Annotated in this window: 48 protein-coding genes and 1 riboswitch (2 of these 49 cut by a window edge); of the genes, 32 read left to right on the top strand and 16 right to left on the bottom strand. The window is 42.5% G+C overall.

The features are described from left to right. On the top strand, positions 1-805 hold the 3' portion of the coding sequence (locus HY58_RS19035; protein ID WP_052324200.1) for a hypothetical protein. 392 nt of this gene lie to the left of the window's left edge; only the last 805 of its 1,197 coding nucleotides appear in the window; the start codon falls outside the window, past its left edge; the stop codon is at positions 803-805. Between the two features lie 74 nt (positions 806-879). Here HY58_RS19035 and HY58_RS15545 read toward each other — a convergent pair whose 3' ends face one another. Further along, positions 880-1,143 (bottom strand): hypothetical protein, encoded by a 264-nt coding sequence (locus HY58_RS15545; RefSeq protein ID WP_156123719.1) that lies wholly within the window; start codon positions 1,141-1,143, stop codon positions 880-882. A gap of 113 nt (positions 1,144-1,256) precedes the next feature. On the opposite strand from HY58_RS15545, the gene HY58_RS15540 reads away from it, so the two are divergent. The 3 genes from HY58_RS15540 to HY58_RS15530 all read left to right on the top strand — a co-directional run bounded on the left by HY58_RS15540 (position 1,257) and on the right by HY58_RS15530 (position 2,977). Then, positions 1,257-1,748, top strand: coding sequence for a CinA family protein (locus HY58_RS15540; protein ID WP_172644671.1), 492 nt, complete (start codon positions 1,257-1,259; stop codon positions 1,746-1,748). Next, entirely contained in the window at positions 1,745-2,368 is a 624-nt protein-coding gene (locus tag HY58_RS15535) for a DUF4142 domain-containing protein (RefSeq protein ID WP_039134001.1), read from the top strand. Before HY58_RS15540 ends, HY58_RS15535 begins: the two co-directional genes overlap by 4 nt. Before the next feature lie 81 nt (positions 2,369-2,449). Next, a complete protein-coding gene (locus HY58_RS15530) occupies positions 2,450-2,977 on the top strand; it encodes a ferritin-like domain-containing protein (RefSeq protein ID WP_039133998.1) in 528 nt (175 codons plus the stop codon). On the opposite strand, the gene HY58_RS15525 is transcribed toward HY58_RS15530, so the two are convergent. Then, entirely contained in the window at positions 2,967-4,553 is a 1,587-nt protein-coding gene (locus HY58_RS15525; protein ID WP_039133995.1) for an amidohydrolase family protein, read from the bottom strand. The genes HY58_RS15530 and HY58_RS15525 overlap by 11 nt on opposite strands. Positions 4,554-4,723: 170 nt before the next feature. On the opposite strand from HY58_RS15525, the gene HY58_RS15520 reads away from it, so the two are divergent. The 4 genes from HY58_RS15520 to HY58_RS15505 all read left to right on the top strand — a co-directional run bounded on the left by HY58_RS15520 (position 4,724) and on the right by HY58_RS15505 (position 7,659). Then, positions 4,724-6,088, top strand: a complete 1,365-nt coding sequence (locus tag HY58_RS15520) for an alpha-L-fucosidase (RefSeq protein WP_082022198.1) — start codon at positions 4,724-4,726, stop codon at positions 6,086-6,088. Between the two features lie 20 nt (positions 6,089-6,108). After that, the gene (locus tag HY58_RS15515) at positions 6,109-6,447 is read left to right on the top strand and encodes an L-rhamnose mutarotase (RefSeq protein ID WP_039133992.1); all 339 of its coding nucleotides are present in this window, start codon (positions 6,109-6,111) and stop codon (positions 6,445-6,447) included. 33 nt (positions 6,448-6,480) lie between these two features. Then, entirely contained in the window at positions 6,481-7,008 is a 528-nt protein-coding gene (locus tag HY58_RS15510) for a hypothetical protein (RefSeq protein ID WP_039133989.1), read from the top strand. Between the two features lie 111 nt (positions 7,009-7,119). Beyond that, a complete protein-coding gene (locus tag HY58_RS15505; protein ID WP_039133987.1) occupies positions 7,120-7,659 on the top strand; it encodes a ferritin-like domain-containing protein in 540 nt (179 codons plus the stop codon). An 82-nt stretch (positions 7,660-7,741) separates the two neighbouring features. Here HY58_RS15505 and xseB read toward each other — a convergent pair whose 3' ends face one another. Both xseB and xseA read right to left on the bottom strand, forming a co-directional pair. Beyond that, a complete protein-coding gene (gene xseB / locus HY58_RS15500; protein WP_039133983.1) occupies positions 7,742-7,936 on the bottom strand; it encodes an exodeoxyribonuclease VII small subunit in 195 nt (64 codons plus the stop codon). Continuing rightward, a complete protein-coding gene (gene xseA, locus HY58_RS15495; protein WP_039133981.1) occupies positions 7,914-9,329 on the bottom strand; it encodes an exodeoxyribonuclease VII large subunit in 1,416 nt (471 codons plus the stop codon). Before xseA ends, xseB begins: the two co-directional genes overlap by 23 nt. Before the next feature lie 430 nt (positions 9,330-9,759). On the opposite strand from xseA, the gene HY58_RS15490 reads away from it, so the two are divergent. The 14 genes from HY58_RS15490 (at position 9,760) to HY58_RS15425 (ending at position 29,618) form a co-directional block, all read left to right on the top strand. After that, positions 9,760-12,792 carry a TonB-dependent receptor gene (locus tag HY58_RS15490; protein WP_039133978.1) on the top strand — a complete coding sequence of 1,011 codons (3,033 nt, stop codon included), beginning with the start codon at positions 9,760-9,762 and terminating at the stop codon, positions 12,790-12,792. Positions 12,793-12,824: 32 nt separating this feature from the next. Then, positions 12,825-14,384 carry a RagB/SusD family nutrient uptake outer membrane protein gene (locus HY58_RS15485; RefSeq protein WP_052324198.1) on the top strand — a complete coding sequence of 520 codons (1,560 nt, stop codon included), beginning with the start codon at positions 12,825-12,827 and terminating at the stop codon, positions 14,382-14,384. Between the two features lie 143 nt (positions 14,385-14,527). Continuing rightward, positions 14,528-16,105, top strand: coding sequence for an alpha-N-arabinofuranosidase (locus tag HY58_RS15480; RefSeq protein WP_052324197.1), 1,578 nt, complete (start codon positions 14,528-14,530; stop codon positions 16,103-16,105). A gap of 38 nt (positions 16,106-16,143) precedes the next feature. Next, on the top strand, positions 16,144-17,601 hold the full coding sequence (locus HY58_RS15475) for an arabinan endo-1,5-alpha-L-arabinosidase (RefSeq protein WP_216593818.1): 1,458 nt from the start codon (positions 16,144-16,146) through the stop codon (positions 17,599-17,601). 3 nt (positions 17,602-17,604) lie between these two features. Continuing rightward, on the top strand, positions 17,605-19,584 hold the full coding sequence (locus tag HY58_RS15470) for an alpha-L-arabinofuranosidase C-terminal domain-containing protein (RefSeq protein WP_039133974.1): 1,980 nt from the start codon (positions 17,605-17,607) through the stop codon (positions 19,582-19,584). Positions 19,585-19,630: 46 nt separating this feature from the next. Further along, on the top strand, positions 19,631-20,620 hold the full coding sequence (locus tag HY58_RS15465; protein ID WP_039133972.1) for an arabinan endo-1,5-alpha-L-arabinosidase: 990 nt from the start codon (positions 19,631-19,633) through the stop codon (positions 20,618-20,620). A 25-nt stretch (positions 20,621-20,645) separates the two neighbouring features. Further along, positions 20,646-21,797 carry an aldose epimerase family protein gene (locus HY58_RS15460; RefSeq protein ID WP_052324195.1) on the top strand — a complete coding sequence of 384 codons (1,152 nt, stop codon included), beginning with the start codon at positions 20,646-20,648 and terminating at the stop codon, positions 21,795-21,797. Between the two features lie 30 nt (positions 21,798-21,827). Beyond that, entirely contained in the window at positions 21,828-22,478 is a 651-nt protein-coding gene (gene fsa, locus HY58_RS15455; protein ID WP_039133966.1) for a fructose-6-phosphate aldolase, read from the top strand. 2 nt (positions 22,479-22,480) lie between these two features. Then, positions 22,481-23,131 carry an HAD family phosphatase gene (locus HY58_RS15450; RefSeq protein WP_039133963.1) on the top strand — a complete coding sequence of 217 codons (651 nt, stop codon included), beginning with the start codon at positions 22,481-22,483 and terminating at the stop codon, positions 23,129-23,131. A gap of 121 nt (positions 23,132-23,252) precedes the next feature. Continuing rightward, the gene (locus tag HY58_RS15445; protein WP_039133960.1) at positions 23,253-24,956 is read left to right on the top strand and encodes a ribulokinase; all 1,704 of its coding nucleotides are present in this window, start codon (positions 23,253-23,255) and stop codon (positions 24,954-24,956) included. An 11-nt stretch (positions 24,957-24,967) separates the two neighbouring features. Then, on the top strand, positions 24,968-25,660 hold the full coding sequence (locus tag HY58_RS15440; RefSeq protein WP_039133957.1) for an L-ribulose-5-phosphate 4-epimerase: 693 nt from the start codon (positions 24,968-24,970) through the stop codon (positions 25,658-25,660). A gap of 40 nt (positions 25,661-25,700) precedes the next feature. Then, complete coding sequence (gene araA, locus HY58_RS15435; protein ID WP_039133954.1) at positions 25,701-27,200, top strand: L-arabinose isomerase; 1,500 nt, start codon at positions 25,701-25,703, stop codon at positions 27,198-27,200. 24 nt (positions 27,201-27,224) lie between these two features. Beyond that, on the top strand, positions 27,225-28,910 hold the full coding sequence (locus HY58_RS15430; RefSeq protein WP_172644670.1) for a sodium/solute symporter: 1,686 nt from the start codon (positions 27,225-27,227) through the stop codon (positions 28,908-28,910). A gap of 18 nt (positions 28,911-28,928) precedes the next feature. After that, on the top strand, positions 28,929-29,618 hold the full coding sequence (locus HY58_RS15425; RefSeq protein WP_039133950.1) for an NUDIX domain-containing protein: 690 nt from the start codon (positions 28,929-28,931) through the stop codon (positions 29,616-29,618). A 5-nt stretch (positions 29,619-29,623) separates the two neighbouring features. Here HY58_RS15425 and HY58_RS15420 read toward each other — a convergent pair whose 3' ends face one another. Together HY58_RS15420 and HY58_RS15415 are read right to left on the bottom strand one after the other, a co-directional pair. Next, complete coding sequence (locus tag HY58_RS15420) at positions 29,624-30,463, bottom strand: ion transporter (RefSeq protein ID WP_052324194.1); 840 nt, start codon at positions 30,461-30,463, stop codon at positions 29,624-29,626. A 30-nt stretch (positions 30,464-30,493) separates the two neighbouring features. Continuing rightward, positions 30,494-31,084: a peptidylprolyl isomerase gene (locus HY58_RS15415; RefSeq protein ID WP_039133947.1), complete on the bottom strand. Its 591-nt coding sequence runs from the start codon at positions 31,082-31,084 to the stop codon at positions 30,494-30,496. 212 nt (positions 31,085-31,296) lie between these two features. Between HY58_RS15415 and HY58_RS15410 the strand changes: the two genes are divergently transcribed. The 6 genes from HY58_RS15410 (at position 31,297) to HY58_RS15385 (ending at position 43,983) form a co-directional block, all read left to right on the top strand. After that, positions 31,297-34,545: a SusC/RagA family TonB-linked outer membrane protein gene (locus tag HY58_RS15410; protein WP_253271590.1), complete on the top strand. Its 3,249-nt coding sequence runs from the start codon at positions 31,297-31,299 to the stop codon at positions 34,543-34,545. Positions 34,546-34,572: 27 nt separating this feature from the next. Next, entirely contained in the window at positions 34,573-36,096 is a 1,524-nt protein-coding gene (locus tag HY58_RS15405) for a SusD/RagB family nutrient-binding outer membrane lipoprotein (protein WP_216593817.1), read from the top strand. A gap of 89 nt (positions 36,097-36,185) precedes the next feature. Continuing rightward, on the top strand, positions 36,186-38,897 hold the full coding sequence (locus tag HY58_RS15400) for a phosphoesterase (RefSeq protein ID WP_253271589.1): 2,712 nt from the start codon (positions 36,186-36,188) through the stop codon (positions 38,895-38,897). 2 nt (positions 38,898-38,899) lie between these two features. Then, positions 38,900-41,362, top strand: coding sequence for a bifunctional YncE family protein/alkaline phosphatase family protein (locus HY58_RS15395; protein ID WP_039133942.1), 2,463 nt, complete (start codon positions 38,900-38,902; stop codon positions 41,360-41,362). Next, positions 41,359-43,380, top strand: a complete 2,022-nt coding sequence (locus tag HY58_RS15390) for a TonB-dependent siderophore receptor (protein WP_039133939.1) — start codon at positions 41,359-41,361, stop codon at positions 43,378-43,380. Before HY58_RS15395 ends, HY58_RS15390 begins: the two co-directional genes overlap by 4 nt. A gap of 12 nt (positions 43,381-43,392) precedes the next feature. Then, on the top strand, positions 43,393-43,983 hold the full coding sequence (locus tag HY58_RS15385) for an HD domain-containing protein (RefSeq protein WP_039133936.1): 591 nt from the start codon (positions 43,393-43,395) through the stop codon (positions 43,981-43,983). Here the strand turns inward: HY58_RS15385 and HY58_RS15380 are convergent. From HY58_RS15380 to HY58_RS15370, 3 genes are read right to left on the bottom strand one after another with little or no spacing between them, the layout of a single operon-like run. Continuing rightward, a complete protein-coding gene (locus HY58_RS15380; RefSeq protein ID WP_039133933.1) occupies positions 43,980-44,687 on the bottom strand; it encodes an HAD-IA family hydrolase in 708 nt (235 codons plus the stop codon). The two genes, HY58_RS15385 and HY58_RS15380, sit on opposite strands and share 4 nt — an antisense overlap. Then, positions 44,687-45,844, bottom strand: coding sequence for a TIGR03364 family FAD-dependent oxidoreductase (locus tag HY58_RS15375; protein ID WP_039133929.1), 1,158 nt, complete (start codon positions 45,842-45,844; stop codon positions 44,687-44,689). The genes HY58_RS15380 and HY58_RS15375 overlap by 1 nt, the downstream gene beginning before the upstream one ends. Positions 45,845-45,849: 5 nt before the next feature. After that, a complete protein-coding gene (locus HY58_RS15370; RefSeq protein WP_052324193.1) occupies positions 45,850-47,130 on the bottom strand; it encodes a DUF5690 family protein in 1,281 nt (426 codons plus the stop codon). A 140-nt stretch (positions 47,131-47,270) separates the two neighbouring features. Further along, positions 47,271-47,408: riboswitch (cobalamin riboswitch) on the top strand. Positions 47,409-47,562: 154 nt separating this feature from the next. Between HY58_RS15370 and HY58_RS15365 the strand changes: the two genes are divergently transcribed. The 3 genes from HY58_RS15365 (at position 47,563) to HY58_RS15355 (ending at position 52,016) form a co-directional block, all read left to right on the top strand. Continuing rightward, on the top strand, positions 47,563-48,534 hold the full coding sequence (locus HY58_RS15365) for a ribonucleoside-diphosphate reductase small subunit (RefSeq protein WP_039133926.1): 972 nt from the start codon (positions 47,563-47,565) through the stop codon (positions 48,532-48,534). 28 nt (positions 48,535-48,562) lie between these two features. Beyond that, positions 48,563-50,908 carry a ribonucleoside-diphosphate reductase subunit alpha gene (locus tag HY58_RS15360; RefSeq protein WP_039133923.1) on the top strand — a complete coding sequence of 782 codons (2,346 nt, stop codon included), beginning with the start codon at positions 48,563-48,565 and terminating at the stop codon, positions 50,906-50,908. 136 nt (positions 50,909-51,044) lie between these two features. After that, positions 51,045-52,016, top strand: coding sequence for a glycoside hydrolase family 43 protein (locus tag HY58_RS15355; RefSeq protein ID WP_082022197.1), 972 nt, complete (start codon positions 51,045-51,047; stop codon positions 52,014-52,016). Positions 52,017-52,022: 6 nt separating this feature from the next. Here the strand turns inward: HY58_RS15355 and HY58_RS15350 are convergent, their stop codons facing one another. Then, the gene (locus HY58_RS15350) at positions 52,023-53,345 is read right to left on the bottom strand and encodes a DEAD/DEAH box helicase (protein ID WP_052324192.1); all 1,323 of its coding nucleotides are present in this window, start codon (positions 53,343-53,345) and stop codon (positions 52,023-52,025) included. Between the two features lie 51 nt (positions 53,346-53,396). Between HY58_RS15350 and HY58_RS15345 the strand changes: the two genes are divergently transcribed. Next, the gene (locus HY58_RS15345; protein ID WP_039134122.1) at positions 53,397-53,873 is read left to right on the top strand and encodes a hypothetical protein; all 477 of its coding nucleotides are present in this window, start codon (positions 53,397-53,399) and stop codon (positions 53,871-53,873) included. A 15-nt stretch (positions 53,874-53,888) separates the two neighbouring features. Here HY58_RS15345 and HY58_RS15340 read toward each other — a convergent pair whose 3' ends face one another. The 6 genes in view from HY58_RS15340 to ric are tightly spaced (at most 9 nt apart) and all read right to left on the bottom strand, a layout consistent with a single transcriptional unit that may run on beyond the window. Next, positions 53,889-54,320, bottom strand: a complete 432-nt coding sequence (locus tag HY58_RS15340) for an Rrf2 family transcriptional regulator (protein ID WP_039133920.1) — start codon at positions 54,318-54,320, stop codon at positions 53,889-53,891. A gap of 9 nt (positions 54,321-54,329) precedes the next feature. Beyond that, a complete protein-coding gene (locus HY58_RS15335) occupies positions 54,330-54,656 on the bottom strand; it encodes a metal-sulfur cluster assembly factor (protein ID WP_052324191.1) in 327 nt (108 codons plus the stop codon). Further along, positions 54,653-55,948 (bottom strand): cytochrome c oxidase subunit I, encoded by a 1,296-nt coding sequence (locus tag HY58_RS15330; protein WP_039133916.1) that lies wholly within the window; start codon positions 55,946-55,948, stop codon positions 54,653-54,655. Before HY58_RS15330 ends, HY58_RS15335 begins: the two co-directional genes overlap by 4 nt. Next, a complete protein-coding gene (locus tag HY58_RS15325; RefSeq protein ID WP_039133914.1) occupies positions 55,945-56,769 on the bottom strand; it encodes a DUF2249 domain-containing protein in 825 nt (274 codons plus the stop codon). Before HY58_RS15325 ends, HY58_RS15330 begins: the two co-directional genes overlap by 4 nt. 2 nt (positions 56,770-56,771) lie before the next feature. Next, the gene (locus HY58_RS15320) at positions 56,772-57,230 is read right to left on the bottom strand and encodes a hypothetical protein (RefSeq protein ID WP_039133910.1); all 459 of its coding nucleotides are present in this window, start codon (positions 57,228-57,230) and stop codon (positions 56,772-56,774) included. Position 57,231: 1 nt separating this feature from the next. After that, positions 57,232-57,671, bottom strand: the 3' end of a protein-coding gene (gene ric / locus HY58_RS15315) for an iron-sulfur cluster repair di-iron protein (RefSeq protein ID WP_039133908.1). The gene runs 523 nt beyond the window's last position; the window shows 440 of its 963 coding nt (coding positions 524-963); its start codon lies off the right edge, out of view; its stop codon occupies positions 57,232-57,234.

The raw sequence follows: 57,671 nt of genomic DNA, 5'->3' as shown, positions 1-57,671 counted from the left end.
GGGCCGTGGAATGGAGCAAGGATATAATTCCGGAAACTTTGGTGGAGGAATGCCATGGGATCAAAGTCAGCGCAATTTCCCACAAGGTGGATTCGGCAATCAGCAGCAATCTTACGGACAGGGAAGCTTTGGTGGTTACAATGAGCGTAATCCAGGATCTGGCCAACAGGCATGGAATCAGGGCCAGGAACACCAGTCATGGAACCAGGGTCAGGGACAGGGCCATCAGTCTTGGAATCAACAAGGTATGGGCCAACAGGGCTGGAACCAGGAGCATCATGGTCAGGGGCACCAGGGCTATGGCCAATCCAACCAGGGTTATGGCCAATCAAATCAGGGATACGGCCAGGGTAATCAGGGTTATGGATCGGGCAACCAGGGATCCAATCAATCTTATGGCCAGCAATGGAACCAGGGTCAGCAAAACTGGAACCAGGATCGTGAACAGTATGGCAACCAGGGTGATCAGAGAAATCAATCCTGGAACCAGGGAAACCAGGGTAACCAGGGAAGCCAGGGAAGCCAGGGAAGCCAGGGAAACCAGAGTAACCAGGCATGGAACCAAGGGCAATCCGGTGAGGAAAGATCATCGCAGCAGTTCTCTGGTCAGTATAGTAGCCAGGAAGATAAGTCTAAGCAGGATCCATGGAAACAAAGCTCACAGGAAGGCAATAAATCTGAAGCCGGCAAATCCACTTCAATGTCATCCATGAGCAATACTGATAAGAGAGACCAGTCTGAAGAAAATAAGGATGGTAATAAATCAAAAGATTCTTCTCTTGCTGAGAAGAACGCGAAGAAATAAACGTTCTGTTTGTTTCTGAAACCAAAGAGGCTGTCATTTGACAGCCTCTTCTGTTATCCACTATTACACCAAAACTACATGGGCCGGTTTTGCTTGTCTGTCATATTTGGGATCTTTTCTTCTGTAGTGGATGGCTGAGGGGCAGGATGATCAATCTCAGGTTCGTTATTCCCCCCGATATCATTATTTCCTGCACCTTCACCAATATCATCCTGGTCATCTTTATTAGTGATATCATTATCACGGTTTGTCACTGGACCCTGGCTATCATTACCGTTGGAACCACCCCCTTTACCTGGCCCGGGATCAGCGCTGAAATACATAATTGTTTTGTACATGGCATTCGTTTTAAAAGTTATGAATTCTGTTTCAACATCCATGCAAACAGGGTACCAGCCAATTCTATAATGCAGATGGCACGTTTTTTTAACCAGCTGGTTTAATGATGCATATGGTTAGAACAGAAATACCTCTAGTTGAAATAAAGGAACTGGGTAGGATACTAATAACCCGTTCCAAGACAATTGCTATTGCAGAAAGTGTAACTTCAGGATATATTCAAGCCTGGATCTCATCTGCAGATAAGGCCACAAGTTTTTTCCAGGGTGGTATTACCGTCTATAATAATAGCCAGAAGTTTAAACATCTTGGGATTGATCCAATAAAAGCAGATAAGGTGAATGGCGTAAGTGCAAAAATTGCAGAAAAAATGGCAATGGCTGCAGCAACAAATTTTGGAGCCGATTATGGTTGTGCTATAACAGGATACGCGGCCCCCGATCAGGAATTGGATATTGATCAGCCTTACGCCTGGTTAGCTATATGCACGCCCGACCAGGTTATACTACATAAAAGGCTTAAAGGATCAGAGGGAGAATTCCATGAGGTTCAGCAGGGATACGCGCGGCAGGCCATTGATCTGCTGTTAAAAACAATTATATGAAATTATTTCACCTATTTCTGTTATTCGTGTTGTTCAGCTTTTCGGTTTCGCTATCATCCTGTATAACCGAAGCAAACAAGGAAGAAGAAGTAATAGTTTCTTCTGAAAGCGACTCTCCTAAAATTGTTGAAGGAAAGGAAGTTCCTGAACCCAGACCTGACCCAAAAAATTCAACAGGAAATGATGTGTCAGAACCAGTTGTTGGAACAACGGCTACTAATGCGGCCCCATTCATTGAGAAGGCGTTAAGAAGCCATCAGCAGGACATACATATCGCGGGACTTGCGGAGAGTAAAGGAACGAATGCAGATATAAAAAATCTGGCACGTGCACTTAGGGTTGACCATCAGCAGTTGCTTGATGAGTTAAAAGCAATTAGTGGTAATGCGCCAAATGGGCCTGCACAGGGAAAGGAAGTATCGGAGCTGGAAAAGCTAAAAGAGGTTTCATTTGATGAGGCTTGGAAGAGTACCATGCTAAAGCAACAGGAAAGTTTAATCAATACCTACACAGTTCAACTTGGAAAGGAAAATGATCCGGTTTTACAAGCTCATCTCAATAAGGCTATCACCGTTCTTAGATCAAACAGGCAGAAAATGGTAGCGTTTCTAAGTAAGTGATCATCTTCATTTTTAAAGTTGATTTCTATCATTGTTTTGCAGAAAGTATTTTCATAGCTTGACTATCCTAAAATTAGTTCTATGGCAGCGCTAAACAAAGAGATCAGCAATCTTCATGACCTGCTAGATTATGATGCACGTAATCTTCTTAGCGGTGAGATGCAGTTAAAACAGGTCATCCACGATTGGACCAACCGGGCGAATACGTTCAAATTGAAAGAAGTACTTTCCAGATACCTCATTTTTATAGAGAAACATATCTTAGTGCTAACTGGTTTTTTTGCTGAAGAGAAAATGTTTTCCCAGGCTATAGCGAGTAAACCAATGCAGGCCTTTATTCAATCCTGCAACGAAAAACTACAACAATGTGCTGATCCTGAAGTGAGTGATGCCTGTTTGCTATCCTGTATCCAGGAAATTAATCATTATAAGATCAGTAGTTACGGAACTGCGGCTGCATTTGCCAATACATTGGGGATGGAAAAATTTGCTTCTGTGTTTCATGAAGCTGAAGTGAATGAAAAGCAGATTGATGACAGGCTATCACAGTTGGCAGAGCATGATATAAACATAAGGGCAAGGGCGCCAATTTCATTGCCTAACGTTTAGCTGGTCCATACAGGCAGCTACCACTTCGTGTACCTGTATGTTTTCCTTCATCAATAACCATTTGCCCATTCACCAATACATACCTGAATCCTTCTGAGAACTGATGAGGTTGTTCAAAGGTGGAACGATCCGTCACTTTTTCGGCATCAAAAACAACAATATCGGCAGCCATACCTTCCATTATAAGTCCGCGGTTTTTAAGGTTGAATTTCTGCGCTGCAAGGGAAGTCATCCGACGTATTGCTTCCTCAAGGCTTATGATCTTTTCTTCCCGTACATATTTTGCAAGTACCCTTGCGTTGCTGCCATACCCACGGGGATGCGGCATTCCCCGTCCACTTGATACACCAGCGTCGGCCCCAATCATATTGTGTGGATATTGCATGAAGTAGCGCACATCATTTTCATTCATGCTATGATAAATCATTTGTGCACCACCGGAATCGATCATATCTATAACTGTTAACACCTCTTGTTTTAATTTTGGTTTCCTGCCTTTAATTTTATTTATCTCTGTAATTGATTTTCCATTGTAACTACTATCGGCGGAGAAACGGGCCACAACTGCATGGCTATAATTTTTGTATTTATTTTTTTTCATCTGAGAAATCATATCGCTAACGATGCGCTCTTTAACAGCCGGATTGCCAAATCGTAAACGAATTGAGTCCAGTCCGCCATCCTGTGCCCAATCCGGTAACTGTGTATTCAGATTGGTACTGCTGGCTGTGTAGGGATACTGATCGATAGTAACATCATATCCCCCCTTTCTGGCCTCTTCGATATAAGACAATGTTTCACCCGAGCGGCCCCAGTTTGATCTTCCGCTCACTTTAAAATGTGAGATCTGAACAGGTATTGCAGCTTCTTTACCAATATTGATTGCCTCCCTGATGGCTTCAGCAACCTTATTTCCTTCGTTGCGTATATGAGAAGCATATACTCCTTTATGAGCTGCTGCTACTTTTGCCAGGCTAACCACTTCCTCGGTTTTGGAAAACATACCTGGAAGATATATCAGGCCTGTTGATAGTCCAACAGCTCCATCCTGCATTGCCTTTGCAACAATACTGTCCATTTTGCGCTGGTCAGATTCGGTAATAATTTTATTTTCCAACCCAACTGCTAAACGTCTGACTGTATTATGGCCTACCAGCGAGGCAATATTTAATGATGTTTTTATACTGTCGAGCGATGCGAAAAACTGTGAGAGATCATCCGCTGATCCCCCACAATTTCCTGTTATAATTGTTGTAACGCCATCATAGATAAAATTATCGGAGGTTGGGCGTTCAAGGATGCTTCCTTCCACATGACCATGAACATCAATGAAACCAGGGGCAACAATCAGTCCGGTTGCATCAATTGTTTTTGTTGCCTTTTCGGCAGCAAGATTTCCTATTCTGATGATCCTGTCATTCATTATTCCCACATCCCCCCTGAACCAGGCATTTCCGGTGCCATTAATTATTTTACCATTCCGGATAATGATGTCAAAAGGCTGGGCACTAAGGAATAGTGAATGCAGCAACAGAAGGGAAAGGAGTCTAACAGAAAGGAATACCTGCAATTTCATAATTCAGTTTGAAGAAAAGTTACGATATTATATTTCAACTTTTTAAAAGGGGAAACTGGTGTATTTTGGCATTTACTGGGAAAATATTAACTCCTGCCATTTTCCCTAAGGCTGTTCAGCAGAAAGTTTGTAGTTTGATAGCAGCACCCTCAAATGGTTGCCCTAACGATATGCGTTCGCAATTTTGGAATCTGTCCATTGCTACAGGTTTAATATTGGCGGCTTTGTTTGAGCCACATGATTTGATTTCCCAGCCATACCAGCCCAGCGCCGAAGTAATTGCGGCAAGGAAAGCGTTTCAGGCTGATAAATTCGGGATGTTCATTCATTGGGGTGCTTCTAGTGTACTGGGTGACGGGGAATGGGTGATGAACAACAGAAACATAAAGGTTCCGGAGTACCAGAAATTGCAACAGTTATTCTATCCCTCTCAGTTTGATGCTGCCACCTGGGTAGCAGCTGCCAAGGCTGCCGGTATGAAATACATCACTTTTATAACGCGGCATCATGATAGCTTCAGTAACTGGGATACTCAGTACAGCGATTGGAAAATTACCAATACACCCTATGGGCAGGATGTGCTGAAAGCCTTGTCTGATGAATGCCGGAAGGAAGGTATCAAACTTTATTTATATTATTCGCTGTTGGATTGGTATCGCACTGATTACCAGTACTGGACCGGCCGAACCGGCCAGGGAACGGGGCGCACAGAAAGGGGCAGTTGGGGCGATTATATCGAGTTCATGAAGAACCAGTTGACGGAGTTGCTAACTAATTATGGACCGATAGCCGGCATCTGGTTTGATGGCCATTGGGACCAGGTTAGCTTTAATGAAACTACTAAGAAATGGGAAGGTGATAGTAAAGTGGATTGGCAGTATGATGAGATATATTCCTTGATTCATCGTTTGCAGCCCGGAACTTTGATTGGTAATAATCATCATCTGGCGCCTATTGAGGGGGAAGATTTCCAGATGTTTGAACAGGATCTTCCCGGGCAGAACACAACCGGATGGGGTACTGATCCAAACAGTATTTCTGCTCTTCCGCTCGAAAGTTGCATAACTATGAATGGCTCTTGGGGTTTCAATATAACCGACCGGAATTATAAAAGCACAAGGGAAATGATTCAGTTGCTGGTAAAAGCTGCGGGACTTGATGCTAACATGCTTTTGAATGTTGGTCCCATGCCCAACGGTGTAATACAACCCGAGTTTATAAACAGGCTTGACTCCATTGGGAAATGGATGCAAGTAAATGCGGAAAGTATCCACGGTACTCGCGGTGCGGGTATAACTAAAGAAAGTTGGGGTACAGTAACAAGATCGACCGAGGCATTTTATTTTCATGTTCTTGACACCGCTGCCACCAAGATTCGACTGGAGAATTTTCCATACAAGAAACTAAAGTCACTAAAGCTGCTCGCAAACGGTAAATCCATCCCCTACGAACTCAAGAAAAAAGTATTGACAATTGGATTGGATGGCATCGAAAAAGATGCCTACGATACAGTGATAAAAATGATTTATGAATAGGCAGGCATAAAAACCGGAATATGAGATATACTCTTGCACTCGATCTTAAAGATGATCCTCAGGCCATTTCCGAATATGAGTCATATCACCAGGCAGTTTGGCCTGAGGTTCTGGACAGTCTACGGGATAGCGGTATTAAGGAAATGCGAATCTACCGCACGGGTAACAGGCTATTCATGATTATAGAGACAACTCCCGGTTTTTCTTTTGAGGCAAAAGCTGCTGCCGATGCCTCAAATAGCCGCGTGTGTGACTGGGAGGCTCTGATGGAAAGGTTTCAGCAGCGTCTTCCCTGGGCGGAGCCGGGCAAAAAATGGGTGCTGATGGAAGAGATATTCCAATTTCCAATGAACAGTTGAGCGGAGAATAGGTGCCAATTATTATCTTTAAGAATGATCATCATCCAGGCGGTGCATAAACTTTTGAATGCATCGCGCTTAAAAGCGCCATTATATATCTCAGAGTCATCCCCCGGACAGGAATTGCATACCTGGTATGCAAAACTGATCCGGACCTGCTTTCCTGGCAAGATGCTGGTATTGTACATGCACAAGCCATCCGGGTTAACGGTTATTGTTCATGGCAAAACATTGCAGGGAACACATTGTATGTTCAAAGAACGTTTGTTGCTCCTACTACGCCGAAACGGTTTTTCGGAACAATTCATTGACAGAGAACTGGGTTTGATTGATGATGGTTATGTTGTTGGCAAAACCAGTAGCAAACAGATGCTGGGCCGCATGAACCAGCTAACCTACATTATAGAAGAATATTGTGTGCGGTCACCTACTATTGAGGACCTTCCCCTTACCCGGCTTGAAGATCTTATAGCCGATAATATTTACCTGAATACAGAGAATAAAAAGTACGTAGATCCACTGGATTATTTTCGGGATCTGGGGGTGGTTTCACGTCACTGAGAGTAATTTTTCCCAAAATGTTTCGGCGTTCCCCCACCTTTGATCTACAATAAGGAGGCATGCTTATTTTAAGGTATATAGTAGTGATTTTAAACCTTAAAATTTAAGCATATGCAAAAGACTAAGAAGGCACCCGCCGCACCACGTAAAAAAATGACCAGTCAGCAAAAGGAAGATCTTAGTAAGGTCTTTGAAGATGGCCTGAAAGACATGTACTGGGCAGAAAAATACCTTGTGAAGGCACTGCCTAAATTGGCGAAAGCTTCAGAGGATGAAGAATTGGCAGGAGCTTTTGAAGACCATCTGGCTCAAACAGAAGAGCATGTGTCTAAGCTGGAGCAGGTTTTTGAACTTATTGGTAAAAAGGCCGTTGCTAAAAAATGTGACGCTATGGAAGGTCTCGGAAAAGAAGCAGAATCAGTAATGGAAGAGCATGAATCTGGTCCGGCCCGTGATGCAGCTCTTATTATGGCAGCACAAAAGGTTGAACACTATGAAATTGCATCTTACGGCTCGCTGGCTACATTTGCAAAAGTACTGGGCAACACTGAAGCACGTGATATCCTCGGAGGAATTCTTGACAATGAAAAAGATGCCGATAGCTTACTAAGCGAGATTGCAGAATCTATCAATGAAACAGCAGCTGAATAAAGACTTTTGACCCGCATGGAGCAGTCCTGAAGGTCGAATTCCAAAGCGCGCTCTCAATAGTTTTGTATTGAAGCGCGTTTTTTTATTCCATATTTCCGATAATCTTATTCACTTCGGTTTCTGTTGATCGAAGTTTTGCCTGGCAAAATTCAATGAGGTTAGCTGCGCGGTTTAACTTTTGAGCAAGCTGATCAACAGTAATCGTTTCATTTTCAATCTCCGTTGCAATCTCCTGTAATTCGGCATAGGCCGACTCATAGGTCAAATGGTTTTCCATCAGGTATTTTTTTGCTATTAACTGTAGTGCTTATTTCTGCATCCACCATAATAATGTCAACAAGATCACCCTTTTTAAAGTGTCTCCCACTCGAAACAAAATTATTATTGTGTCGTATTAGTGCAAAACCTCTCTGAAGTAGATTTTCAGGAGATGCCATACGGAAAAGCCTGATCATGTTATCAATATTGGATTGATGCAGTTTTATAAAATTCCGGTTATGAAGCCGGAGTGTACTGATCTTGTGGAATAATTCATTTTTTCTTGCTGAAATTAGTTGGACTGGCCTTTGGGCGAACATATTTTTCCATGTAATAAGTGATTGTTTGTGCTGGTAAAGCAGAGACTGAGACTGGAACAGTACAGCGGCCCGCAATTGTGTTAGTTCTTGCTTGCTTGCCGCCAACATTTGCTGGGCATAAATGATTGCAGACTGCTGACTTGTTAGTAATTCCTGTTCAAAGGTCCTGTTATGCTGGATGATATACTCAGCAACCTTAGTGGGTGTTTTGAGGGAAGTATGAGCCATCATATCCGTAATGCTCTCATTTTTCTGATGGCCAATGCCAGCAAGCACGGGGAATGGGCAGGCCGCAACAGCCGCAGCTATTTCATACCTGTCGAAAAGTAAAAGATCGGTACCGGAGCCCCCTCCCCGAATAATCACCACAGCATCGTAGTCCACTCCTTTTTGATGCGCAGCTTCTGCAACATCTTCTAGTGTGGCTGCCAGGGCGGGCGCATTCTGCTCACCCTGCACGGTGGTAAAAAAACCATCAATTATAAACTTATAATGAAATGGATTGTCTTCAAGGCTATGTAAGAAATCTTCATATCCCGCAGCATTTCGGGAACTCACGATAGCTATACGTTGGATAACAATGGGCATCTCCAGCTCCTGGTTAAAAGTCTGTACTTTGCCTTCACTGTTACGCCAAACATAATCTGGGTTTTCGTTAAGCAGTCTTTCAATTGTAGCTTGCCTTTGCTGTTCCTGCTTGCCCAGTGTAAAGCGGGGGTCAATATCCAGAAGGGTAAGTTTAAGTCCGTATACCGGATGGTAATCAACTGATACCTCAGCCAGCACTTCAATATCATTGGTGAAAATTTGCGCAGTCTCATTCTCAAATGCCTTTATTCTTGACGCCCCTGTACTCCATGCAACAGCGGAGATTTTTGTAATAATATTGCCATTACCGGATGCCGCTTTGGTTTGATTTTTCAAGTTCCTGCCTTCACGTTCAACCAGATCAAAATAATGAAATCCCTTCTGGCGATAAAAGCTGTGATTAATTACTTCCGCTATTACCCAAAATCTTTTATAAGCAAAACTATCCTGCAATGTTTCCTGGATGAGCAGGCTGAGTTGTGATAACAGTATGTTTGATGACATGCGTTAAAGATAAGAATTGTAAAGAGGCGTTAATGCAATTCTCCACATCGGCATTATCGAATTCCCATGATTCAACAGAGGACCCTTTAAAATTTACCACTTTAAATCTAGGAAGGCGGGAAATGGATATGATTGGCGTATTGAATTATCTGCGAATAAGTGTTAAAATGACAAATAATATTGATAATGATGACTTTAGGTGTTTCATTCATAGACGTATCTAACTAACAGATACAACTAGTAATGCTACCTCTTTAATAGATATGCATTATTGGTGAGTGTATCGGTTTAGGAAAGTAAGCCTAAAAAAATAATTTAAAATAATTTGGCTAAGTATTAATAAATGTCAAAAATACATTTATTTTAGTGCAAGGAAATCGTATTTCCTTATTTTGTTTTTTGCATTGTGAACCATTATTAAAAAAAACTTATGAGATTGCTTGTCACACGAAAATTTCGGTGCATACTGCTTTGCATCTCTCTCACTTTAACCTTTTTGCAGGTTTCCGCACAAACCACTCCAGTAACGGGAAGAGTCACCGATATAAAGGGTAATCCCATTGTTGGTGCAACTGTTTCACTTCAGGGTAATAGTGCGATGGTAATGACTGATCAGGATGGTCGATTTAGCATTGAAGCTAAAGAGAACGACATTCTACAATTAACCAATGTAGGTTTTAAGGAACAGCGCATTACCGTACGTGCTGGTCAGGCCATTCGCGTTTCTCTAGAAGAGGCAGTAGGCACACTGGATGATGTTGTCGTTGTAGGTTACGGTACACAGAAGAAAAAGGATCTTACAGGATCGGTTGGTGTTGTTAAAGTAGATGATGCCAAAAAAACGGCAACCTATGATGTGGCTAAAATGCTACAGGGTCAGGTATCAGGTGTAACTGTTCATGGTTCGGGAGAACCAGGTGGGTACGTACGTATCAAAATTCGAGGGGTGAGTTCCTTTGAGAACAATGATCCTCTTTTTGTGGTGGATGGTGTTCCGGTAACTGCTCCTTTTGATTTCAATCCCGGTGATATTGAAAGCGTTCAGATATTAAAGGATGCTTCGGCCGGTGCAATATATGGAGCACGCGCTGCAACAGGTGTAGTTATCATTACTACTAAAAAAGGCAGGGCCGGACAACTCAAAGTCAATTATAACGGATATGTGGGTGCACAATTCAATCCTAAAAAATTGTCAGTTACGGATCGGGTTGGATACCAGAAGATCGTTACTGCGGCAGAGCTGAATGCAGGACTTGGGATTGCACCCGCCAATGATCCATCCAGTGCAAGTTTTGTGGATGATGTTAACACCGACTGGCAGGAGGAAGGTTTTCAAACAGGGTTGATCCAGGATCATAATGTAGGTTTTTCTGGTGGAAGCGAAGCAGCAACCTATAGCGTTTCTCTTGGTTATTTCGACCAGCAGGGAACATATACTGGTCCACAGAAATACAATCGCTATACTCTTAATGCAAACCTTGGCGGTAAGAAGGGAATATTTTCCTATGGGGCGAAAATAGCCTATAGCCAGTCTGGAAAAGTAGCGCCTTTCAATGATATGGGCTCACGCGCTGTATTTGGTGGAATGGTCACCAGTCTGGTTACCGCTTTCCCAACTATTCCGGTTAAAGACCCGAATCATATTGGTGGATATGGTGGACCCGCAGAAACAATTTACAGGGGTATCATGCTGAATGTGATAGGTATGAATGCGTTGCTGGATAATGAGAACAACCGCTCCCGGATGCTTGGAAGCTTTTGGGGAGAGCTGGCATTGGCAAAGGGACTAAAATACAGACTCAACTTAAGTTATGATCGTACAGACTGGAAAGACAGTTGGTTCGAACCAGAGTTTGAAATGGGTACATACTATACCAATACATTATCGCTTCTTCGGGATAACCGCGGTATTAATAATACTTCACTTATCGAGAATCTGTTAACATACAAACTGGAGTTGAATAAGCATTCATTCGATCTCCTTGGAGGAATAACATATCAGTACGATCGCGGAGAAGGAATTTATGCCAGTGCGCGTGGTCTTACAATGCCCTACTATCCCAATTTTGAACAGGCGCCCGCTGAGGGAAAAACAGTTTCAAGTGGCTACCAGGAAAGCAATATCTTCTCCTATCTTGGAAGACTGAATTATAATTTCGATGATCGTTACCTGTTGACGCTGAATTTCAGAAGGGATGGTTCATCACGGTTCGCACCTGGTAATAACTTCGGTAATTTCGCCTCAGCTGCAAGCGCCTGGAACCTGCATAATGAGCAGTGGTTAAGTTTGCCCGATGCTATCAGTTCGCTGAAAATAAGGGGTGGCTATGGTGAACTTGGAAACCAGAATATTCCCAATTACGCCTATCAGGCTTTTGTGAATACCAATGCGTCTTATGTTTTTAACGGCGTTCTCGCACCGGGTACAACAACCGTAAATGTTGTTGACCCTTCATTGAAATGGGAAACGAAAGTTACCTCATATGTTGGTCTGGATGCGGGTTTAATGAATGAGAAGCTCACTTTCTCAGCTGAATATTATCGCAATACGAATAAGGACCTTCTCTTCCCCCTTCCTATACCATTAACGGTTGGATCATTCCCCTCAAATGTGATTTCCAATGCTGCGACTATGCGTAATAGTGGTTTAGAATTCAATCTTGGTTATCGCAGCCAGGTGGGGAAATTCAAATACAACCTGAATGCAAATATGCACACAGTGAAGAATGAAGTACTAAAGCTGGGTGATAATGATGACCCTATTTATGGTGCAGGCAGCAAAACAGAAGTTGGTCGTTCAGTAGGTGATATTTTTGTTTACCGTACTGCAGGACTCTTCAATAGTCAGGAAGATATTGCCAAGCATGCACAGCAGGTGAATGCGGCTCCCGGTGATGTTAGATTTGTGGATACTAATGGAGATAATGTGATCAATGACCTCGACAGGGTTTACCAGGGCAGTGCTATACCAAAATATTATTTCGGATTCAATGCCGGAGCCGGTTACGGAAACTTTGATTTTTCAATGTTTTGGCAGGGGCATGGAGGTAACAAGGTGGTTAATGGGATCTATCATGACCTTATGCTTGGTTTATATGCTAACTACCATACCGATTACCTGAATTACTGGACACCTCAAAATACGAATACAAATGTTCCTCGTCCGGTAATTGGAGATCCTAATGGCAACAACCGCTTGTCTGATCGCCATGTCGAAAGCGGCAATTATGTAAGGCTTCAGAATTTTCAGGTTGGATATTCACTCCCTGCTGGTATGCTGGGTAAAACCAAGATACTTAATTCACTACGCATTTATGTTTCTGGACAAAATGTTCTTACCATTTCTGATTACAAAGGATATGATCCGGATTTCATGAGCGATGGTCTCTATAGCAGGGGCTTTGATATTGGTTCATGGCCTAATCCAAGAACGTACATGTTTGGGGTGCAGGCAGGTTTTTAAGGTCGCTAAATTTCAAAAAAATCGAAATGAAAATGTCAACAATAAAAGTATACGCGGTAATGATTGCCGCAGCAACTATAGGGTTCACAGCCTGTGAGAAAAAGCTTGAACTCGTTAATCCTAATGCACCTACCTCAGCCAGTTTCTGGAAAACGGCAGATGATGCTGTTAAGGGAGTTAATGCTGCATACAGCAGCCTGATCATCGATGGAAGCTATATGCGTTCCACACCACTCATGATGGATACACGTGGCGACGATGCAAAAAGTAATAGTCCCTGGCTTCAGATGTACAATACCGGAAAATTTGCTCTTAACACTGCAGATGGCGCAATTTATGGCTGGTCTTACGGGGCCTTTTATGAAGGGGTGTCAAAGGCCAACCAGGTTTTACATTATGTTCCGCAAATCGAGATGGACGCGGAATTAAAGAACAGGATACTTGGACAAGCCCATTTCCTGCGTGGATTATATTTTTTCCATCTCGCAAATTTCTGGGGAAATGTTGCATATCCTACTGAGCTGCCAGCAAGTAAAGTTGCTTATTATATGGTTCAGGAAACCCCGGAAGCCGGTTGGGCTAAAGCAATGGCAGATTTTGATGCAGCGGCTGGTCTCTTACCCGTTAGTTATGATGGCGTACATGGTCCTGACCAGGGTAATAAAGGACGGGCCACCAAAGGTGCCGCACTGGCTTACCTGGGCAAGGCTCAGCTTTTTAATAAACTATGGCCAGAAGCGGCAGCAAGTTTCAAGGCTGTGATTGACCTTGGTATTTATGACCTCATGGATAATTATCGCGATAATTTCAGAGAGAATTCTGAAAATAATATCGAGTCAATTTTCGAAGTTCAGTTTGATGGAAGTGTTGGAGGAACAGAATTGGGCTGGGGCGGCACCCCATCCTCTTCCTGGGGTAAATACAGTGCAAGAGCAATAACCTATGGCCCCCGAGGATTTGGTTTTGTGGATGTTCAGCCAACAAGGGCTGCATTCAATGCTTTCAATGAAGAAAAGACAGTTGATGGCAAAGAAGATCCACGCTTGCGTGCCACAATGTTCTTTAATGCCCCAGGTGTTACATTATACGGACAGGAATTCTCGGTGGCCTATGCAAATAATCCCGCCGACCTCAATGATCTGTTCGTGCGTAAATATCAGAATGACGAAACCAAACCGAATGAATTTGACTGGCGTTCAGGCATGAATGAAAGACTCCTTCGCTATGCGGATGTATTACTCATGTATGCTGAGGCACTAAATGAAACTGGCGCAACTGCTGAGGCATACCAGTGGATCAAACTGGTTAGAGATCGGGTGGGTCTCCCAGATCTTTCGGATACAAAGCCCGCAATGACACAGGCGCAGATGCGTGAACAGATTGCGCACGAGAGATTATTGGAACTCAGTCTTGAAGGTAAACGGTTTGATGATATCAATCGTTGGGGGTGGCTTAAGGACCCAGTAAAACTGGCTATGCTAAAGGAAAGGGATCCCGAATTCAATTCATACCAACCGGGGCGCGAATACTTTCCAATTCCTCAGTCAGAGATCGAAATAAATAAAGGATGGATTCAAAATAGCAGTTATTAAATTTTTCTCATACAGCAAGCATCAGTCGTTTATTGGGAGTATGGCAGGAGGATTGTTCCCGATCCTCCTAACCCCTCCCTTCTTAAGTAATAATTATACAAAAGTGTATATTTAACAATTAATAAGCCACATAAAACATTTACATGAACATAACGATTGCCATCTTCTTTCGGCTGCTCATAAAATCAGCCCTTACATTAATTTTAATTTTTAATTCATTAAACGTATTGCAGGCACAGGTGGTGACTGTATCACTCCGTGCATCCGAAGCTCAGCATGTAATTGATAAGAATATTTACGGTCATTTTGCTGAACACCTGGGCACCTGTATTTATGGTGGGTTTTATGTTGGTGATACGAGTACACTTGTTCCACATTCTGAAGGCGTACGTAATGATGTTATTGAAGCGTTGAAAAAGTTGAAAGTGCCTGTACTTCGCTGGCCTGGTGGTTGTTTCGCTGATACTTATCATTGGAAGGATGGTGTTGGTCCCCGCGAAAAACGACCCACAATAGTTAACAGGTGGTGGGGAGGAGTTACAGAAGATAATAGTTTCGGTACGCATGATTTCCTGAATATGTGTGAGAAGATCGGCGCACAGCCTTACCTGGCCGGAAATATGGGGAGTGGTACAGTACAGGAAATGATCGACTGGGTTCAGTATGTAAATTTTGAAGGGGTAAGTCCAATGAGTAAATGGCGTAAAGAAAATGGCCGTGATAAACCATGGGACGTAAGTTATTGGGGCGTGGGAAATGAAGCGTGGGGATGCGGTGGTAACATGACTCCCGAGTATTATGCCAATGAGTACCGTAAGTATGCAACTTTCATGACGGATTGGGGCAATAACGATAAAATGTTTCGTATTGCTTCCGGTGCCAATTCAGGAGATTTGAAGTGGACTGAAGTTCTTATGCGCGATATCCCCCACCACATGTTAGAAGGGGTGGCACTTCACCATTATGCTGTAATCGATTGGGCCAAGAAAGGTCCCTCTATTGATTTTACTGAAGCGCATTATGCAGCTACAATGAAGTCAGCATTAAAGATGGAGGAATTGGTAACAAAGCATTCAGCGATAATGGATAAATATGATCCTAAGAAAAGAGTGGCACTGGTTGTTGATGAATGGGGAGGATGGTATGATGGCGATCCTGGTACTAACCCAGGGTTCCTGCAACAACAAAATACAATGCGTGATGCAATGATCGCAGGGGTAACACTAAACATTTTTAATAATCATGCAGACAGGGTGCGTATGGCAAATCTGGCACAGACCATTAATGTGCTACAGGCCGTAATACTTACTAATAAAGAAAAGATATTACTTACCCCAACATTTCATGTTATGGAAATGTACAATGTGCATCAGGACGCAACAATGATACCCGTGGATTTTGCTAGTCCCACTTACATCGCTGGCAAGGATACCATGAATGCCATTTCTGTTTCCGCATCAAAGAATAAGGCTGGCGTCACACATATATCTCTCGTTAATATTGATCCATCTAATGCCAGGGAGATTAACATTGGAATAGATGGCCTGTCAGTTAAGTCCGTTAAAGGACGTGTTCTTTCATCAGCAAAGATTCAGGATCATAACAGCTTTCAGCAAGCTGAAAAAGTGAAGCCAGCAGTTTATAATGGGGCTTCATTGAAAGGAAAACAAATAAATCTGAAAATGGCTCCTGCTTCTGTAGTGGTGCTTGAATTAAGGTAATGCTAATGTGGAGATATATATTTGAGTATACCCTGTCAATGGTGTTCGTAGCAGTTATGGCGGCCGGATGTTCCAAAACGGACTCCGGGCCAACCCCAGGGCCCGATCCCAATCCTGGGCCGGGTCCAAATCCTTCACCAGCCTTTGACATTAATTCAATCCGCGATAATTACGAGGATATTGCTGCCCCCGAAAAGTATTTGTTCTGGGGATCTCATAATGTTCATGATCCTTCCATTATTAAAAGCGGGGAATATTATTATGCATATAGTACGGATGTTGCATGGGGTCATGCTATCCGGGTGGGCTTACAGATTAGGCGCTCCAAAGACCTGGTGGAATGGAAAACAGTGGGCTGGGTATTTGAAGGTCTTCCTGCAAAAGGTGCTGCGTTTATAAGACAAAACAATAGCGAACCATTTGGATCACTCTGGGCGCCATATGTTTTGAAGGTAGGTAACGAATACCGGCTTTATTATTCTCTATCAAGTGCAAAGCCAAGGCTGAGTGTTATTGGTCTGGCTACCGCCTCCTCTCCCGAAGGGCCCTGGAAGGAAAAAGACCTTGTGGTTGTTTCCAGGGATGACCAGACTATACAGACGAATGCTATCGATCCTGCTGTAGTAGTTACCCCAACTGGTGAACATTGGTTTTATTATGGGTCCGCATGGGATGGTATTTATGCATTGTCGTTAGATCCGGTAACCGGTCTTGCAAAGTCGCCCGGATATAAAGGCAAGCGCATTGCAAATCGCGGATTTACAGGAGGAAAATATAATGGAAATATTGAAGGGCCGGAGGTTGTTTATAATACCCAATTAAAAAAGTATTATCTGTTTATTTCTTACGATTGGCTTGAAACAAAGTACAATGTACGGGTAGCAAAAGGCGATAATCCCGATGGTCCTTTTTATGATTATAATGGAAAGGATGTAAATATTAATGAGGATCATGGCCCTATGATTTTAGCCCCCTATCAGTTCAGGAACCATAGCGGTTACCAGGGTGTTGCTCATAATGCAGTTTTTGAGGATGGCACGGGTCAGTATTTTATTGCGCATCAGGCGAGGCCGGGGAATGGCAAATTCTTTATGAACCTGCATGTAAGAAAAATTTTCTGGACCCCCGATGGCTGGCCAGTAGTTTCTCCCGAACGATATGCATGGGAAGATAATAGTCTTGTTCCTGCCGCGGATATATCTGGTAATTATGAGCAGATCGTGATGGGCTATCGTGTTGTTCCCGGATATGCGGAAGAGCAGGTCTCTCCTGACTTCCAGGTGAGTGTTGATCTGATGATCAATGCTGACGGAAGTCTTAACAACAATGCTGGTACCTGGAATTATAACGCACCCTGGCTCGAACTCAAATGGAACAATGGCTACACCGATAGGGTAATGGTACAAAGAGGCCGTGATTGGGAAAATAAGAAAAACACTATCATATTCACCGGACTTAATAATGAAGGAGTTGCTGTTTGGGGAAAGAAAAAATGATCAATGATGTATAGGATTTTACTATTAGTTGCCTTGCTTTTTTCATTTAATGGAGCCATGCATGCGCAAGAGAATGCAGACATAGTAGTTAATGCAGAACATAAAATTGCACCAATACAACCTACTATGTGGGGAGTGTTTTTTGAAGACATTAATCTTGGCGCCGATGGAGGCATGTACGCAGAATTGGTGAAGAACCGTTCCTTTGAATTCACTAAACCATTGATGGGATGGAAATCAGAAGGCAAGGTGAAAGAGGGGAATTTCCTGGTCATTAACCGCGGATTTGAATCTGAAAAAAATCCCAGATTCTTACGTGTAAGCACTGAATCAGCAACAAAAGGAAGTCTGGGTATTACTAATGAGGGTTTCCGTGGTATGGGAATTAAAAAAGATCTCCAATATGATTTTTCTGTATGGTATCGCCAGCCTGTAAAAGGACTGATAATGCACCTTGAGCTCTTGAGTGACAATGGCGAAAATATTGGAAGCGCTGTGTTTACTCCTGAATCTACCAACGAATGGAAGCAGGGTGCAGTGAGTTTGAATGCTACTTCTACTGTTGCAAAAGGGCAATTCAGAATATGGTTCGAAGGCAATGGCCAGATAGATCTGGATATGATTTCTCTTTTTCCCACTGATACCTGGAAGGGACGCAAGGGGGGACTTCGCGCAGATATGGTACAGATGCTGGCTGATATGAAACCTGGCTTTATCCGCTTTCCGGGAGGATGCATTGTGGAAGGTCATGATCTTGGCGTAAGGTATCAATGGAAAAAAACGATCGGCCCAATTGAACAACGCCAGCAGATCATTAATCGGTGGAATACGGAATTCGCGCACAGGCCCACACCCGACTATTTTCAAACGTTTGGTCTAGGGTTTTTCGAATATTTTCAGATGGCGGAAGATATGGGTGCCGAGGCACTGCCTATCCTTAATTGTGGCATGGCCTGCCAGTTCAACACCGCTGAGGTGGTTCCCCTTCATCAACTGCAGCCCTATGTTCAGGATGCACTGGACCTTATTGAGTTTGCTAACGGGGATGCCACAACGTATTGGGGAAAGGTTCGCATCGCACTAGGACATCCTTCCCCCTTCAACCTGAAATATATTGGAGTCGGGAATGAAAATTGGGGGCCCCAGTATGTAGAAAGGCTAAAGATTTTTACGAAGGCAATTAAGGAAAAGTATCCATCTATTAAAATTGTGAACAGTTCCGGTACTGATCCTGAAGGTGAGCGATTCGAATACCTTAATAAGGAGCTTCGCAACATGGGTGCTGATATTATAGACGAACACTATTATCGTCGTCCGGAATGGTTTCTCAGTAACGCAGGCCGATATGATTCTTATAATCGTAAAGGTTCAAAAGTGTTTGCAGGTGAGTACGCTGCCCAAAGCGACAAAACGGTGAGCATCAATAACCGGAATAACTGGCTTACAGCAATGGCAGAAGCAGCGTTTCTTACTGGACTAGAAAGGAATGCTGAGGTGGTTCATATGGCTTCTTATGCTCCTTTATTTGCGCATGTAGATGGTTGGCAGTGGACACCTGATCTTATATGGGTGGATAACTTAAAAGTATATGGGACCCCCAATTATTATGTACAGAAGCTTTTTTCAACAAATCGTGGTACCCATGTTGTTGAAATCACAAAAAACCAACTGCCACTAACGGGTAAAGACAGTTTATATGCTTCCGCAGTGCTTGATGAAGATAAAGGTGAACTAATCTTGAAGATTGTGAATGCTTCGGGGAAACAAGTGGAAAGGAATTTGAAAATCAAGGGGGTGAAGCGAAAAGATGACTCTCTTAAAATGTTGGTTTTAAAAAGCGATGATCTAAATACTGTGAATTCTATTGATTCACCAATGACTGTGGCTCCTGTTGAATCTGTTATTAAAAGCAAAGGCTCTAAAATGAAGCTTCTTCTGGCACCACAATCGCTTACAGTAGTTCGCATTGCTTTGAAGAAGTGATTAATTCCAGGTACGCATAACTTTAAGATTAGCGAATAATTCATTCATGAGCCGTCTCAATATTTTAATCTTTACTTCTTTATTGCTTTTGTCTTGCATGGCTATGGCACAGCCTGCCATGCCCTCACAAATATCTGTGCATGATCCGGTGCTTATTAAAGAAAAGGGCAAATGGTATTTATTTGCAACTGGAATGGGAATCAGTGTATGGAGTTCAGCAGATATGAAGAACTGGAAGCCTGAAAAGCCGGTATTTTCCGAACCACCTCAATGGGCTGTCCAAACCATTCCAGGTTACCGCGGGCATACTTGGGCGCCGGATATAAGCTTTGATGGAAAGAACTATTTTCTGTATTACAGTGTATCTGCCTTTGGAAAGAACACATCGGCAATTGGTGTTGCAGTTAATAAAACACTGGATCCGTCATCTGCTGATTTTAAATGGATAGATAAGGGAAAGGTCATCCAATCTGTACCTGGTCGGGATATGTGGAATGCTATTGATCCCAATCTTATCCGAGATGATAATAGTCAACCCTGGCTGGTATTTGGCTCATTCTGGAATGGAATGAAACTGGTAAGACTTAATAATGACCAGGATGCCCCCGCAATTCCAGAACAATGGTTTACTGTGGCAGCAAGGCAGCGCAGTTATTATTTGCCCGATACTGCAGCCGGTGATGCCGCAATTGAAGCGCCATTTATCATAAAGAGAGATAATTATTATTATCTCTTCGTTTCATTTGATTATTGCTGCAGGGGTGAACGCAGTACTTATAAGATAGTTGTTGGAAGGTCCGAAAAACTTGAAGGTCCATATATGGATTGGGATGGCTTAGCCATGAACCTTGGAGGAGGAACCACTGTTTTTGAAGGCAACCGTCAATGGTATGGCGTAGGCCATAATGCTGTTGTATCGGAGGGAGGAAAGGATTATCTTGTTTGTCATGGGTACGATGCCAATGATAACGGCAGGCCAAAGCTAATAATTCACGAGATGCAATGGCGAAATGGATGGCCATTCGTGCCCCGCTAACCAAATAAAAATAAACGATGTTAATATGAAAATAATGACTTTATTACTTGCCGCAGGGGCCCTGGCATTAACTACTCCTTCCTGTAAAAATGAGGAGCAAAAAGAATCAGGAGAACAATTGATTAAGAAGGGATCTCCCGACCCCGGAATTCATAAAGCATCATGGGGAATGTTTGATAACAGGGAAGTAGATCTTTATACATTGATCAATAAAAATGGGACCTCAGTTAAGATTACCAATTACGGCGCGATTGTTACGGCATTTGAAACAAAAGATAAAACCGGAAATTATAGCAGTATTGTTGTGGGTTTTGATAGTTTGTCCCCCTATTTGCAAAGCCCACCCTATTTTGGCGCGATCATAGGCCGTTATGGAAACAGAATTGGGGGTGGAAAATTTACTATAGGAAAGGACACTTATACGCTTGCCACAAACGATGGAGAAAATCATCTCCATGGTGGTGAAAAGGGATTTGATAAAGTAGTTTGGGTGGCGGATGCTTTAGTTGACAGCATCCCATCAATTACGCTTCGGTATGAAAGCAAAGATGGAGAGGAGGGCTATCCGGGCAACCTTAAGGTAACAGTTATGTATACGTTGTCTGATAATGATGAATTACGGATTGTTTATGATGCAACAACGGATAAACCCACACCGGTGAATCTTACCAATCATAGTTATTTCAATCTTACTGGTGATGTAATGAAAACTATTTTGGATCACGAGCTCCAGATCGATGCGGTGGCTTATACACCAGTGGACAAAGGTCTCATACCAACCGGGGAAATACGTGCAGTAGCCGGAACACCCTTTGATTTTACAACCCCTACTACTATTGGGAGAAGGATAGCACAGGTTCCCGGAGGCTATGACCATAACTGGGTGCTCAATAATAAAGAGGGATCATTAGCACAGGTGGCAACACTTACTGATACATTGAGCGGACGCTACCTTCAGGTGCATACAACAGAACCAGGATTGCAATTCTATTCAGGCAATTTCCTTGATGGTAAATTTATCAATCATACTGGTAATCCGGTTAATCTTCATACGGCACTTTGTCTGGAAACACAACACTTTCCCGACTCTCCGAATAAGAAAGAATTTCCCTCAACTATTCTGCAACCCGGACAAAAATATCATACTGAAACAATATATAAAGCAGGACTTAAATAGAATTAATAACCAAACAGAAAACAGCGGCAGATGAAGTTTTTTATTGACACAGCAAACCTTGATCAGATAAGAGAGGCGAATGCATTAGGTATTCTGGATGGTGTAACAACCAACCCTTCCCTGATGGCTAAAGAAGGCATCAAAGGCAATGAGGCCGTTCTTCAACATTACAGAAATATTTGTGAGATTGTTGAAGGTGATATTAGTGCGGAAGTATTAGGGACAGATTTCAATACAATAATTGAGGAAGGAAAAGTGTTGGCCGCATTGCATCCAAACATCGTTGTAAAAGTGCCAATGATCAAAGATGGGGTGAAGGCCATCAAGTGGTTTACTGATAATGGCATCAAAACCAATTGTACTTTGATCTTTTCTGCCGGACAGGCGATACTTGCTGCAAAGGCGGGTGCCACTTATGTATCGCCTTTTATAGGGCGTATTGATGATAGTGGATGGGATGGGATGCAGCTTATCAGCCAGATCTCTTCTATATATGCGGTACAGGGATTTAAATCCCAGATACTGGCAGCATCAATACGTAATGCTAACCATATAATTGATTGCGCTGAAGCCGGTGCTCATGTGATCACCTCGCCCCTGGATCCTATCCTTGGCTTGCTTAAGCATCCACTTACAGATATCGGACTTGCGAAATTCCTGGAAGATGCAAAGAAAATGTAACTATGATCCTACTCCCGCAGTTTAAGGCTTACTTGTTTGATCTGAATGGTACCATGATAGATGATATGGCCTACCATGTGCAGGCCTGGTCATCAATACTTAATGATGATCTTGGAGCAGCTCTGGATTATGAGAGATTGAAAGCTGAAATGTATGGGAAAAATGAAGAGCTCCTGGTAAGGATCTTTGGCGAAGCTAGATTCAGCGATCTTGAAATGAAGGAGCTTTCTATGGAAAAGGAGAGACGTTACCAGTCGGCATTTTACCCAGCGCTTAAACTTATTGATGGTTTACCCCGTTTGCTTGATGAATTGAAACAAAAAGGAATAAAAATGGCGATTGGTTCAGCTGCTATCCCCTTTAATATTGATTTTGTACTGGACAACCTGCAAATCCGCCATTATTTTGATGTTGTTGTGAGTGCACACGATGTGATGGTAAGTAAACCTCATCCTGATACATACCTGAAATGTGCCTCCCAACTGGGATTAAGTGCCTCTGAATGTGTGGTTTTCGAAGACGCACCAAAAGGAGTTGAAGCAGCTCAGAATGCGGGGATGAAATGCGTGGTATTAACCACCATGCATGATGAAAGCGAATTCAGGAACTATAACAATATCATTCGATTTATAGCCGATTTTAATCAGCTATAACCACTCGCTGTATGGACTCTGCGACTCTATGGAAAGAAACTAATAAATAAATGTAAAATATACATTTAATATTAATTTAGTTGTATATTGGCACTGAATTGCATGTCATAATAAGAAGAATATGTCAGATTTGTTTGTCATTGGGGTTGATTACGGCACGGACTCAGTTCGGTCGGTAATTGTAGATACAGCCACTGGTGCTGAAGTTTCCTCTTCTGTATATTATTACCCCCGCTGGAGGGATGGTCTTTATTGTGATGCGGCATCAAGCCGTTTCCGTCAGCATCCTTTGGATTATATTGAAGGGTTGGAGGAAACGGTGAATGAATGCCTTCGTATTGCGGGAACTGCAGTTGCTTCAAGAGTAAAAGCCATTTCTGTTGATACAACAGGATCCACCCCGGTTGCTGTAGATCGCACGGGCACTCCTCTGGCCCTCAGCCCTGAATTTGAGAATAATCCCAACGCAATGTTCATTTTATGGAAAGACCATACTTCTGTTAGGGAAGCAGCGGAGATAAATGAACATGCATTGAAATTCGATATCAATTACCTCGACTTTGTTGGCGGAATTTATTCATCCGAATGGTTTTGGGCAAAATTGCTTCATATCCTTCGTACTGACCCGGCTGTTCGCGGTAGCTATTATTCCTGGGTTGAGCAATGTGATTGGATACCTTTTCTTTTAACAGGTGGCACTGATGTTACTCAGTTAAAGCGGGGTGTTTGTTCAGCAGGCCATAAAGCCCTTTGGGCAAAAGAATTTGATGGGCTACCTCCCGATAGTTTCTTTAGCTCCCTTGATCCTTTGCTTTCCGGATACAGATCACGATTATTTACAGAAACCTTTACCGCCGACAAGGCAGCAGGTAATCTTTCAATTGAATGGGCAGAGAAACTTGGATTATCAACTGATGTTATAATTGGTATAGGAGCTTTTGATGCGCATATGGGTGCCGTGGGTGGACAGATAGAACCTTATCATCTGAGTAAAGTGATGGGCACCTCTACCTGCGATATGTTGGTGGCGCCTATTGATGAAGTAGAGCATATCTTGGTAGAGGGTATTTGCGGGCAGGTGCCAGGTTCAGTTATCCCGGGCATGATGGGCATGGAGGCGGGCCAGTCGGCCTTTGGCGATACATATGCATGGTTTAGAAAAATGACCACACAATCCATCGGTAAAATGTTGCGTACATCATCGCATATTGATGCTGGTTTGGCTGCGATCCTGGAAGAAGAACTGAATGAACGATTCATAAAGGAAGTTTCGCAACAGGCCGCTGCATTGCCGCTGGATGAAAACGATGAACTGGCAATTGACTGGCTGAACGGACGTCGCACGCCGGATGCCAATCAACTCTTGAAGGCCACCATAACGGGGCTGCACCTGGGAACAGATGCTCCAAGGATACTTCGCTCGCTGATTGAAGCTACATGTTTTGGCGCAAGGGCAATCGTCGATCGTTTTAATGAACAGGGTGTTCCTGTGAAGGGGTTAATTGGATTAGGCGGTGTGGCAAGAAAGTCGCCCTATATTATGCAGGTGATGTCTGATGTTATGCAAATGCCTATACGAATTCATCGGTCAGAACAGACCTGTGCCGCGGGAGCTGCCATGTTTGCCGCTACTGCTGCAGGCATTTTTGGTAAAGTGGAAGATGCAATGGATATAATGGGGCAGGGATTTGATGCAGAATACTATCCTGATCCTAAGAATGCCAATCATTATGAAAGAAGGTACCAGCGTTACCTGGAACTGGGTAATTACATTGCAACCTACCAAACCATAAATACTGCAGAGACATCACCTGTTAATAATTAATGTAATTATCTATGTTTCATCAGATTCGACAAGAAGCCTTTGAGGCAAATATGCAGTTGCCCAGGCTCGGCCTGGTGCTTTTCACCTTTGGAAATGTAAGTGCTGCAGATAGGAGTCGGAGGGTTTTTGCGATCAAGCCAAGTGGCGTTCCTTATGATCAGCTAACTGCAGATGCAATGGTCATAGTGGATTTTGATGGTAAAGTAGTGGATGGTGATCTACGACCATCCTCTGATACTCAAACACATGCCGTATTATATAATCACTGGGAAGGTATAGGAGGAATAGCTCATACACATTCCACTTATGCTACCGCATGGGCGCAGGCACAAAGGGATATCCCAATTTTCGGAACTACGCATGCAGATCATACAACGGTTGATATTCCTTGTGCAGCTCCTATGCCTGATTCAATGATACAGGGCGATTATGAATACCAGACAGGTTTTCAGATAATGGAATGTTTCAAAGAACGCAATCTTGATTTTAAAGAAGTAGAAATGATACTGGTGGGTAACCATGCACCTTTTACCTGGGGTAAGAATGCAGCTAAGGCAGTTTATAACTGTGCTGTTCTTGAGACAGTGGCAAAAATGGCCCTATATACAGAACAAATCAATCCGAATGCAACAAGATTAAAAGATGCACTGATCAAAAAACACTATGACCGGAAACACGGCGATAATGCTTATTACGGCCAATAAATAATTTCGAATTACAACAAGCCATCAAAATATAATAAACATGGGTTCCCTCAAACATCTTGAGGTCTGGTTCCTTACAGGAAGCCAGCATCTTTACGGAGAAGAGACATTAAAACGGGTTGCTGAGCATTCGCAAACAATTACCAGATCACTTAGTGCTGCTACATCCATACCTGTTACAGTAGTGTATAAGCCGATTTTAACCACAACTGATGAAATATTTTCGATTTGCCAGGAAGTGAATAATGCAAAAAATTGTATCGGTGTGATCACCTGGATGCATACTTTCTCTCCATCCAAGATGTGGATCAGGGGGTTAAAAATATTGCAGAAGCCATTACTTCATCTGCACACCCAATTCAATCGGGATATACCATGGTCACAGATCGACATGGATTTTATGAACCTGAACCAGAGTGCTCATGGCGATCGTGAGTTCGGTTTCATGATGACCCGCATGCATATGCGCCGTAAAGTGGTTGTTGGCCATTGGGAAGATCCTGCAGTGCATGAACGCATCAATGTATGGGCAAGGGCTGCCGCCGGATGGGCCGATTGGCAGGGTGCAAAATTTGCCCGATTTGGAGACAACATGCGCCAAGTGGCAGTTACAGAAGGCGATAAAGTAGAGGCTGAACTAAAATTCGGTTATTCCGTCAACACTTATGGGATAGGTGACCTGGTAAAAGTTATTTCTGAAGTTTCAGATGCAGACATTGATCGGCTTTGCCAGGAATACGATGAACAGTACAAGCTGGTAGATGTATTAAGCAAAAATGGTTCGCAACGTTCCTCTCTGAAAGAAGCAGCCAGAATTGAAATTGGATTGCGGTATTTTCTTGAGCAGGGGGGCTTTAAAGGGTTTACAGATACTTTTGAAGACCTCCATGGAATGGTGCAGCTGCCCGGTATCGCCACACAGCGTCTGATGGCTGAAGGGTATGGCTTTGGAGGTGAGGGCGATTGGAAAACTGCAGCACTGGTACGCGCCATGAAGGTGATGGGAACCGGACTACAGGGAGGAAATTCTTTTATGGAAGATTATACTTATCATTTCGATCCGGCAAACCCTATGGTGCTTGGCTCACATATGCTGGAGATCTGCCCATCAATTGCTCATGGTAAGCCGGCATGCGCTGTTCATCCATTAGGAATTGGCGGGAAAGCTGACCCGGTAAGGTTGATCTTTAATGTAGATGGAGGTGCCGCCATTAATGCTTCTATTATTGATATGGGCAACAGATTCAGGTTGCTTGTAAATGAAGTGGAGGCCATCGCCCCGGTACATGATATTCCTAACCTCCCAGTAGCAAGGGTGTTGTGGAAACCACTGCCCGATATGCAAACAGGATGTGCGGCATGGATACTCGCTGGTGGCGCACACCATACCTGTTACAGCCAGAACCTCAGAACTGAACACCTTGAAGACTTCGCAGATATGAGCGGTATTGAGTATGTACTCATCGGAAAGAACACAAATCTTTATCAATTCAAGAATGAATTGCGCTGGAGTGATGTATATTTCCAAATCAATTCTTAACCATAAACAACGGGCTAGCTTGTCATGATTAACCAACTCTCAACTGCCGATATAATCGTCTTCCTCATCTATTTTGTTGTGGTGGCGGGATATGGAATCTGGATCTATAATCAAAAGAAAAAAGCTGTTACGGATACTAAGGATTTCTTCCTTGCTGAAGGATCTCTTACATGGTGGGCTATTGGGGCCTCCCTCATCGCATCCAATATTTCTGCCGAACAATTCATCGGTATGAGTGGAAACGGTTTCTTCGTTGGGATTGCAGTAGCAGCCTATGAATGGATCGCCGCATTGGCACTTATCATTATTGCGGTTTGGTTTATACCAATCTATCTTAAGAACAAGATATATACCATGCCTCAGTTCCTGAAGATCCGGTATAACGAAACGGTGGCATTGATTATGGCTATATTCTGGCTCTTCCTCTATGTATTTGTAAACCTGACCTCTATTCTTTATCTCGGCGCAATAGCCATTGACGGCTTGCTTGGCGGTCAATACCTCCATACTGTTATGGTGGCCCTGGCGATCTTCGCAATCATCATAACGCTGGGTGGAATGAAAGTGATTGGCTATACAGATGTTATCCAGGTTGGTGTGCTTATTATCGGTGGACTGGCAACTACCTATATGGCTTTAACACTGGTTAGTGAAAAATTTGGACTGGGGAGTGATGCTATCGCCGGATTTAAGGTGTTGATGCAGGATGCTCCTGACCATTTCCACATGATCCTCGATAAACCAACCGCCGACTCCCCCCAGGAACATATTGATAAATACCTTATCCTGCCCGGCATTCTGATGTATGCTGCCGGTCAATGGATCGTGAACCTTAATTACTGGGGATGTAACCAATACATCACACAACGTGCACTGGGTGCCGACCTTCATACAGCACGTACTGGTATTCTTTTCGCAGGATTCCTCAAGCTTATGATGCCGGTAATTGTAATGTTACCTGGAATTGCTGCTTATGTGTTGCATAAGAACGGGCATCTCCCCCAACTTACTGGTGGCATGGATGGCGCCTATTCCGCCGTGTTAAGCTTTCTTCCTTCTGGATTGAAAGGTTTGTCAGTAGCCGCATTAACCGCCGCAATCGTTGCTTCGCTTGCAGGCAAGGCAAACAGTATCTCAACCATTTTTACGCTCGATATTTATAAAAAATACATTAAGCGGGAAGCTGATGAAACCAAGATGGTATGGATCGGCAGGTTAACTGTTGTACTGTCAATGATAATTGCCGTGATGTTCACCTGGGAAGATACGCTGGGAATTGGTGGTGCAGGGGGGTTTACCTTTATCCAGAAATATACCGGATATATTAGTCCGGGTGTATTTGCCATCTTCACCCTGGGTATGTTCTGGAAAAGAACCACCGGGGCCGCTGCCGTTGCGGGTATCCTCTTCGGTTTCGCCTTTTGCGTATTCTTCAACGAGTTCGCCCCAACGCTTTTTGGGAATGACACTTTCTTCTATACAGCATATAGGAACAATGCCGGCGAGTACGAAATACCTTTCCTGATCAGTATGGGACTATCCTTCTTTTTTACCGTTGCTATTATGGTAGCAATGAGCTTTGCAGGTCCCAAAGTTCACCCAAAGGCCTTCCACCACGAGAAGGGAATGTTCAATGTGAAGCCGATTACCGTGGTTCAGATTGTAATTACCTTGCTTATCCTTATGGCACTGTATGTGAAATTCTGGTAACTTCGCGCATCAGAAATTATGGGAAGAATAGAATACAAAAATTACGACAGGTTCCTGCTGGCAGTGGATTGTATCATTTTCGGTTTCGATGGAACAGGCCTGAAAGCCTTGTTAGTGAAGCGTGGACTTGAGCCCGAAATAGGGAAGTGGTCACTTATGGGAGGATTTGCGGAAAAAGACGAAAGTGTTGACAGTGCGGCACAGCGTATATTATATAGGCTCACCGGACTGGAAAAGATCTACATGGAACAACTTCATTGTTTCGGTGATGTGGGAAGGGATCCGGGCGGACGAGTTGTATCAATAGCATATTTTGCCCTCATCAAGATTGATGAGTCAAGTACTGAACTGCTTAATTCTCATAACGCGAAGTGGTTTGACCTTAAAAAGTTGCCTTCGCTTGTATTTGATCATAAAGCAATGGTGAAACTGGCAAAGGAGCGCTTACAGCAGAAGGTTAGTAATCATCCAATCGGATTTGAGCTTCTGCCAAACAAATTCACGCTCCAACAGTTACAGGGGCTCTACGAAGCCATTTTCGAAACCGCTTTTGATAAACGCAATTTTACACGCAAAATATTATCGCTGGGAATTCTTCAACGCCTGGATGAAAAGGAAAAAGAATCTTCTAAAAAGGGTGCTTTTTATTACATATTCGATAAGAAAAAATACAAGCAACTCGAATCTGAGGGGATCAAGCTTATTTAAATAATTTATTCAAGACTGTGCCCGCAGTACTTGCAGAATTTTGCATCGGGATCATGTCCATAAGCCGAGCAGTTGGGGCATGCTGTGGTATTTGTTTCATCGCGACGGGCGCTTCTTGATAATTCTACTGTAACTATACCCGTGGGCACGGCAATAATTGCATAGCCCAGTAGCATAATAAAAGACGCGATCAGTTTTCCAACGGGAGTTATCGGCGAAATGTCTCCATAACCAACTGTTGTTATCGTTACAATTGCCCAGTAAACACTTTGAGGAATACTGCTGTATTTTTCATTTACCCCGCTTTCTACTACGTATATCAAGGCACCAAGGATAATACTTAACAGCACAACGAAACTTAGAAAAATGCTAATGCGCCGGGCACTTGCTTTCATTGCTAAAACAATCGTAGTGCCCTCACGTACAAACTGACTTAGTTTAAGAATTCGGAAAACCCGCATAAGCCTTAGTGCACGTATAGCCAGTAAAAAATGTGATCCGGGAATAAGAAGGCTCAGGTATGTTGGAAGAATTGACAAGAGATCAATGATCCCATAAAAACTGGTGATGTATTTTACCGGCCTCTTTACAGAGATCACTCTTAATACATATTCAATCGTAAAAAGTATTGTAACGATCCATTCGAGGGTAACTAATTCCTTTCCATATATAGCCTTTACTGACTTCATGCTTTCGAGCATTACTATAGCAAGGCTCAGTAAAATGAAAAACAGTAAAGCAAGGTCAAAAATGCGGCCAGCTTTCGTGTCGGCTTCAAAGATGATAGTGAAAAGTTTCTGTTTCCAGTTTTGTTGTACGGGGTTAAGCACGGTCTTTTGACTCATACAAACAATTTACGAAAATGCTTTATTTATCTAGCGTTTTACAATGTCGATGATCAATATCGGTGGATCAAAATACTGATCATTTTCAGGTTTGTTATAGATCTTCCTCATCACATCCATTCCACCAATGACCTTACCAAATGCTGCATAACCCTGGCCATCCGGATTGTTTTCGCCACCATAATCCAGTCCGGGCTGGTCTGCAATGCAAATGAAGAATTCAGAACTTGCGCTACCGGGTTGTTCCCTGGCGAGCGATAAGGTGCCGGCAAGATGCCGAAGTCCGGTCTGCTGAGTGGTTTCATGTTCCACCCTGGGAACTTCAGGACGTTTCTTTGTCCGGCTCCATAAACCACCCTGCAAGAGTTCTGCCTTGGGGGCATTGGATGGCTGGTTTGCATCATTGAGTACCCGGTAGAAACTGCTCCGTTTATATAAACCTTTATCAACGATCGCCAGAAAGGCGGCTGCAGATTTTGGTGCTTTGTCCGGAAATACAGCTACAGTTATGCTGCCTTCAGAGGTTTTAATAACACATTCTACCACCCCCTCAGGAGCCTTGTTCAACGAACATGCACAAAGGATAACCGAGCTAAGTAGTAACACTATATTTCTTTTCATATTTGCATTTTGTTGCACGGTATAAGGTACAGTTTATTACATTCATCGATATCTGATAAATTGAAATGAAATTATTTTCAGATTTATGTGTTTACAGTTTGTTAAACCGCTGGTAACATTCCATTCATTTTGCGAGGATAGTTTTGTGCTCTCAAATTTTCAACTAACTATTTATGAGAGTGCCGGTAAATTCTCGGGCTTATTGCCTGACAATGCTTCTGTTTCTATTATCACCCGTTTTACTTCTTGCACAGGATTTGATCACTGGTAAGATTTTGTCACAGACTGACTTTACCCCTTTAAGCGGGGTTTCAGTTACAATTAAGGGAAGCAATAAAGGGGTCGCATCAGGTACGGATGGTAAATTCCGTATACCAGCAAAAGTTGGCGATGTTTTGTTAATTAGTGGTATAGGCATTCGGCCCCTGGAGTACAATGTGAATAATAATGACGATATAATTTTGAATGTTATTACTACCACTAATTCATTAAATGAAGTAGTGGTAACGGCATTGGGTATCCGCAAAGAAAAAAGAAAACTAGGTTATGCTATCCAGGATGTAAAAGGCGAAGATCTTACTGTTGCCAGGGAATCGAATTTAGTAAACCAACTTGCTGGTAAAGTGGCGGGTGTTACAGTAGTTGGAAGTAATTCCGGCATCGGAGGTTCCGCTCGTGTTTCCATAAGAGGTGAAAGATCTGTTGATCTTAATAAAAATCAACCTCTCTATGTAATAGATGGAGTTCCTGTAAGTAATGCAATTGCAGGGGGATCTGGCCGGGGAAATACAGAGGTTGATTTTGGCAATGGTGCTTCCTTTCTTAATCCGGATGATATTGAATCAATGTCAGTATTGAAAGGGCCGGCAGCGTCTGCTTTATATGGATCACGAGCAGCCAATGGTGTTATCTTGATAAAGACAAAAGCGGGTCGTGTTCAAAAAGGTGTTGGAGTTGAAGTGAATTCTAATTTTACTGCAGAGAATGCCTTGAAGTTACCTGAGTATCAAACTGTTTATGGTCAGGGAAATGGTAATGGTGGTGACTTTGCCTTTGTAAATGGTGGGGGTGCTGGTTTAACCGATGGAACTGATGAAGGATGGGGACCGGCATTTAATGGACAGCTTTACCCTCAGTATAATTCTCCCCGTACACTTAATGGTCAGCCAATCGATTTCCTCGGTGGTGACCTGAATGCCCCTGTTGGTTCCGAAATAACACCTACACTTTGGCAGGCAGATAAGGACAACCTTAAAAACTTTCTTCAAACGGGAAGAACATTTACAAATAATGTTGCCTTAGTGGGAGGTAATAAAAATGGGGATTTTCGGCTTTCTTATACTAATCTTGATCAAACAGGAATTGTTCCAAATACTGATCTGAGACGTAATACTGTTTCCCTTTCCGGAGGATACAATTTTAATGATAAGTTGTCTGCACGAACTTTTGTAAGTTATATAAAGAGTGAAAGTGATAATCGCCCATCCATCAGCTATGGCACGGAAAGTATTATGTACTTGTTTAACAGCTGGTTACCTTCCTCAGTAAAAGTTTCGGATATGAAGAGGAGATATATGAAAGGAGCTGAAGGCCTAAGGCAGTTTGGATGGAACTATAACTACCACGATAATCCATATTTCACTATGTATGAGAATACAAATGGCCAATTCTATGATCGTATCATTGGAAATGTTATTCTCAAGTATGAATTTACAAACTGGCTCAATATACAAATGCGAACTGCCACTGATTGGAGTCAGGAACGACGTGAATACCGCAGGGCATTTAGTACACAACGTTTTCCATTTGGACAATATCGTGAAGTAAATATCACCAATGAAGAAAGAAACAGCGATCTCCTTCTTACTGCCGCTAAAGAATATGGAGATTTTAATCTTAGCGCAAGCGTAGGTGGCAACCAGATGAGGCAATCATCCCGTTTTCTGGAAGATGTAGCCGGGCAGCTTAATGTTCCTGGTGTTTATAATCTTACAAACAGCCGCATTCCCCTGGTTACTGATCAGCGAATCATTCAAAAACGTATAAACAGTGTATATGGTACAGCTTCCGTTGGATATAAGAATGTAATTTTCCTTGATGTTACTGGTCGTAATGACTGGAGTAGCGCCCTTACTCTTCCAGAATCATTAAAAGCGCTAGGTTCTGAGGATAATTCTTATTTCTACTCATCGTTTGCATTGAGTGCCATTCTTAGTGATATGGTTGCAATGCCTGACTTTATCAGCTTTGCAAAACTACGCAGTAGTTTCGCCCAGGTAGGTAATGATACTGATCCCTTCACCTTTACTCAATCTTACAACCCAAGTACACCTTTCGGCTCCTCACAAGTATATGGCGAAACAGACAGATTAGCTAACCTCAACCTTAAGCCCGAGATCAGTTCTGCTTTTGAATTTGGCGCTGATCTGCGTTTCCTGAACAGCAGAATAGGCCTTGATCTTACTTATTATACCAGCCGTACAAGAAACCAGATTTTAAATATTCCACTTTCTGGTACCAGCGGATATAATAGCAGGGCCATTAATGCCGGTGAAATTAAGAACTGGGGAGTAGAGGCTATGCTGAATATAATACCAATAAAGACTAAAAACTTTACCTGGACCACTGATCTGAATTTTTCTGCCAATAGAAGCGAAGTGGTAGAACTTCGGGATGGACTTACCAATTTCGTAATGGCGAGCAGGAGTGTAAGTATTGAAGCAAGAGTGGGTGAACGTATGGGCGATATGTACGGAATAGGTTTTGCGAGGGTACAGAACTCGGATGTTAATGCTCCTTTCTATGATGGCACAGGTAAGTATGTTGGACAAATGGTGTTTGGCTCTAACGGTAGGCCAGTACGTACAACCAACAGGATCAAACTGGGAAATTATAATCCCGACTGGATGATGGGCTTCCGAAACAGATTTAATTATAAAGGTGTGATCCTGGGTGTCTTATTTGATATCCGTCAGGGTGGTGTTCTTTATTCACATACCCAGACTGTTGGCCGTGAAGGTGGAATTATTACTGAAACATTGGAAGGCCGTGCAGATGGATATGATTTAAGCAAAGACGGTAATGGCGTTATAGGGCAGGGTGTTGTTGCCAATGCTGATGGCAGTTTCTCTCCTAATACTAAAAAGCTTACTGCGCGTGAGTGGCATTCAGCATGGACCGGAGGTCGTGGAATTGCAGAAGGTGTGATGTATGATGCTTCTTTCGTAAAGTTACGCGAATTGCAAATTGGTTTTAATATTCCAGACCATATATGGGGTAAACTACCATTTACTGGTTGTACAATATCACTGGTTGGTCGCAACTTGTTTGTATGGGATGATGTGCCTCATGTTGATCCGGAAAATATGAGTTATAGTGGGGGTACCGCGTTGCCAGGTATTGAATATCATGCAATTCCTTCTACACGTAGTTACGGCGTTAATCTCTCATTCAAACTCTGATCCTCTCAAAAAATTCAAAATTGTTTTATGAAGCTTATTAAATATATAGTACCTGTATTAATAGCCGCTGCATCTGTTGGCTGCACTAAGGATTTTGCAGACATTAATACAAACAAGAATGTGCCTACCGCTGTTAATCCTGACCTTTTATTAAGTGGAGTAATTCGAAACATGATGAATCGCCAGGTAAGTGAAGCCTGGAGCATCGGAAATATTGTTGCTCAATACCATGCTAAAATCCAGTTTGTAAATGAAGACCGCTATCTATGGGGTGAACAAAATGGCCTTTGGAATGATGTTTATGGTAATAACAGGAACCTGCAGAATATATTCTCTCTTGTTGGAAAGGATGAATCAAATGGATATAATGGTATTGCTCTGGTTTTGAAATCGTGGATGTTTGCACAGGCTACTGATGCATATGGTGATCTTCCCTATTTGGAGGCAGGTAAAGCAAAGTCCGAGGGAGTTTACGCACCAAAATATGATACCCAGGAATCGATCTATGAAGGCATCCTTTCAGACCTGGGAAAAGCCAATGATATTCTAGCTGTTAGTACCACAAGTATAGGAGGCGATATACTTTACGGAGGTGGTACTGCATCTTTGCTAAAATGGAGAAAACTGGCAAATTCATTAAGACTTAGATATCTGCTTAGATTATCTTCAAAGAAGGATGTGAAAGCCGAAATGCAGTCCATTTTAGATCAGCCGGGCAAATTCCCTCTTATTGAAAGTAATACTGATAATGCTGCTCTTAAATACCAGGCTCAGGCCCCAAACCAGTGGCCTCTGTACGGAACCAGGGTTGGATCGTTTGATGAGTTCAGGGTTAGTAAAACACTTGATGACCGCTTAACTGCTCTAAATGATCCGCGACTGTTGGTTTTTGGTCGACCTTCCCAGAAATCAATTGCAGCTGGTTCTCCCACAATAGAAGGAATACCAAATGGATTAGGTGATGTTGCAGCACTTAATTATAATGGTGGGCCGCAGGGAGTAAGCCGGGTGGGATATACATTTGCATGCCTGGTTTGTAATGATGCAGGACAGGCAGTACCGGTAGCAGATGCACCCCGTGCATTACTGATGACCTTTGCGGAACTTCAGTTTATCATGGCTGAAGCAAAGGAAAAAGGATTAATAACTACCGGGGAAGCAGCATCCTTTTACCACCAGGGCATACAGGCCAACATGGAGTTTTGGAAATCAATTGTACCTGCTGAGTATGGAATAAATGTTAGTGTGGGTGATGACTATTTTACTCAGGCTGGTGTGGCGTACACTGGAAACAGTGTAGAGAAATTATCAAAAATCGCCCTACAGAAGTGGGTAGCACTTTATTTCAATGGCTTGGAAAGTTGGTTTGAATGGCGCCGTACAGGGTTGCCCGAGATCATTCCTGGCCCGGATAACCTGAACGATAATAAAGTTCCCGTCAGATATATATATCCTCTTTCAGAACAATCTCTAAATTCAGTTAATCGTAAAGAGGCAGTTGATCGGCAAGGTGAGGACAACCAGAATACCCGCGTCTGGCTGATAAAATAAACTGACTTAGATTTAGACATAATCCCATTGCGAAACCTCCCTGGTGAAGTTTCGCAATCGGTTCTTTAAACGCGCTCAATATATTTTACTTGAAAGAGAATTTTTTTATAAAGATTAGTAAATGTATACTACTGCTTACCTTTTTCCATACATCCTATTCGCAGGAATCGAAAATGCTGGTAGTTCCGGGTTCTGACCAGTATTGCATCATTGATACTGCTGGCACCAGCGTTTTGCCTAGTGGCAGATGGGTAAGGCCTGCAGGGAAAACTATCCGTATAACCCATGATCCTTTCGGAATGGTCATCTCTCCAGATGGAAAGAAAGCAATAACCCTTCATAATGGTGTATTTACCATAATTGATCTGGCCAATATGAATTCAATCAGGGTACCCTCCTATGATGGGAAAGTTCTTTCCCCTCTTTCAAACGGATCTTTTCTTGGTGTCACTTTCGGGAAAGATACTCGTACCATTTATCTAAGCGGAGGCGATAATGGTTCTGTCATTGTATACGATATAGAACGCATGCAGCGAACTGATTCTATTTCTCTTAATGGCAGAATAAATGGAGTAAATTATGAGGATAGTTTTACCTCTGATATGATTTATAATGCTGAAGAAAATGAACTGCTGGTTCTTGACAGGGGTAATTTTCGAATGGTTCGAATTGATATTGCCTCAAGAAAATTGAAAGCATCTATTAATACCGGCCGACAGCCATTTGGCATCTCCCTTAGTCCTGATAGTAAACTAGCCTTTGTAGCCAATGTTGGGATGTATTCCTATCCATTGATTCAAGGAGCAACTCAGGCCAATTATGATTCTTTGTTAATCAATTGGCATCCTTATGGCGACAATACTAAGGAATCTATTGAAGGTACTGTCATCGATGGCAAAACAATCCCAGGCGTCGGAAGTCCCCATTCACCTGAAGCAATGAGTGTTTATGCAATTGACTTATCCAAAAACAAAGTGATTCACCAACTTAAGACCGGTATGCAACTGGGTCAGATGGTGGAAGATGCAGAAGTAGTTGGAGGTGCCAGTCCTAATTCAATTGCTGTTGGAAAAAAATATGCTTATGTTACAAATGCAACCAATGATAATATTGCAGTGATTGATTATCGATTGCACAAGATCGTAAAACATATTCCTATAAAGGTGGATAAAAGAATTGATCAATACCGGGGATTGCTACCATTTGGAATTTCTCTAAGTAAAGACGAGAGAACTTTATATGTTGCTTTGCTTGGCTTGAATGCGGTTGCTGTTATAGATGCGGAAAAATCAATTACAAAGGGACTGATTCCAACGGGATGGGGTCCAGCCAGAGTTAAGCTTTCCCCCAATGAAAAAGAACTTTATGTTATCAGCTGCCGGGGTTATGGAGCCGGACCTAATGGAGGAGAAAATTTTATCGCCCCAGTACAAGGTACTTATGTAGGAGATATACAGTTGGCTACCTTCCAGAAAATTCCCCTACCTAATGTTGCAACTTTAGCTCGGCATACGGAGCTTGTAAAAGCTAATACCTTCAGGGAAGTTAAAGCTGAACATTCTTCAAATCCGCTTCCTCCCCTTCCAGGTTTATATTCTTCTCCTATTAAACACATTGTCTACATCACAAAAGAAAATCGGACTTATGATGAGGTGTTAGGGCATATAAGTGGTGCTAAAGGAGATCCCACGCTGGCCCGATATGGCACTGGAGTTACATTTGCTGGAAAAACAGATACTATCAGTGGGGCTGATATAATGCCTAACCATTCTAAAATTTCTAAAGATTTTGCCTTCAGTGATAATTTCTATTGTGACAGTGATGCTTCAATTCATGGACATCATTGGATGATGGGGGTGATACCCAATGAATGGGTTGAGGCTAATTCCAGTGTCAGCAAGTCTGCAAAGATCTTTTCTAATGCCCCTGGCCGTCGATTCCCCGGCTCAACTGGAAGTATAGACCCCGAAGATTATGCTGAAATTGGCGGACTCTGGGAAGCACTTGAAAGGCATAAAGTTCCATTCTATAATTTTGGACAGGCAAATGAAACTGCACATGTTAGAGAGGAGTGGACTGACACACTTACAGGAGCTGCCCATGGTGTAATGGTGCCCATGCAGAAAGCATTATGGAGCAGGACCAGTCATAACTATGCCGGATACAACACAAACATTCCCGACCAGTTCCGTATGGAACAATTTGAAAAAGAGTTTACAAAAATGTGGCTCAAGGGCAATGATTCCATGCCGGCATTCATTTCTGTAATGATCCCAAATGATCACGGTGCAAAGCCACGGCCTGATGACGGATACCCCTTTGTGCATTCTTATATGGCCGATAATGATCTGGCAACAGGAAGAATTCTTCACTTCCTGTCCCGAACTCCATACTGGAAAAATATGCTTATAATTATTACGGAAGATGATCCACAGGGTGGGGTGGACCATATTGATGCACATCGTAGCCTGCTGATGATGGCTTCACCATATGTAAAGCGGGGTCATTTGTCAGTTCATCATAGTAATTTTGGATCTATTTTGAAAGTCATTTACAATATTCTTGGGATTCGTTATGTAAATCAGTATGACGTTACAGCTTCTCTTTTACAAGATTTTTTTACTGATAGCCCTGACTTTCGTCCTTATAATATGGTTTTGCCAGATAAGAGGGTTTTTGACCCGGAGAAAGCGATGCAACGTTATAACCGATCTATTGATTGGAGGAAAGTTTTACAAGGTCCAAAAATGGATAATGAAGAAGAACAGAGAACAGACCATTACGAGAAAATAAATCAATAACCATGAATCAGCTTTTACGGTTGACAATAGGTTGCCTGTTTGGTGGATTCCTTCCCTTTCTTGGTGCCACTGAACTTAAGTCACAAGTGCCTGGACTAAAGGAGGATCTGTCAGAAAAGCGGGTATTGCTTCCCAATGGATGGCACTTGTCGCCGGCAGGCCGGTCTTTGCCACTCGGCGATCTCCCCTTAAATCTTGCAGTCTCGGCATCTGGCAAATATCTGGCTGCTACAAATAATGGTCAGAGCGTTCAGAGCATCCAGCTGATTGATCCGATTAAGGAGCGTCTTTTGCATCATGTTGAGATTCCCAGATCATGGTATGGACTATGCTTTAGTGCAGACGAAAAATTTCTTTATGCCAGTGGTGGCAATGATAACTGGATCCTTAAATATGAGGTATCCAATAACATGCTCAAGCTGGTGGACAGTATTGTTTTGGGTAAAAAATGGCCTGAGCAAATATCACCGGCAGGCATAGCACTTCATACAAAGCGAAAAGAAATGTATGTGGTCACAAAGGAGAATAATAGCCTTTATGTCATTGATAATGGCAGCAAGTCGATTCGTAAAGTGATTCCGCTTGGTGCGGAAGCATATAGTTGTGTTATATCACCAGACCAGCGCTCTCTTTATATCTCTTTGTGGGGAGGGGCTAAAGTGCTTGAATATGATGTAAGGAAGCAGGAAATCAAAAGATCACTTGCCGTTGGGCAACACCCAAATGAATTGGTGCTCACCAGGAACGGCCAGTACATGTTTGTTGCTAACTCTAATGATAATAGCGTTTCAATAGTTGACATTAGATCCTGGAAACAGATCGAGGTGTTGAATGCAGCGCTTTACCCTGATGCGCCGGAAGGATCCACCACCAATGGTCTTGCTTTATCAGCTGATGAAAAGACATTGTATGTTGCAAATGCAGATAATAATTGTGTCGCAGTTTTTGATGTAGGTACTCCGGGAAATTCGCGTTCATCTGGATTTATACCTGTAGGTTGGTATCCTACCAATATCAAGGTGATCAATGACAAAATATTTGTGGCAAATGGAAAGGGCTTTTCTTCCTTTGCTAACCCCCGCGGCCCTAATCCGATCGCAAAAAAGCAAGCAGTTACTTATCAACAGGGTGATACCAGTACATCATCAAATGAAGTACAGTATATAGCAGGACTCATGAAAGGCACTTTGTCCATCATCGATCCACCGGATACCAAAGCAATAGGTATTTATTCACAGGCGGTTTACAAAAACACGCCTTACTCAAAAGAAGGGGAATTGCTGGCAGCGGGGGAAGAGGGAAATCCCATACCAAGGAAAGTGGGTGATTCTTCTCCCATCAAGCATGTTTTTTATATTATCAAAGAAAACAGAACCTATGACCAGGTGCTTGGTGATATGCCTGGCGGTAATGGAGATACTAGCCTTGTCTTATTTGGGGAACGCATCACACCCAATCAGCATAAACTTGCAAGAGAATTTGTTCTTCTTGATAATTTTTATGTAGACAGTGAGGTAAGTGCAGATGGGCATAACTGGAGCACGGCTGCCGGAGCCACTGATTACCTTGAAAAGACCTGGCCTACTAATTATGGGGGCCGGGGAGGATTTTATGATGGAGAGGGCAACCGCCCTATTGCAAATCCCACCAAAGGATTTATATGGGATTATTGTAAACGGGCAGGTGTAAGCTACCGAACTTATGGAGAATTTGCAGATGATTATAAAGCAAATATCCCGGTACTGGATGGCCATTTTTGTCCCTATTACACTAGTTGGGATGAAAGTGTTAGAGATACCACACGATTTAATCAGTGGAGGCGGGAGTTTGATTCACTTCTTGCAGCCAATGCAGTTCCACAATTCAATACCCTCAGGTTTATCAATGATCATACGGAGGGGCAGCGGATCGGCAGACCTACACCGTTTGCACATGTAGCTGACAATGATCTGGCTGTTGGGTTATTTGTTGAGCATTTATCAAAGAGTAGCATCTGGAAAGAATCTGTTGTATTCATTGTTGAAGATGACGCACAAAATGGACCCGACCATGTTGACGCCCACCGTACCACCGCATATCTTGCCGGTGGTTACATGAAGCGTGGTTTTATTGACCATTCTATGTACTCTACATCGTCTATGCTGCGGACTATAGAATTGATTCTGGGATTGCCTCCTATGAGCCAGTATGATGCTGCGGCTACTCCTATGTGGCGCTGTTTCAATAATTCACCCGACGTTAGAACATTTGTTTCTGTTCCTTCTAATATTGATCTGAATGATAAGAACACAGCAAATACGCCCAGTGCAATTAAAAGTATGTCCTTCGATTTTACAAAAGAAGATGCCATCCCGGACCTTGTGTTTAGTGAAGTAATCTGGAAAGCCGTCAAAGGTGAGAAAAGTGAAATGCCAGCACCAAGGAGAAGCGCATTTCTCCAGGTTAATGATGAAAAAGAAAAATGAAAAGGATCATACTAATTTGTGTCTTAAAGTTATTTGTTGCTGCCGCATATTCACAGGAAGATAGCACTGTGGGTCAGCTGAAAGAAGTGGTAATAACCGCACAAAGAAGATGGTTAGAAGCAATAAAAATTCCTTACCTGGTGGAAACAGTAATTGGCCGCGACATTGATGATTGGCAGCCAAGGACCACGCCTGAATCTTTGGTTGGACTGAATGGTGTTTTTTTACAAAAAACAAATCATGGGGGTGGTTCCCCGTTTGTTCGTGGACTTACCGGTAACCAATTATTATTATTAGTGGATGGAGTCAGGTTGAATAATTCCACATTTCGTTATGGCCCTAATCAATACCTCAATACAATCGATCCATATAATATAACCAGGATTGAAGTTGTAAAGGGTACAGGATCAGTTCAGTATGGTTCTGATGCATTAGGAGGTGTTATACAAGTTTTCACAAGGGAGCCGTATTTTCGGACTTTCCAGACCCTCCGTAAATGGCATGGTTCTGTTTTGGGAAAGATTATGAGTTCGGGTATGGAACAAACAGGTAGGGCATCCATGGAATATTCTGCTGATAAAGTAGCCGCAGTAGTTGGTCTAACCTATCGAAATTTTGGTGACGTTATCGGTGGAGATACAACAGGTAAACAATCACCTTCCGGTTATGATGAATTTGCATGGGATGCAAAAATTAAATTCTATTTATCAGATAGTTCCAGGCTTACAGTAGCACACCAGTTCCTAAAACAATCTTCCGTTCCACTATTTCATAAAGTGGCGTTGGAAAATTTCAGGACCAATCACACCGATCCCCAGCTAAGGTCACTCCAGTATGTAAAGCTTGATTTGGATGGCAGAACTCCGATTCTTAAAGCTTTATCCGTCACTGCATCTTTCCAGCACAATATTGAAGCACGTAAGAGCAATAAGATTGGCAGCAACACGATAAAGAATGAGCGGGATTTGGTAAATGTAATTGGGTTATCGGCGGATCTGTCAAGCGATCTGAAACCATGGTGGACAGCTAATTCAGGACTTGAATTATATTATGACCTGGTTTATAGTGAGCGTAATGAACATAACGATGATGGTTTAATAAAGGCTATGAGAGGATTATATCCGGATGATTCTCGTTATGGAAACTATTCCTTGTATAGCCTGCATCATTTTTCATGGAAAAAATTTTCCGCCGAAGTCGGTGGTCGTTTAAATATGTTTCGGATTAATATCACAGACACATCAATAGGCAATGTCTTCCTAACTCCTTCTGCTGTGGTGGGTAATTTTGCGATCATGTACCATCATAATGAAAAGCATAAATTTTTCTCTTCACTAAGCAAGGGGTACAGAGCACCAAATATTGATGATATGGGTACACTTGGGGTGATTGATTTTCGGTATGAATTACCAACAGCCTCGCTGCGCCCTGAACGGTCTATTAACATGGAACTAGGGTATAAATTCAATACCACTTTATTATCCGGTTATGCTACTTTATACCGTATGAATTTAAGAGATCTTATCACAAGAGTGAGGGTGCCGGGTGATTCGATCAATGGGTACCCTGTTTACCAGAAGGAAAACACTGAGAAAGGTCATATTGAGGGATCTGAAGCTGCTATTGAAATTCATCCGCCTGGTAAATTCCGCTTCGCTGGTAACATAGCATATAATTATGGAGAGAATAGTACACGCGCTGAACCAATGCGCCGCATTCCACCAATCCATGGAAGATTAATGGCGAATTACCGGTCATCAGGATGGTATGCAGCTGTTGAATGGCTATATGCAGGCAAACAGGATAGGTTGGCTCAAGGCGATAAGGATGATAACCGTATCCCGGCGAAAGGAACACCAGGTTGGAATGTATTTAATATTTATTCAGGTTATAAATGGCGGTGTATACAAATGAATGGGGGAATGCAAAACCTTATTAATAAGGACTATCGTACCCATGGGTCCGGTATAAATGGTGTCGGCAGGAGTTTTTGGATGAATATTATTTTTAAACTTTAATCTCTTCAGGTAATGTTATCACCAGAGGAAATCTGTTTCAGGATATTTAGCCTGTATGATCATTATGGGGCCGGTGAATATGCTGGTGAGAAAGTATCTCAACTGGAACATATGTGCCAATCCGCTGAACTTGCAATTAGAGAAGGTTGTGATGATGAAGTAGTTCTTGCAGCATTTCTTCACGATATTGGTCACTTGGTTCCCGTTAATGAACAGAATACCATGATCAGTGGTGATGGCAATAATTATGGGGTACTTGATCACGAAAAGATAGGGGCACAATGGTTGCGTGAGCTTGGTGTTGGAGAAAGAATATGCAGGTTAATTGAATCACATGTACAGGCCAAGCGTTATCTGACATATAAATATCCAAAGTACTATGCATATTTGTCTGACGCCAGTAAGAAAACATTAGCATTCCAGGGAGGTCGTATGGGCGAAGAAGAGGCTTCTGCATTTGAAAAAGACCCATTATTCACGTTATATATAAAAATGCGAAAATGGGATGAAGCTGCAAAAGTTCAAGATCATCCATTACCAGATCTCAGGATATTCAAAGAAATGCTGACAAATTACCTGCTTAGAAGATCGGTCGCCTATTAGCGTAATAGTTTTCTCTCTAACCAGTTGCGGAAATCAAGCATTGAACCGAAACTTCGATCTGCCTCAAATGGCGCAAGTTGTTCACTTGTATGCGTACCATTAGTTACACAGCAGGATAATAAGCAACCAGCATTTTTACCTGATTGAATATCAGATGGTGTGTCTCCGATATTAATTACTGTTTTCCGGTCGCTGATTGAAAGCGTCTGCATTGCTTTACGGATCATATCTGCATGTGGTCTTCCATTTGCTACCTCATCACTGGCCACTGAAAAGTCAACGATACCATTTTCCATCCATCCCAACTGATTGAGAATAATATCAGCAACTTTTCGGTAAAATCCGGTTGTAAGGGCAATATGAACTTTATTGGATTTAAGGAATTCAAATAACTCCATGCATCCTATGGTTGGAGTTACGCGATGGCTCATGTAATGCTCTTCAAGAATCTTCCGGAAAACTTCAAAAGACCGGTCAACCTTTCTCAGCCAGATTTCATTTCTGGCACCAATCATCTTTTCCCAGAATACTTCAAAAACATGCCTTTTGCCCCAGCCTTGTACGGCAAGGATTTCGGCATCAGTTATCTCCAGGCCTGTTTGTCTGGCTGCTTTTGAAAAGCACAATTCTACCTCATGATTATCTGTAACGGTAGTGCCTGCCATATCACAGATCACTAACCTGCAGTCCAGGATAATTTTCATTAATCAAATAGTTTATGAATGTTTGCTTCAGCCAAACCAGCACTAGCGGTCATTCCTTTTCCACCAATGGCCGTTATGATCAATACATTTTTATCTGCATATTCCATGAACAGATCATGGCCCCTTCTTTGTGAGTAGTATCCATTCCATTGCCGGGCAATATTCCAATGGGGAAACCGGAACATTCGCTGGGCCTCATGCAGGATAATATCATTGATAACCTGATTTATATCATATCCCAACTGATCTGCGTTCTTTGCTTCTGCATACTCGTGAGAATCGCCAATAATTATGCTGCCATCATTTGCTTGTTTGAACAGGATGTGAATTCCCCATTTTCTGCAGTTCTCATTGATCTCCGATGCATCAAGTTTTTTATATGATGGGCATTCGCGGAAACTTTCATAGCGCTTTATACTTAAACCGCTAAGTACTGAACCCGGTAGAGTAAAATCATTCATGGGAGATGTCCGCATCATCTGAAGTTTGGAAATTTCAATATCACTTTTATAGAACAGATGGGGATACAGCGTTTTGAAGTCACGACCGTTACAAATAAGCACATGGTCAGAACTGAACATCTCTCCACTGCCTGTTTCTACTATACAACGATCCCCTTTGTATACAACTGAACGTACAAAGGAAAGGGGTTTGTATTGAAGTAATAACTGCTCCTTCATAAATGCTATCAAGTGATGAATCATTCGGGTAGGCTCTACCGTTAATTCTTCTTCAAAGAATAATCCGCCCGTGCAATATGAAGCACGTAGTCCCTGATATTTTTCAAGACATGTTTCCTTATCATATATTGTTGATGAATAGCCGATTTTCTGATTAATAGCACCCAGTTCTTCAATCAACGTCATCTCAGTACTATCTGATGCCAGGTAAATAGTGCCATGCCGGCGAACAGTGATATCAAATTTTGCTTGAATTGACTGATAGATCTCAAGACTTCTTCGTCCATAATCCTGCCATTTACCCTGGCTCATTCCAGAAGGCACCACCTGTCCAAAATTCCTGACACTGGCTTCCTGCGGCTTGAAATCTTTTTCAAGGAGTAATACTTTCAATCCTTTCATAGAAGCATGATACGCATGAAAACATCCCAGTACCCCAGCACCGGTGATGATCAGATCAAAGTGTTGTATGGCCATAATTGTCAGGTGTTTTGGGCTGCATATTTATTATTAAAGTAATTCCAACTGAATAGTGTGATGAGTGTTCCAAGAATTCCGAATAGTATGCCTAAACCGATGAAGTAAGTAAGCCAGCCTGTTGTTGTATGGTTCAACTCTTTATTAAGAATCAGGAAGCAACTACCCAGATAAGCTATCGAATCCATAAGGTAAAAAAAGAATCCGGTGTTACCCCTCACCTTGAACGCTGCTACAAACCTCTCAAAGAAAAGGCATTGCAACGTGTTATAGCTGAGGTAAAGGCCAATAGTAAATAATACAAGAAGTGAAATGGGGTCTCCTTTGCCAAAATAAAGCATAACGGTGCAGATGGAAATAGCGAGGAAGCCACTAATAATAACCAGGTGCTGCCTAAGCAGGCTTCTGATATGGTTTCGCAGCCCTGAAAGGCTTATCAGGAAAATGAGCACCACCAAAGCAGATAAGGATTCCATTAGTGTGAATATAGATGGAGCCGAATTTGGCCTAATCGAATTAATAATTTCGACGGAGTAATTATCTTTTATCTCGCGCAAAATGGTCAATAGTAAATTAATGGATATTATGCATATCAGTCCAGGCATAAATAGCCTGAACAATTCCACCCGTTGATGGGCAGTGATGGGCGTGCGTATTCCACGTTCCTTTTTTTCTTCATCGGTGGGGGGGGGTACCTTATTCAGAAGCAGGAGAGAAACTATTAATAACGGGAAAAAAATACAACCCACTGCAAAAGGCATATTGATCTCTGGGATATTCCAGTTATAAATCAAGTAAAGGCCAATTGTTTTAATGACACCCGAACTGAAAATGAAGTTTATACTCAACATCAGTGCAATAAAATCGGTTTGCCGCCGTCCTTCAATGAAGCTGAATACAAGGCCCCAAATTAATCCTAACCCTAATCCGTTAATGAAAAGTAATAAAACATTATAAGGTAAAGGTATCAATGCCATTAGTAACAGGCTCAAATGTGCCATACTTATAAGTAATAGAATATATAAGGTCCGTTTGTCATTTTTGAGGGAGGCAATAAAGGGGATACCAATAAACTTGGCACTCATATAACCCAATACCTGGAAAATAATAAGTGCTGATTTGAAGGAGATACCCAAAGCTGATAATCCATCATATGTGCCTGCACCAATAGCTTTTCGATAACCATACATGCAGAAATAGGTTAAAAATGCAGCAAAGGCTGACAGGAGCATGTCCTTGCGGCTGTTCTGCTTTGCCCTCCTTAATAGCGTGGCTGTTGTAGGCATTGAATTGCCAAAGTAACACCCCACTATAAAGGCAATTTTAAACAATTGTTATCCTATTGATAACAGTTTTGCAATCTATCCACAGGTGTGAAAAAGTATTAACTCTTTCATAGCCGATTGAAGGTATTTTCGTTCCAGTTCATGCAATTAATTATTTCGGTGCGTCCGGCTCTGAGCTGGTTCGCTTAATAGGGAATCGTGTGCAAATCACGGGCTGACGGGCAACTGTAAGTAACCATGTTACAAGCCAGACACCTGCCGATACTATTTTTTGTTTGGGACCTTCCCGCGTAAGGTACAGGCAAGGTGTAAGCGTCACATCTCAGGACGCGCGTCCGAACTTAGGTCATGGCAATTGCCGATGACCAGGGGTTCCCCGACGCCACTCCCTTGTATTCAAACCGGTATTGAGAAAAAATTAAAATGATCGATATGTCGAATGAGAATGAATTGTTGCTAAGGGAAAACAAGGACCGTTTTGTGATCCTTCCTATCAACTACCCCAAGGTTTGGGAAATGTATAAGAAACATGAAGCCAGTTTCTGGACTGCAGAAGAGATTGATCTTAGTGCAGACCTGACCGACTGGGCCGCCCTTAATGATGGAGAGCGGCATTTCCTGAGTCATGTTCTTGCCTTCTTTGCTGCCAGTGATGGTATTGTAAATGAAAACCTGGCTGTGAACTTTATGAGTGAGGTTCAACTACCGGAAGCACGCTGCTTTTATGGTTTTCAGATCATGATGGAAAATATCCACTCCGAAACATATGCATTACTTATTGATACCTATGTAAAAGATCCTGTAGCAAAAGATAAACTCTTTCACGCTATCGATACAGTGCCTGCAGTTAAGAAAAAAGCTGAATGGGCTTTGCGTTGGATAGAGAATGGCTCTTTCTCTGAAAGACTGGTTGCATTCGCAGCGGTGGAAGGCATCTTCTTTAGTGGAAGTTTTTGTTCTATATTCTGGATGAAGAAAAGAGGATTAATGCCTGGTCTAACCTTCAGCAACGAGCTTATTAGCAGAGACGAGGGAATGCATTGCGAGTTTGCATGCCTTCTTTACAGTATGCTCTCACAAAAACTCTCACAGGAAGCTGTACACGCTATTATAAGCGATGCTGTAGCAATTGAAAAAGAATTTGTTACCGAGGCTTTGCCTGTTGACCTTATAGGGATGAATGCAAGACTTATGCAGCAGTATATTGAATTTGTAGCCGACCGCTGGCTGGGTGAACTGGGGTATACTAAACTCTACAATACCACAAATCCATTTGACTTCATGGAGATGATTTCGCTTCAAGGCAAAACCAATTTCTTTGAAAAGCGCGTGGGGGATTACCAAAAATCAGGTGTGATGACTGGTGCATCCGGACAAACATTCTCCCTTGAGGAAGACTTTTAAAACCATTGCCTACCTATAAATCATTGATATGTTTGTAATTAAAAGAAACGGTAGAAAAGAGGCCGTTAAGTTCGATAAAATAACAGCCCGTATACAAAAGCTATCCTATGGACTCAGCCCAATGGTCGATGTAATTGATATAGCCAAGAAGACAATTGAAGGTATTTATGATGGAGTTAGTACCACTGAACTCGATAACCTTGCTGCTGAAATGGCCGCAGCACTCACAACACGCCATCCGGATTACGCATTGCTGGCCTCGCGAATTGCCGTAAGCAACCTTCATAAGAATACGAAGAAATCCTTCTCGGAGACCATGCGTGCCTTGCACCAGTATGCCGATTCTGTCACAAATAAATCACTTCCCCTTGTGGCAGACGATGTGATGGAGATCATTGAGGCAAATGCTGAAATGCTCGATAGTACAATAATATATGATCGTGATTTTGGGTTTGATTATTTCGGATTTAAAACCCTTGAGAAATCATACCTGCTCCGTGTAAACGGCAAAGTGGCCGAGCGACCTCAACATCTTTATATGCGTGTTGCCATTGGTATCCATAAACATGATATGGAACAGGCAATAAAAACGTATCACCTTATGAGTGAAAGGTGGTTCACACACGCAACGCCAACTTTGTTTAATGCCGGAACTCCAAAGCCTCAATTGTCTAGTTGTTTCCTGCTGACGATGAAGGATGATAGTATTGATGGGATCTATGATACATTAAAACAAACTGCTAAAATTTCTCAAAGTGCAGGTGGTATTGGCCTCGCTATTCACAATATACGTGCAACGGGATCCTATATTGGCGGAACCAATGGAACAAGTAATGGCATAATCCCGATGTTGCGGGTTTTCAATGATACAGCAAGGTATGTTGACCAGGGAGGTGGAAAGCGTAAAGGCGCCTTCGCGATTTATCTTGAACCCTGGCATGCGGATGTTTTTTCCTTTCTTGACTTGCGAAAAAACCATGGCAAGGAAGAATTACGTGCCCGTGATCTTTTCTATGCACTTTGGATACCAGACTTGTTTATGAAACGGGTTGAGGAAAATGGTGACTGGACTTTATTTTGTCCTAATGAGGCACCAGGATTGCAGGATTGCTTTGGCGAGGCATTTGAGAAGTTGTATGAAAGATATGAACAAGAGGGCAGGGGCCGTAAGACCATCAAGGCACAGGAATTATGGTTCGCTGTACTCGATGCACAAATTGAAACCGGAACCCCATACCTGTTGTATAAAGATGCTGCTAACAGCAAGAGCAATCAACAGAACCTTGGTACTATAAAAAGCTCTAATCTTTGTACAGAGATCATGGAATATACAGATGCTAACGAAGTAGCTGTCTGTAACCTGGCTTCACTCGCCCTTCCGCGATTTGTACGTGAGGGTAAATTCGATTTCGAGAAATTATATGAAGTCACCTACCAGGTTGCTGTAAACCTTAACAGGGTCATCGATGTGAATTATTATCCAGTGGAGGAAGCGCGTCGTTCAAATATGCGTCACCGCCCAATAGGGCTGGGTGTTCAGGGATTAGCAGATGTTTTTATCCTGATGCGGCTCCCATTTGAATCTGAACTTGCTTCGATTCTTAATAAGAACATTTTCGAAACAATATATTTTGCAGCGATGACTGCAAGTAAGGATCTTGCTAAAGTTGAAGGGGCTTATGAAACCTTCGCAGGATCGCCTTTGTCAATGGGAATGTTTCAATTTGATCTCTGGGGTATAAAGGCATCTGATCGACATGACTGGGATGGTCTGCGTAAGGAAGTAATGGAATTTGGCGTTAGGAACTCCTTACTGGTTGCACCAATGCCAACGGCATCTACTTCGCAGATTCTTGGGAACAACGAATGTTTTGAGCCGTATACTTCTAATATTTATAGCAGGCGTGTTTTAAGTGGTGAGTTTGTAATAGTTAACAAGCATCTATTAAAAGACCTGATATCACTTGGCCTCTGGAATAATGAGATGAAGAACAATATCATCGCTGCGAATGGTTCAATTCAAGGTATCACCAGCATACCCGAAGATGTAAGGGCACTCTATAAAACTGTTTGGGAGATAAAACAACGGACACTCATTGATATGGCCGCTGACAGGGGTGCATACATTTGCCAGAGCCAGAGTTTGAATTTGTTCGTTAGCAATCCCACAGCCTCTAAGTTGACTTCCATGCATTTCTATGCCTGGAAAAAAGGCCTCAAAACCGGTATGTACTACCTGCGCACGCAGGCAGCCTCGCAGGCGGTACAGTTCACTGTCGAAAAGCAGGGAATAGTTAATGAAATTGCCCCGGTACCAATTGCTGAAGGTGCAGTGTGTACCATGGATGAGGGATGCATCAGCTGCGGTTCATAAATTACCGACGTTATAATACTTTAAGCGGCTTCCCCTGGAGGCTGCTTTTTTATATGGATGGTCCGAAACGCTAAACATGATCTGGTTTTGATAATAAATGTATAAATTACATTTATAAGAATCAATGCTTGTCATCATGAAACATCGTTTTCTTCTATCGCTTATAATATCAGGCTATTTCCTGCTTTTAGCAACTGATGCAAAAGCCAGTGCAGACACAAGTTTTCCATCAAAGGGTAATCCCATAATTACTCATAAATACACAGCCGATCCCGCGGCCCTTATTTATGGAAATAAAGTTTGGCTTTATGCAGGCCATGATGAAGCACCTCCACGTAAAGAAGGGTATGTGATGAATGAATGGTTATGTTTTTCTTCTTCTGATATGGTCTACTGGACTGAACATGCTGTGCCACTCAGGGCCAGGGATTTCAGCTGGGCAAAAGGAGATGCCTGGGCATCGCAGGTAATTGAACGTAATGGGAAATTTTATTGGTACGTAACGGTAGAGCATGGGAGCATTCCCGGAAAATCTATAGGTGTGGCAGTGGCGGATCGCCCGGATGGGCCATTCCGCGATGCTATAGGTAAAGCTTTAATAACGAATGACATGACAAAGGCTACCAGCATTTTCTGGGATGATATTGATCCCTCCGTAATAATTGATATAGACGGTCAGGCTTATCTTTTCTGGGGCAATACCAAATGCTACTATGCCCGCCTCAAACCTAATATGATAGAATTAGAAGGTGAGATCAAAACGGTTGATCTTCCATCGTTTACCGAGGCGCCATGGGTTCATCATAAAAATGGGTGGTACTATCTTTCCTATGCCTACCAGTTTCCCGAAAAGATTGCCTATGCAATGAGTCGTTCAGTTAATGGGCCATGGCAATTCAAAGGAATCCTGAATGAACTCGCTGGTAATTCAAATACCAATCACCAGGCTATCATCGATTTCAAGGGCAGCTCCTATTTTATCTATCATAACGGGGGAATACCAACGGAGGGCGGGAGTTTCCGCCGCTCAGTTTGTATCGACCGGTTATTTTACAATGAAGATGGTAGTATGAAAAGAGTGCAAATGACCTCAGAGGGAATCCAGTAATCTATATTACTTCGCAACCTCGATCTTAACTTTCTGTCCCTTCACCTTATGGTCTTTGATAAGATTAAGGGTATGGCTTGCTTTGGATTTTCTGATGGCAACATAAGAGGTGAAGTCCTTCACTTCTATCAACCCGATATCTTCTTTTTTCAGCTCCCCCTTTTGCGTAAGAAAGCCAACCAGGTCCACCTTATTTATCTTATTTTTCTTTCCCGCAGAAAAGTAAAAGGTTGTCCATTTAGGTTTTTCCGGTAGATCCTGTTTTTCCGGCAATTCTATTTCCAGAATATTCGGATCCACATATTCTGGTATTTCTTCTTCGGGTGAAACAATAAGTATAACGGTTCCGCTGGCTTCTTGCCTGGCCGTACGTCCATTTCGGTGCGTAAATGTCTCTTCTTTATCAGGAAGGTGGTAATGGATAATATATCTGATGTTTGGAATATCCAATCCTCTTGATGCAAGGTCAGTGGTCACCAGTACATTAGAACTCCCATTACGGAATTTATTTATAGCAGCATCCCTGTCGGGCTGTTCCAGTGCACCATGATAATAAACATTAACAATACCCTGTTCCTTTAGATAATTGCTAACCCTTTCCACGGCATCACGGTAGTTGCAGAAGATGATCGCTGAACGGTTGCCTACAAAGCAAAGCAAATGGAACAAAGTCTGCAATTTATCATTATCATCACTTTTTACGTATTGGTATGCCAGCATTTCAGGTACTTCACCAGTCAGGAAGTTTAGTTTAACCGCTTCCTTCATATTGATGAATTTTGGCATTTCATCCGAATCGGTTGCAGAAACCAGGATACGTTTCTTTATGGCGGGTAATGATCCCACCACAAAAGACATCTCTTCTTCAAACCCAAACTCAAGTGATTTGTCAAATTCATCAAGTACCAGTGTCTCAATAGTATCGGCAGTGATATTGCCCCTGCGAATATGATCCGCAAGCCTGCCAGGTGTTCCGATGATAAGCGCTGGTGCCTCCACAAGATTATTCTCCTCCGTTTCACGAAGATGACCGCCATAGCAGCAGGTTACTTTATAACCCGTACTCATAGTGCGGAATACCTGGTCAATCTGCAAGGCCAGTTCACGGGAAGGCACGATTATTAAAGCTTGTGTAGTTTTCTTTGAGTTATCCAGTAGTTCAAGGATTGGTAACAGGTAAGCCAGTGTTTTTCCGGAACCTGTAGCGGAAAGCAGCAGAACGTTATCATGTGCTTTATTTGCTTCAATGGAAGCGATCTGCATATCATTAAGCGCCTCAATCTTAAAGGCGCTAAGTATCTTCGGGAGTGAATAGTGTGTATTTTGCATCGGGCCAAAGGTACGTAATAGGAAAGTTACCTTGTAAGTGCCGTCTAAATGATGAAACCAGCTTCAATCCACGAAATAAAAGATACACTGCAAGCGCTTCCACCCGCAAAGGTGTCGGAGCTTTGTCTCCGCCTCGCCCGTTTCAAAAAGGAAAATAAAGAATTGCTGACCTATTTGCTTTTTGAAGCCGATAATCTTAACAGTTACCTTGCTGAGCTAAAGGCAGAAATGGCAGATTCGTTTTCAGAAATTAATAGCTCTCATGTGTATTATGCAAAAAAAACATTGCGAAAAATTCTGCGTGAAACCAGTAAGCAAGCCCGTTATATTGGAGATAAAGGAGCTGAGGCGGAGTTACTGATAACATATTGCCGCCTGATGAAAGATATGGGTCTACCCTTAAAAAAATATGCAGTACTCGAAAATATCTTTCAGTCACAACTTAAAAAAATAGGGAAACTGATCAATAGCCTGCATGAAGACCTTCAGTTTGAACTAAGGCGTGAGCTGAAATTATTGGAGGGATAATAGGTAATGATTTGATCAGCCTGTGAGATATGCCAGTCCGTTTGTTACAGGATCGCAAAGATCAGCAATACGATTAGACCTGAAAATTTTCTCATAAAGATCTCGTGCTGCTTTGTATTCATCGTGAATGGGACAGGGATGTGCAGCAGAACATTTAGTTAGTCCTAATCCACAGCCGGTAAATATTTGTCGCCCATCAATGGCCTCAACAATATTGATGATGGGTTGGTTGCGTTGCTGTTTGCTTATGAAGAAGCCGCCGGTTGGACCTTTCACACTATTTATCACACCCTGTCTTACCAGTGTCTGAAGCATTTTGCCCACCGTATGTTCGCTGGCATCAATATGTTCGGCAATCTCCCGGATACCCGATTTTTCCCCCGTTTCAAAACGTGCTGCCAGGTAAATTACTGCCTTGATCGCAGTCTTACAGGTATTTGTGAGCATTGATTGTGGTTATGGTCTGTTTAGAAATGCTTTTCCTGAATCAGAGATCCTTTCATAATTCCAGGGTGGGTCAAAAACCAGGTTCACCTTTACCTGCATATCACCAAAAGTTGTTTCCAGGCATTGCTTTACCCCATCTGTAATGGATTCTCCCATCGGACAAAACTGCGTGGTGAGTGTCATAGAAACAAAAATTTCTTTATCCTCCTCGCTGAAATCGATCTGGTATATCAGACCCAGATCTACAACGTTTAACCCAATCTCCGGATCGATCACTGCTTCCAGCGCGGCAAGCGCAATGGTGGCCTTCATGTGGTTATTGGAAATGATATTCATATAGCAGGCTTTCCTCTGTTAGGGTTATGAAAAAGTAAATGAAATACATTCCAATTGTAAAGTACCGCTGCCAATAATAATGAAATGGCTGAGATCCGAATGAGAATTGTATTTATAAAAAGAATACCTGTTATAAACCCCACAAAACCAAAGAGATAAAAAATACCCATCCCATTGAATACAGGTACACTAAATAGATCCTTGGGGTTTGGTGTTTTACCCATCCCCGAACGCGAATGATAAAATTTGTTCCATACTATAAATGGGACAGTTTTAAATGTCATGCCGAAAATGATAGCAGTAAGCCATCCGAAGAAGATGGAAACCCCATAAGCCATAATGATCCTGTTTGGTGCTTCACCCGTTACCAGCAGAAATGGAAGACATAACAGAAATAATACCGGCAACAACATCATCAATACGGAGAGCAGCGATATTTTCATGGGTTCATCAACTGCCTTCCTGATCCTATGTATGAATGCCATCCGGCAATAGTAGGCAAATGAGGCCAAACTCAGTGCCAGCGCAATCCCGGGGATGAAAAAATACACATTGCTAAAGTTATTTAGATGAACAAAAACAAAGCTGATAAGTGCGATATTTATTGCGCCAAAAATTATCCATAGCAACCGGTTATTACTGTATTTGGAAATCAGGAACATCGGAAGCAATCTTGATGCTACGCCAATTACAAGCAGAAGAAACCAGCCAACTATTCCGAGATGCGCATGCAGCGAAAGATAATGTAATGAATCTTTTGGAAGAATGGGACTCGTAAAATTAATGACAAGCAATAGTCCTATTATAGTTGTGGCAAACAACCATAGTGCAGCAGTTAACATAAATATGGCATGTATGTTCTCCTTTTTGCTGCCATTGATACCTGACACAAGATTGAAAACATAAACTGCTATAGATGCATTAACCAAAATGCCCCCGGCTAGTGCAGGCCAGCCCAGTTCAAATGCAAAGAAGCCGTATACAATAAGTGGAATGCCAATTGCTGCCAGATAGAAACTCACTACGGCCAGTTTGTGGCTGTAAAGCGGCGATTCAGTAAGAACCGGAACGAGTTGGTGGCTGGCTCCCAATATCATCATCGTTCCCCAGCCCAATGCCATTGCATGTGTAATGGCAAGGGTCCGGGGATTGAAATGATGCCCTGTAAACGCCTCCGGCGAATTACAAAGAAGCAATGTGGATACCAGTAATGACAAAGCTGCATACGCATAGAATGGCAAGACGACCTTTGACGAAGTGGGCTTGTGGATTGTATGGATGCCTGTTATCATAAAGATTCCCTGAATATCAGGAGATGCACTTCCTGTTGATTCAGCGTTTTTGTACGGTAATCAAATCCTCTTTCTGATAATTCAGGTAAAAGGAAAACGGGGATACGTTTGTGGTAAACATACAACGCATCACCGGGGGGAAGTGATTCAAGTGCTCCGAGGATGGTGTGCATTGGCTGAGGCATTTCGAGTTGACGCACATCCACAAATCTTATCCTGCCTTCAAAAAAGGATATCAACTCCTCCCAACCCGAATCCTCTGTTTTGATCGGTTCAGGCCTTGGATGTATCAGATTTTGGGGGATGAACCAGGTATGAATTTCTGATGCATCCACTGTTTCTACATATGAACTAAAGCCCTTTTTGTTAAGTAGCTTTATTAACGGGGTGGGTTCGAAACTATTAATGATCAGTAGAACCTGGTGTTTCTTAAGTGCAGCTATGCTAGCCATGATTTTCTCCAGTGGATCAGTTCCCCCGGCTAGCATAGCACGCACATCAAGCTGAACTATCTGGTCTTGCCCCAGGGTTTTTAAATATTCACGCGATTCATTATCTTCTTTCATAGAAAGATCCTTTTGCGGCTTGTTGCTAACTTCCCCGCCCTCAAAGCCAAGTGGTTTCATTTTTTCCAGGAAAAACTCAACCGTACACCCTCCTAGCTTACAGGCCATGGCAATACTTGTTCGGCCAGCCATCAGCTTACGCAGCAAAGGGTTGCGCAATTTCTGGAACGCCGGACTGATACTGATAATTGTTTCCAGGGCATCCTCATGGTGTTTCAGGATGCTTGCAATTTTTGTATCCGCATTTATGACCATGGTTATTCAAAGTATTGTGGGTAAAGGGTCGCATATTTTCTGAGCGTCTCCAAATGTTTTGCGCTTTCTTCAGTTGTTGCGGATGCTTTCAATGCCTTCACCTCACCCATGAATGGCTCAAGCCATGCATGCAGGGCATCGTGATCAGGCCCTTTCATTTTGCACTGTTTAACCAGTTGATTAACCCCCTCCTGCAATTCTGTTGCAGCTTCCTCGTAGGTAACTAAGGTAGTGGTTTCATTGGCGGGGTAACGGTCAAGTATCCTTTGGAGGCTGGTAACATTTGAATTGGTGCTATCATCTGAATTCCATTTTACTCCATTGTTTAGTGTGAGTTCGGGTATGACGGCATTATGAACCTCTGTTTCATGTGAAGGAGAATTGTTGCAGGAGAAGCAAAAGGCTGCTGTGATCATGAAGATCAGCAGCAGCCATTGTTGGCGTTTTCCAGGAGTTATCATTTTAATATTTTAATTCTTTTTCCAGTTTTAATGCTTTGGGGAAAAGAATATTATTCTCGAGATGAACATGGGTATGCAGGTCATCCTCAAACTCTTCCAGCAAACGATAGAGAAGACTGTAACTCGCACAGGCGTCTTCAGGAAGAGTATAATTCCTGCTAAGTTCTCTAATCTGCTCAAGGTTATGACCAACTGCTTCATGTTCCATTTCCATCATGTTTATTGGCTGCTGAACTGTAGTGAATGGTGACGGCGCTGGCGAGGCGGCACTCTTACTTTCAGCAACAAGTTCTTTTATATATGGGAACAGTACTTTCTCCTCCTTTATCATATGCGATGTGAGCTCAGCATTAATCTCCTCAACAAGGGTATGAATTGCCAGCAATTCAGGATGCCGGCTTCCATGAACCCTTGCAACTTTGGCAGCATAGGTCCTTAAAT

The sequence above is a fragment of the Flavihumibacter sp. ZG627 genome (genome assembly GCF_000814325.1).
GTDB lineage: Bacteria > Bacteroidota > Bacteroidia > Chitinophagales > Chitinophagaceae > Flavihumibacter.
This window is presented reverse-complemented; position numbering and strand designations above follow the sequence as displayed.

Bases quoted from the DNA above. Each gene is read 5' to 3' on its own strand.
- xseA (WP_039133981.1), bottom strand. From the start codon at position 9,329: ATGTCATCAAACATACTGTTATCACAACTCAGCCTGCTCATCCAGGAA.
- HY58_RS15340 (WP_039133920.1), bottom strand. From the start codon at position 54,320: ATGCTCACAAATACCTGTAAGACTGCGATCAAGGCAGTAATTTACCTG.
- HY58_RS15485 (WP_052324198.1), top strand. From the start codon at position 12,825: ATGTCAACAATAAAAGTATACGCGGTAATGATTGCCGCAGCAACTATA.
- HY58_RS15490 (WP_039133978.1), top strand. From the start codon at position 9,760: ATGAGATTGCTTGTCACACGAAAATTTCGGTGCATACTGCTTTGCATC.
- HY58_RS15445 (WP_039133960.1), top strand. From the start codon at position 23,253: ATGTCAGATTTGTTTGTCATTGGGGTTGATTACGGCACGGACTCAGTT.
- HY58_RS15460 (WP_052324195.1), top strand. From the start codon at position 20,646: ATGAAAATAATGACTTTATTACTTGCCGCAGGGGCCCTGGCATTAACT.
- HY58_RS15535 (WP_039134001.1), top strand. From the start codon at position 1,745: ATGAAATTATTTCACCTATTTCTGTTATTCGTGTTGTTCAGCTTTTCG.
- HY58_RS15475 (WP_216593818.1), top strand. From the start codon at position 16,144: ATGGTGTTCGTAGCAGTTATGGCGGCCGGATGTTCCAAAACGGACTCC.
- HY58_RS15415 (WP_039133947.1), bottom strand. From the start codon at position 31,084: ATGAAAAGAAATATAGTGTTACTACTTAGCTCGGTTATCCTTTGTGCA.
- HY58_RS15465 (WP_039133972.1), top strand. From the start codon at position 19,631: ATGAGCCGTCTCAATATTTTAATCTTTACTTCTTTATTGCTTTTGTCT.
- xseB (WP_039133983.1), bottom strand. From the start codon at position 7,936: ATGGAAAACCATTTGACCTATGAGTCGGCCTATGCCGAATTACAGGAG.
- araA (WP_039133954.1), top strand. From the start codon at position 25,701: ATGGGTTCCCTCAAACATCTTGAGGTCTGGTTCCTTACAGGAAGCCAG.
- HY58_RS15385 (WP_039133936.1), top strand. From the start codon at position 43,393: ATGTTATCACCAGAGGAAATCTGTTTCAGGATATTTAGCCTGTATGAT.
- HY58_RS15530 (WP_039133998.1), top strand. From the start codon at position 2,450: ATGGCAGCGCTAAACAAAGAGATCAGCAATCTTCATGACCTGCTAGAT.
- HY58_RS15390 (WP_039133939.1), top strand. From the start codon at position 41,359: ATGAAAAGGATCATACTAATTTGTGTCTTAAAGTTATTTGTTGCTGCC.
- HY58_RS15540 (WP_172644671.1), top strand. From the start codon at position 1,257: ATGGTTAGAACAGAAATACCTCTAGTTGAAATAAAGGAACTGGGTAGG.
- HY58_RS15360 (WP_039133923.1), top strand. From the start codon at position 48,563: ATGTTTGTAATTAAAAGAAACGGTAGAAAAGAGGCCGTTAAGTTCGAT.
- HY58_RS15325 (WP_039133914.1), bottom strand. From the start codon at position 56,769: ATGGTCATAAATGCGGATACAAAAATTGCAAGCATCCTGAAACACCAT.
- HY58_RS15515 (WP_039133992.1), top strand. From the start codon at position 6,109: ATGAGATATACTCTTGCACTCGATCTTAAAGATGATCCTCAGGCCATT.
- HY58_RS15395 (WP_039133942.1), top strand. From the start codon at position 38,900: ATGAATCAGCTTTTACGGTTGACAATAGGTTGCCTGTTTGGTGGATTC.
- HY58_RS15405 (WP_216593817.1), top strand. From the start codon at position 34,573: ATGAAGCTTATTAAATATATAGTACCTGTATTAATAGCCGCTGCATCT.
- HY58_RS15350 (WP_052324192.1), bottom strand. From the start codon at position 53,345: ATGCAAAATACACACTATTCACTCCCGAAGATACTTAGCGCCTTTAAG.
- fsa (WP_039133966.1), top strand. From the start codon at position 21,828: ATGAAGTTTTTTATTGACACAGCAAACCTTGATCAGATAAGAGAGGCG.
- HY58_RS15545 (WP_156123719.1), bottom strand. From the start codon at position 1,143: ATGTACAAAACAATTATGTATTTCAGCGCTGATCCCGGGCCAGGTAAA.
- HY58_RS15320 (WP_039133910.1), bottom strand. From the start codon at position 57,230: ATGATAACTCCTGGAAAACGCCAACAATGGCTGCTGCTGATCTTCATG.
- HY58_RS15410 (WP_253271590.1), top strand. From the start codon at position 31,297: ATGCTTCTGTTTCTATTATCACCCGTTTTACTTCTTGCACAGGATTTG.
- HY58_RS15355 (WP_082022197.1), top strand. From the start codon at position 51,045: ATGAAACATCGTTTTCTTCTATCGCTTATAATATCAGGCTATTTCCTG.
- HY58_RS15425 (WP_039133950.1), top strand. From the start codon at position 28,929: ATGGGAAGAATAGAATACAAAAATTACGACAGGTTCCTGCTGGCAGTG.
- HY58_RS15345 (WP_039134122.1), top strand. From the start codon at position 53,397: ATGAAACCAGCTTCAATCCACGAAATAAAAGATACACTGCAAGCGCTT.
- HY58_RS15440 (WP_039133957.1), top strand. From the start codon at position 24,968: ATGTTTCATCAGATTCGACAAGAAGCCTTTGAGGCAAATATGCAGTTG.
- HY58_RS15420 (WP_052324194.1), bottom strand. From the start codon at position 30,463: ATGAGTCAAAAGACCGTGCTTAACCCCGTACAACAAAACTGGAAACAG.
- HY58_RS15370 (WP_052324193.1), bottom strand. From the start codon at position 47,130: ATGCCTACAACAGCCACGCTATTAAGGAGGGCAAAGCAGAACAGCCGC.
- HY58_RS15505 (WP_039133987.1), top strand. From the start codon at position 7,120: ATGCAAAAGACTAAGAAGGCACCCGCCGCACCACGTAAAAAAATGACC.
- HY58_RS15525 (WP_039133995.1), bottom strand. From the start codon at position 4,553: ATGAAATTGCAGGTATTCCTTTCTGTTAGACTCCTTTCCCTTCTGTTG.
- HY58_RS15520 (WP_082022198.1), top strand. From the start codon at position 4,724: ATGCGTTCGCAATTTTGGAATCTGTCCATTGCTACAGGTTTAATATTG.
- HY58_RS15470 (WP_039133974.1), top strand. From the start codon at position 17,605: ATGATGTATAGGATTTTACTATTAGTTGCCTTGCTTTTTTCATTTAAT.
- HY58_RS15365 (WP_039133926.1), top strand. From the start codon at position 47,563: ATGTCGAATGAGAATGAATTGTTGCTAAGGGAAAACAAGGACCGTTTT.
- HY58_RS15450 (WP_039133963.1), top strand. From the start codon at position 22,481: ATGATCCTACTCCCGCAGTTTAAGGCTTACTTGTTTGATCTGAATGGT.
- HY58_RS15510 (WP_039133989.1), top strand. From the start codon at position 6,481: ATGATCATCATCCAGGCGGTGCATAAACTTTTGAATGCATCGCGCTTA.
- HY58_RS15375 (WP_039133929.1), bottom strand. From the start codon at position 45,844: ATGGCCATACAACACTTTGATCTGATCATCACCGGTGCTGGGGTACTG.
- HY58_RS15330 (WP_039133916.1), bottom strand. From the start codon at position 55,948: ATGATAACAGGCATCCATACAATCCACAAGCCCACTTCGTCAAAGGTC.
- HY58_RS15430 (WP_172644670.1), top strand. From the start codon at position 27,225: ATGATTAACCAACTCTCAACTGCCGATATAATCGTCTTCCTCATCTAT.
- HY58_RS15480 (WP_052324197.1), top strand. From the start codon at position 14,528: ATGAACATAACGATTGCCATCTTCTTTCGGCTGCTCATAAAATCAGCC.
- HY58_RS15380 (WP_039133933.1), bottom strand. From the start codon at position 44,687: ATGAAAATTATCCTGGACTGCAGGTTAGTGATCTGTGATATGGCAGGC.
- HY58_RS15335 (WP_052324191.1), bottom strand. From the start codon at position 54,656: ATGAATATCATTTCCAATAACCACATGAAGGCCACCATTGCGCTTGCC.